Source organism: Streptomyces sp. NPDC031049 (assembly GCF_055571015.1).
Genome location: NZ_JBVIGC010000009.1, coordinates 236,449 through 293,537 on the forward strand (window position 1 = coordinate 236,449; position 57,089 = coordinate 293,537).

The 57,089-nt window shown below is 73.4% G+C and carries 48 protein-coding genes and 1 pseudogene (2 of these 49 only partly in view); 23 read left to right on the forward strand and 26 right to left on the reverse strand.

The genetic code is table 11. From position 1 onward, the window contains the following. Positions 1–340, reverse strand: the beginning of a protein-coding gene (locus tag ACZ45Q_RS17740) for a DUF2510 domain-containing protein (RefSeq protein WP_468261662.1). Its footprint begins 908 nt before the window's first position; the window shows 340 of its 1,248 coding nt (coding positions 1–340); the start codon lies at positions 338–340; the stop codon falls past the left edge of the window. A gap of 364 nt (positions 341–704) precedes the next feature. On the opposite strand from ACZ45Q_RS17740, the gene ACZ45Q_RS17745 reads away from it, so the two are divergent. Continuing rightward, complete coding sequence (locus ACZ45Q_RS17745) at positions 705–3,392, forward strand: ATP-binding protein (protein WP_468261664.1); 2,688 nt, start codon at positions 705–707, stop codon at positions 3,390–3,392. Positions 3,393–3,405: 13 nt separating this feature from the next. On the opposite strand, the gene ACZ45Q_RS17750 is transcribed toward ACZ45Q_RS17745, so the two are convergent. Next, entirely contained in the window at positions 3,406–5,595 is a 2,190-nt protein-coding gene (locus ACZ45Q_RS17750; protein ID WP_468261666.1) for an acyltransferase family protein, read from the reverse strand. 134 nt (positions 5,596–5,729) lie between these two features. Here ACZ45Q_RS17750 and ACZ45Q_RS17755 point away from each other — a divergent pair, with 134 nt between their 5' ends. Both ACZ45Q_RS17755 and ACZ45Q_RS17760 read left to right on the forward strand, forming a co-directional pair. Beyond that, positions 5,730–6,458, forward strand: a complete 729-nt coding sequence (locus ACZ45Q_RS17755) for an RNA polymerase sigma factor (RefSeq protein ID WP_468261669.1) — start codon at positions 5,730–5,732, stop codon at positions 6,456–6,458. Then, complete coding sequence (locus ACZ45Q_RS17760; RefSeq protein WP_468261672.1) at positions 6,455–7,405, forward strand: CU044_5270 family protein; 951 nt, start codon at positions 6,455–6,457, stop codon at positions 7,403–7,405. The genes ACZ45Q_RS17755 and ACZ45Q_RS17760 overlap by 4 nt, the downstream gene beginning before the upstream one ends. On the opposite strand, the gene pcaDC is transcribed toward ACZ45Q_RS17760, so the two are convergent. Genes pcaDC through ACZ45Q_RS17795 form a run of 7 tightly spaced genes read right to left on the reverse strand, consistent with a single transcriptional unit; the run spans position 7,402 to position 13,880 of the window. Further along, positions 7,402–8,517, reverse strand: coding sequence for a bifunctional 3-oxoadipate enol-lactonase/4-carboxymuconolactone decarboxylase PcaDC (gene pcaDC, locus ACZ45Q_RS17765; protein ID WP_468261675.1), 1,116 nt, complete (start codon positions 8,515–8,517; stop codon positions 7,402–7,404). The genes ACZ45Q_RS17760 and pcaDC overlap by 4 nt on opposite strands. A gap of 2 nt (positions 8,518–8,519) precedes the next feature. Beyond that, positions 8,520–9,854, reverse strand: a complete 1,335-nt coding sequence (gene pcaB, locus ACZ45Q_RS17770) for a 3-carboxy-cis,cis-muconate cycloisomerase (RefSeq protein WP_468261677.1) — start codon at positions 9,852–9,854, stop codon at positions 8,520–8,522. Then, positions 9,851–10,456, reverse strand: coding sequence for a protocatechuate 3,4-dioxygenase subunit alpha (pcaG, locus tag ACZ45Q_RS17775; RefSeq protein ID WP_468261680.1), 606 nt, complete (start codon positions 10,454–10,456; stop codon positions 9,851–9,853). The genes pcaB and pcaG overlap by 4 nt, the downstream gene beginning before the upstream one ends. Positions 10,457–10,461: 5 nt before the next feature. Further along, positions 10,462–11,235: a protocatechuate 3,4-dioxygenase subunit beta gene (pcaH, locus tag ACZ45Q_RS17780; RefSeq protein ID WP_468261683.1), complete on the reverse strand. Its 774-nt coding sequence runs from the start codon at positions 11,233–11,235 to the stop codon at positions 10,462–10,464. A 19-nt stretch (positions 11,236–11,254) separates the two neighbouring features. Beyond that, complete coding sequence (locus tag ACZ45Q_RS17785) at positions 11,255–12,457, reverse strand: thiolase family protein (protein WP_468261686.1); 1,203 nt, start codon at positions 12,455–12,457, stop codon at positions 11,255–11,257. Next, on the reverse strand, positions 12,454–13,098 hold the full coding sequence (locus tag ACZ45Q_RS17790) for a CoA transferase subunit B (RefSeq protein WP_468261689.1): 645 nt from the start codon (positions 13,096–13,098) through the stop codon (positions 12,454–12,456). The genes ACZ45Q_RS17785 and ACZ45Q_RS17790 overlap by 4 nt, the downstream gene beginning before the upstream one ends. Further along, entirely contained in the window at positions 13,098–13,880 is a 783-nt protein-coding gene (locus tag ACZ45Q_RS17795) for a CoA transferase subunit A (protein WP_468261692.1), read from the reverse strand. Before ACZ45Q_RS17795 ends, ACZ45Q_RS17790 begins: the two co-directional genes overlap by 1 nt. Positions 13,881–14,084: 204 nt before the next feature. Between ACZ45Q_RS17795 and ACZ45Q_RS17800 the strand changes: the two genes are divergently transcribed. Continuing rightward, positions 14,085–14,549, forward strand: coding sequence for a MarR family winged helix-turn-helix transcriptional regulator (locus ACZ45Q_RS17800; RefSeq protein WP_468261694.1), 465 nt, complete (start codon positions 14,085–14,087; stop codon positions 14,547–14,549). 19 nt (positions 14,550–14,568) lie between these two features. Here the strand turns inward: ACZ45Q_RS17800 and ACZ45Q_RS17805 are convergent, their stop codons facing one another. After that, positions 14,569–15,549: a DUF3048 domain-containing protein gene (locus ACZ45Q_RS17805; RefSeq protein ID WP_468261696.1), complete on the reverse strand. Its 981-nt coding sequence runs from the start codon at positions 15,547–15,549 to the stop codon at positions 14,569–14,571. A 246-nt stretch (positions 15,550–15,795) separates the two neighbouring features. Here ACZ45Q_RS17805 and ACZ45Q_RS17810 point away from each other — a divergent pair, with 246 nt between their 5' ends. After that, the gene (locus tag ACZ45Q_RS17810) at positions 15,796–16,986 is read left to right on the forward strand and encodes a zinc-dependent alcohol dehydrogenase (protein WP_468261698.1); all 1,191 of its coding nucleotides are present in this window, start codon (positions 15,796–15,798) and stop codon (positions 16,984–16,986) included. 22 nt (positions 16,987–17,008) lie between these two features. Here the strand turns inward: ACZ45Q_RS17810 and ACZ45Q_RS17815 are convergent, their stop codons facing one another. Next, positions 17,009–18,076 carry an ATP-dependent DNA ligase gene (locus ACZ45Q_RS17815; RefSeq protein ID WP_468261701.1) on the reverse strand — a complete coding sequence of 356 codons (1,068 nt, stop codon included), beginning with the start codon at positions 18,074–18,076 and terminating at the stop codon, positions 17,009–17,011. 74 nt (positions 18,077–18,150) lie between these two features. Between ACZ45Q_RS17815 and ligD the strand changes: the two genes are divergently transcribed. After that, positions 18,151–19,179 (forward strand): non-homologous end-joining DNA ligase, encoded by a 1,029-nt coding sequence (gene ligD / locus ACZ45Q_RS17820; RefSeq protein ID WP_468261703.1) that lies wholly within the window; start codon positions 18,151–18,153, stop codon positions 19,177–19,179. Between the two features lie 76 nt (positions 19,180–19,255). On the opposite strand, the gene ACZ45Q_RS17825 is transcribed toward ligD, so the two are convergent. Both ACZ45Q_RS17825 and ACZ45Q_RS17830 read right to left on the reverse strand, forming a co-directional pair. After that, complete coding sequence (locus tag ACZ45Q_RS17825) at positions 19,256–21,442, reverse strand: OmpL47-type beta-barrel domain-containing protein (RefSeq protein WP_468261829.1); 2,187 nt, start codon at positions 21,440–21,442, stop codon at positions 19,256–19,258. Positions 21,443–21,456: 14 nt separating this feature from the next. After that, entirely contained in the window at positions 21,457–23,934 is a 2,478-nt protein-coding gene (locus ACZ45Q_RS17830) for a ThuA domain-containing protein (RefSeq protein ID WP_468261706.1), read from the reverse strand. Between the two features lie 210 nt (positions 23,935–24,144). Between ACZ45Q_RS17830 and ACZ45Q_RS17835 the strand changes: the two genes are divergently transcribed. The 3 genes from ACZ45Q_RS17835 to ACZ45Q_RS17845 all read left to right on the forward strand — a co-directional run bounded on the left by ACZ45Q_RS17835 (position 24,145) and on the right by ACZ45Q_RS17845 (position 26,837). Further along, entirely contained in the window at positions 24,145–25,143 is a 999-nt protein-coding gene (locus ACZ45Q_RS17835; RefSeq protein ID WP_468261709.1) for a multicopper oxidase domain-containing protein, read from the forward strand. A gap of 90 nt (positions 25,144–25,233) precedes the next feature. Next, a complete protein-coding gene (locus ACZ45Q_RS17840) occupies positions 25,234–26,409 on the forward strand; it encodes a LacI family DNA-binding transcriptional regulator (RefSeq protein WP_468261711.1) in 1,176 nt (391 codons plus the stop codon). Between the two features lie 182 nt (positions 26,410–26,591). After that, the gene (locus ACZ45Q_RS17845) at positions 26,592–26,837 is read left to right on the forward strand and encodes a WhiB family transcriptional regulator (protein ID WP_468261714.1); all 246 of its coding nucleotides are present in this window, start codon (positions 26,592–26,594) and stop codon (positions 26,835–26,837) included. Positions 26,838–26,878: 41 nt separating this feature from the next. Here ACZ45Q_RS17845 and ACZ45Q_RS17850 read toward each other — a convergent pair whose 3' ends face one another. The 4 genes from ACZ45Q_RS17850 to ACZ45Q_RS17865 all read right to left on the reverse strand — a co-directional run bounded on the left by ACZ45Q_RS17850 (position 26,879) and on the right by ACZ45Q_RS17865 (position 32,838). Next, positions 26,879–27,853 (reverse strand): acyl-ACP desaturase, encoded by a 975-nt coding sequence (locus tag ACZ45Q_RS17850; protein ID WP_468261716.1) that lies wholly within the window; start codon positions 27,851–27,853, stop codon positions 26,879–26,881. A gap of 205 nt (positions 27,854–28,058) precedes the next feature. After that, entirely contained in the window at positions 28,059–28,835 is a 777-nt protein-coding gene (gene ddaH / locus ACZ45Q_RS17855; RefSeq protein WP_468261718.1) for a dimethylargininase, read from the reverse strand. 96 nt (positions 28,836–28,931) lie between these two features. Then, positions 28,932–31,202 carry an ATP-binding cassette domain-containing protein gene (locus ACZ45Q_RS17860; RefSeq protein WP_468261720.1) on the reverse strand — a complete coding sequence of 757 codons (2,271 nt, stop codon included), beginning with the start codon at positions 31,200–31,202 and terminating at the stop codon, positions 28,932–28,934. 10 nt (positions 31,203–31,212) lie between these two features. Further along, complete coding sequence (locus ACZ45Q_RS17865; RefSeq protein WP_468261723.1) at positions 31,213–32,838, reverse strand: ABC-F family ATP-binding cassette domain-containing protein; 1,626 nt, start codon at positions 32,836–32,838, stop codon at positions 31,213–31,215. Positions 32,839–33,175: 337 nt separating this feature from the next. Here ACZ45Q_RS17865 and ACZ45Q_RS17870 point away from each other — a divergent pair, with 337 nt between their 5' ends. Beyond that, positions 33,176–33,847 carry a GOLPH3/VPS74 family protein gene (locus ACZ45Q_RS17870; RefSeq protein WP_468261725.1) on the forward strand — a complete coding sequence of 224 codons (672 nt, stop codon included), beginning with the start codon at positions 33,176–33,178 and terminating at the stop codon, positions 33,845–33,847. Positions 33,848–33,861: 14 nt separating this feature from the next. On the opposite strand, the gene ssgD is transcribed toward ACZ45Q_RS17870, so the two are convergent. Further along, positions 33,862–34,278: a spore wall synthesis regulator SsgD gene (gene ssgD / locus ACZ45Q_RS17875; RefSeq protein ID WP_468261728.1), complete on the reverse strand. Its 417-nt coding sequence runs from the start codon at positions 34,276–34,278 to the stop codon at positions 33,862–33,864. 257 nt (positions 34,279–34,535) lie between these two features. On the opposite strand from ssgD, the gene ACZ45Q_RS17880 reads away from it, so the two are divergent. Beyond that, positions 34,536–34,859, forward strand: coding sequence for a plasmid stabilization protein (locus ACZ45Q_RS17880; RefSeq protein ID WP_468261730.1), 324 nt, complete (start codon positions 34,536–34,538; stop codon positions 34,857–34,859). A 239-nt stretch (positions 34,860–35,098) separates the two neighbouring features. Continuing rightward, positions 35,099–35,794: an endonuclease V gene (locus tag ACZ45Q_RS17885; protein WP_468261732.1), complete on the forward strand. Its 696-nt coding sequence runs from the start codon at positions 35,099–35,101 to the stop codon at positions 35,792–35,794. On the opposite strand, the gene ACZ45Q_RS17890 is transcribed toward ACZ45Q_RS17885, so the two are convergent. Continuing rightward, on the reverse strand, positions 35,782–35,985 hold the full coding sequence (locus tag ACZ45Q_RS17890) for a hypothetical protein (protein ID WP_468261734.1): 204 nt from the start codon (positions 35,983–35,985) through the stop codon (positions 35,782–35,784). The genes ACZ45Q_RS17885 and ACZ45Q_RS17890 overlap by 13 nt on opposite strands. Before the next feature lie 210 nt (positions 35,986–36,195). Here ACZ45Q_RS17890 and mmpA point away from each other — a divergent pair, with 210 nt between their 5' ends. Further along, on the forward strand, positions 36,196–36,348 hold the full coding sequence (gene mmpA, locus ACZ45Q_RS17895) for a morphogenic membrane protein MmpA (RefSeq protein WP_468261736.1): 153 nt from the start codon (positions 36,196–36,198) through the stop codon (positions 36,346–36,348). Positions 36,349–36,369: 21 nt separating this feature from the next. Here mmpA and ACZ45Q_RS17900 read toward each other — a convergent pair whose 3' ends face one another. After that, positions 36,370–37,548 carry a saccharopine dehydrogenase family protein gene (locus ACZ45Q_RS17900; RefSeq protein ID WP_468261738.1) on the reverse strand — a complete coding sequence of 393 codons (1,179 nt, stop codon included), beginning with the start codon at positions 37,546–37,548 and terminating at the stop codon, positions 36,370–36,372. A gap of 101 nt (positions 37,549–37,649) precedes the next feature. Between ACZ45Q_RS17900 and ACZ45Q_RS17905 the strand changes: the two genes are divergently transcribed. The 4 genes from ACZ45Q_RS17905 (at position 37,650) to ACZ45Q_RS17920 (ending at position 42,911) form a co-directional block, all read left to right on the forward strand. Beyond that, a complete protein-coding gene (locus tag ACZ45Q_RS17905; protein WP_468261741.1) occupies positions 37,650–38,030 on the forward strand; it encodes an MmcQ/YjbR family DNA-binding protein in 381 nt (126 codons plus the stop codon). 222 nt (positions 38,031–38,252) lie between these two features. Next, complete coding sequence (locus tag ACZ45Q_RS17910; protein ID WP_468261832.1) at positions 38,253–39,464, forward strand: CaiB/BaiF CoA transferase family protein; 1,212 nt, start codon at positions 38,253–38,255, stop codon at positions 39,462–39,464. Beyond that, positions 39,461–40,675 carry an acetyl-CoA C-acetyltransferase gene (locus tag ACZ45Q_RS17915; RefSeq protein WP_468261744.1) on the forward strand — a complete coding sequence of 405 codons (1,215 nt, stop codon included), beginning with the start codon at positions 39,461–39,463 and terminating at the stop codon, positions 40,673–40,675. Before ACZ45Q_RS17910 ends, ACZ45Q_RS17915 begins: the two co-directional genes overlap by 4 nt. Before the next feature lie 34 nt (positions 40,676–40,709). Next, positions 40,710–42,911, forward strand: coding sequence for a 3-hydroxyacyl-CoA dehydrogenase NAD-binding domain-containing protein (locus ACZ45Q_RS17920; protein WP_468261747.1), 2,202 nt, complete (start codon positions 40,710–40,712; stop codon positions 42,909–42,911). A 127-nt stretch (positions 42,912–43,038) separates the two neighbouring features. Here the strand turns inward: ACZ45Q_RS17920 and ACZ45Q_RS17925 are convergent, their stop codons facing one another. Further along, positions 43,039–43,785, reverse strand: a complete 747-nt coding sequence (locus tag ACZ45Q_RS17925; protein WP_468261750.1) for a MerR family transcriptional regulator — start codon at positions 43,783–43,785, stop codon at positions 43,039–43,041. 219 nt (positions 43,786–44,004) lie between these two features. Between ACZ45Q_RS17925 and ACZ45Q_RS17930 the strand changes: the two genes are divergently transcribed. The 4 genes from ACZ45Q_RS17930 (at position 44,005) to ACZ45Q_RS17945 (ending at position 50,709) form a co-directional block, all read left to right on the forward strand. Then, positions 44,005–45,471, forward strand: a complete 1,467-nt coding sequence (locus tag ACZ45Q_RS17930) for an amino acid permease (RefSeq protein ID WP_468261753.1) — start codon at positions 44,005–44,007, stop codon at positions 45,469–45,471. Positions 45,472–45,644: 173 nt separating this feature from the next. Beyond that, complete coding sequence (locus ACZ45Q_RS17935; RefSeq protein WP_468261756.1) at positions 45,645–47,612, forward strand: Xaa-Pro dipeptidyl-peptidase; 1,968 nt, start codon at positions 45,645–45,647, stop codon at positions 47,610–47,612. Then, the gene (locus ACZ45Q_RS17940) at positions 47,609–48,895 is read left to right on the forward strand and encodes a M14 family metallopeptidase (protein WP_468261759.1); all 1,287 of its coding nucleotides are present in this window, start codon (positions 47,609–47,611) and stop codon (positions 48,893–48,895) included. Before ACZ45Q_RS17935 ends, ACZ45Q_RS17940 begins: the two co-directional genes overlap by 4 nt. 83 nt (positions 48,896–48,978) lie before the next feature. Continuing rightward, complete coding sequence (locus ACZ45Q_RS17945) at positions 48,979–50,709, forward strand: BCCT family transporter (protein ID WP_468261761.1); 1,731 nt, start codon at positions 48,979–48,981, stop codon at positions 50,707–50,709. Positions 50,710–50,779: 70 nt separating this feature from the next. Here the strand turns inward: ACZ45Q_RS17945 and ACZ45Q_RS17950 are convergent, their stop codons facing one another. Then, a complete protein-coding gene (locus ACZ45Q_RS17950) occupies positions 50,780–51,745 on the reverse strand; it encodes an FAD-dependent oxidoreductase (protein WP_468261763.1) in 966 nt (321 codons plus the stop codon). Between the two features lie 130 nt (positions 51,746–51,875). On the opposite strand from ACZ45Q_RS17950, the gene ACZ45Q_RS17955 reads away from it, so the two are divergent. Beyond that, positions 51,876–52,931 carry an oxidoreductase gene (locus ACZ45Q_RS17955; protein ID WP_468261766.1) on the forward strand — a complete coding sequence of 352 codons (1,056 nt, stop codon included), beginning with the start codon at positions 51,876–51,878 and terminating at the stop codon, positions 52,929–52,931. A gap of 187 nt (positions 52,932–53,118) precedes the next feature. Here ACZ45Q_RS17955 and ACZ45Q_RS17960 read toward each other — a convergent pair whose 3' ends face one another. The 3 genes from ACZ45Q_RS17960 to ACZ45Q_RS17970 form a co-directional block, all read right to left on the reverse strand. Beyond that, positions 53,119–55,491, reverse strand: coding sequence for a Tex family protein (locus tag ACZ45Q_RS17960; RefSeq protein WP_468261768.1), 2,373 nt, complete (start codon positions 55,489–55,491; stop codon positions 53,119–53,121). Between the two features lie 118 nt (positions 55,492–55,609). Next, positions 55,610–55,741: an LPFR motif small protein gene (locus tag ACZ45Q_RS17965; protein ID WP_266820342.1), complete on the reverse strand. Its 132-nt coding sequence runs from the start codon at positions 55,739–55,741 to the stop codon at positions 55,610–55,612. Between the two features lie 85 nt (positions 55,742–55,826). Further along, positions 55,827–56,696 carry an SCO6745 family protein gene (locus ACZ45Q_RS17970; RefSeq protein WP_468261772.1) on the reverse strand — a complete coding sequence of 290 codons (870 nt, stop codon included), beginning with the start codon at positions 56,694–56,696 and terminating at the stop codon, positions 55,827–55,829. A gap of 69 nt (positions 56,697–56,765) precedes the next feature. On the opposite strand from ACZ45Q_RS17970, the pseudogene ACZ45Q_RS17975 reads away from it, so the two are divergent. After that, positions 56,766–57,075: pseudogene (locus tag ACZ45Q_RS17975) on the forward strand (DJ-1/PfpI family protein); the annotation flags it as partial. On the opposite strand, the gene ACZ45Q_RS17980 reads toward ACZ45Q_RS17975, so the two are convergent. Then, positions 57,062–57,089: the 3' end of an enoyl-CoA hydratase/isomerase family protein gene (locus ACZ45Q_RS17980; RefSeq protein ID WP_468261775.1), read on the reverse strand. 728 nt of this gene lie beyond the right edge of the window; the window shows 28 of its 756 coding nt (coding positions 729–756); its start codon lies beyond the right edge, outside the window — the gene reads right to left on this strand; it ends in the stop codon at positions 57,062–57,064. The pseudogene ACZ45Q_RS17975 and the gene ACZ45Q_RS17980 overlap by 14 nt on opposite strands.

Below are 57,089 nucleotides of genomic sequence, written 5' to 3' on the forward strand. Positions count from 1 at the left end.
TGTCGCCGGAGGCGGGCTGTGCCGGCTGAGGCGGCATCGCGTCGCCCGGAGCCGGTTCCGCCGGCCGCTCCGGGGGCGTGCCGGCGGGCATCGGCGGTGCGGGCTCCTCGGCGGGCCGCTCCGCACCCGCCGCGCCCGCCCCGCCCGGCGTCTCGCCCGGCGCCCCGTCCTGCGTCCCGTCCTGTGCCTCGCCCCGCGCCGGCGGCGCCTGGGTCGTGGCCGGCCCCGCCGGACGGATGCGGTCCGTCCACGCCTCGCCGTCCCACCAGCGCTCGGTGGCGGGACCGTCCTTCTGCTGCCCGGGGTCGGGGTACCACCCGGGAGGAGTCACCTGCGTCATGAGCACACCGTAAGAGGCGTCGGTGAAAGCGGCATGAGAGGATCCGGCCCCCGCGGCCCCCGCGGCCCCGGCGGCCACCGGACCCCGCCGGCCGTCACCGGACGTGGGCGGCGCACCCGCCCGCGAACCGCCCGCCCGGCCCCGCCGCCCCGCGGCGCGGTCCTCGGGCCCGAACGCCCGCCGCGCACGGGAGTTGACGTCCGCTCAGAACCCCTCGCCTGGTCGCGAGCCCGCGCGCGTCGTCCGCCCATTACCCGATGTCACCCGACACGGCAACACCTGCGCCGACCCATGACCACCACGCCCGCCGGAAGGCTAGGCTCGAGGTCTGTACGTCGTTCGGGCGACTTGGGGAGGTAACGGGATGACGGAGGTACGGCCCACGGCCGCCGCCTCGGCTTCCCTGTGGGAGCGCGACGAGGAAGTCGCCGCCATCACGCGGGCGGTCGACGCGCTGTGTGCGGACCGCTCCTCGTCCGGCGGTCTGCTGGTCTTCCGGGGTGATGCGGGGCTCGGCAAGACCGCCCTGCTCGCCGAGACCCGCCGGATCGCCGAGGCCCGCGGCTGCACCGTGTGGTCGGCCCGCGGCGGCGAGACCCTGCGCTCCGTCCCCTTCAACGTCGTACGGCAGTTGTTGCAGCCCGCGCTGGTGTCGATGCTCCCGGAGGAGGCCCGCGAGTACCTGGGCGACTGGTACGGCATCGCCGGTCCCGCCCTCGGCATAGCGGACCCCGGTGAGCGGCAGGCCGACCCGCAGGGCGTGTGCGACGGCCTGGTCGCCGCCGTCCGCCGGCTCGCCCGCCGGGAGTGGCCGCTGGTGCTGCTCATCGACGACGTGCACTGGGCCGACCAGGAGACCCTGCGCTGGCTCGCCGCGTTCGCCGAACGCCTCCCCGAGACACCCGTCCTGCTCGTCGTCGCCCGCCGCCCCGGCGACGCCACCGGCGACAGCGCCCGCCACCTCGACGCCGTCGCCGCCGCCGCGCACCACCCCGCCGCCACGCTCAGCGCCCTCACCCCCGAGGCCACCGCCGGGCTCACCCGCGCCACCCTGGGCGACGACGCCGACGCGCCGTTCTGCCGCGAGGTCTGGGCGGTCACCGGCGGCAACCCGTACGAGACCGTCGAACTCCTCGCCAAGGTCCAGGACAGCGAACTGGCACCGGTCGAATCACAGGCCGGCGAACTGCGCGCGCTGAACCGCTCCGCGCGCGGCGGAGGCCTCGTCGCCCGCCTGGAACAACTCGGCATGGACGCCACCCGGTTCGCCTGGGCCGCCGCCATCCTGGGCACCGGCATCACCGTCGACATGGTGGCCCGCCTGGCCACCCTCGACCACGACGAGGCCGTGCGCTGCGCCGAACTGCTGCGCACCGCCCGCATCCTCACCGAGCCCGGCCCCGGCGCGGCCGGCACGGCGGCCCACGGCGACCTGGAGTTCGTCCACCCGCTGATCGCGACCGCCGTCTACAACTCGATCCCGGACGCGCTGCGCCGCGCCATGCACGGCATCGCCGCCCAGCTCGTCACCGACTCCGGACTCGGCGCCGCCGCGGCCTCCCGCCATCTGCTCCAGGTCCACCCGGACGACGACCAGGAACTCGTCGCGCAGCTGCGCGAGGCCGCCCGCGAACACCTCGCCGTCGGCGCCCCCGACGCGGCCCGCCGCTGCCTGGAACGCGCCCTGGAGGAACCGCCGCTGCCCGAGGCCCACGCCCGCGTGCTCTACGAACTGGGCTGCGCCACGCTGCTCACCGCGCCCGCCACCACCATCGGCCACCTGCGCACCGCCCTCGGCATGCCGGGCCTCGACGGCGACCAACGCGTCGACGCCGTCTTCCGCCTCTCCCAGGCCCTCCTCCACAACGACCAGTTGGAGGAGGCGGTGCGCACCGTCGAGGCCGAGGCCGCCCGCCATCCCGAAGGTCCGGCCCGGCTGCGCCTCCAGGCCGTCCAGTACATGTGGGAGGGCATCCACGCCGGCGAGAACGCCACGCCCGGCCGCTCCGAGCGGCTGCGGGAACTCGCCGCCACCTGCACCGGACGCGACAACGCCGAACGCGCGCTGCTGATCCTGCGCGGCTTCGACGCCATGACCCACGGCGAGAACGCCGAGGAGGTCGCCGAACTGTGCGACCGTGCCCTGGTCAACGGCCGGCTCGCCCCCGGACTCGGCTGGACGGACCCCGACTGGGGCCTGGAACTGCTGATGATGCTGGCCAGCGCCTACGTCTACACCGACCGCCTGGACCGCGCCGAGGCCCTGTTCACGGAGGCCCTGCGCGCCTACGAGACGGCCGGCTGGAGCGGCGGCCACCTCGCCCTCGCCCACGCCTACGTCGGCCTGGGCCACCGCCGGCGCGGCCGGCTGCGGGAGGCCGAGGCGTCGCTGCGCGAGTCGCTGAGGCTGGCCGAACGCGTCGGCCGGGGCCTGCCGCTGTACTGGTCGGCGACCTGCAACCTGGTCGACACGCTGCTCGCCCGCGGCCATGTGGACGAGGCCTGGTCGATCGCCGAACAGTACGGCTTCGCCCCGCCCTACCCGTCGACGATCGTCCTGCCCGACCCCCGCTCCGTCCGGGGCCGGCTGCTGCTCGCCGTCGGTCGCACCAAGGACGGCGTCAACGAACTGGAGGCGGCCGAGAAGGCGTCCGCCGCCCGGGGCCACCACAACCCCGTGATGGTTCCGTGGGCCGTGGACCTGGCCCGCGCCCTGGCCACCGAGGACCCGGGCCGCGCCGCCCGGCTGGCCACCGACGCCCGCCGCCAGGCCGAGCGCTTCGGCACGGACACCGCGATAGGGGAGGCCCTGCGCTGCGCCGCCGCCCTGGAGACCGGCCAGCGCGCGGTCCGGCTCGCCGCCCAGGCGGTCGCCTACCTGGAGGCCTCGCCCTGCCAGTACGAACACGCCGCCGCCCGCGTCGAGCACGGCATCGCCGCCCGCTCCGTCACCGAGCTGCGCCGCGGCCTGGACCTGGCCCGCTCGTGCGGCGCGGACGGGCTGGCGGCGCGGGCGGAGGAGGCGCTGCGCACCGTGCCCGTGCCGGGCTAGGCCCCGTCCCGGCTCAACGGCGGTCCCGGTGCCGCCGCAGGTCTCGGTCCCGTCGGTGCCGGTCCCGTCGGTCCCGGTGCCGTCGGTCGGCGGGAGGCCGGTCGGCGGAAGGCGGGCCCGCGGGGGACGGGTCGGCGGCGGGTGGGTCGGCGGCAGGTGGGTCCGCGGGGAACCCCAGCTCGCGGATCTCCTGGCCCAGTACCGGCGTGAGCGCCCGGGCGTAGGCCTCCGCCACATGGCTCTCGTCGCGGTAGACGAAGGTGTCCGCGACGACCGCGGGGCACCGGCCCGCCCGCGGACACAGCCATGGCTGCGGGTCGAGCACCGCGGCGCCGGTGCGGCGGGCCGCCGCCGCGGCGGCCTCCCGCAGCACCGGGGACCTGATCGCCTCCCGCCGGTCCGCCTCGCAGTTCTCCAGCCGCAGCGGATGCCGCGCCGCGCACTCGACGGCGTCCCCCCTCGGCCACGGACTGTCCAGCAGCACCGCCACCCGCTCCGCGTCCCGCACCAGCCTCCGGTACACCCGCTCGAACCCGGTCGTCCATTCCCGCGACGGTTCCTCCATCCGGTCCACCGGCTCGGCCGCCTCCGACGAGGCGGCCACGACCAGCGCGGGCCGCAGTTCCGCGATCCGCCGCAGCGCCCTCTCCCGCCAGGTGTCGCACGCCCGGTACGCCCTGCCGTCGGCGCGGATCGTGACGTCGGCGGTCTTGCAGGACGCCTTCGTCAGCGACACCAGCCGCCATCCGTGCTCCCGGCTCAACCGCTCCAGGGCCGGGAACCACTGCGCCGCGTGCGAGTCACCGAACAGGACGACGACCCGCTGCGACGACGGGACCCCGTAGGCGCACGCGGGCGACCGCGTGGCGGCGTATCCGACGTGGCAGCCGTCCCGGTACACGGCCGAACGCTGCTTCTTGACGTCCGGCAGCGCCGGGGACAGGTTGGCCGGCAGCGCGGTTGTGGACGCGGCGATCAGGCCGGCCAGCCGGCCGCGGGGGTCCTGGGCCCCGGCGAGCGTCCCGCCCAGCTCCGGGGAGCGGACCGAGGAGCTGATCGACGGCGGGAAGGACGCCGCGACGAGGCAGCCGCACACGACGCTCGCGGACAGCCCCAGGCCGAAGGCCGCCGACAGCGCGGGCCTGCGACGCAGCGAGGCCCGGTAGCGGACCGGGTTCTCCACCAGGTGCAGGGTCGCCCAGGCCAGCAGCAGGGCCGCCGCGCTCAGTTGCAGGGACAGCCGGAGATCCGCCGTGCGGTTCAGGGCCGCAGGACCGAGCATCAGCAGCGGCCAGTGCCACAGGTACCAGCCGTACGACACGTCCCCCACCCACGTCGCGGGACGCAGCGCGAGCAGCCGTGCGGCGCCGGCCCCGGACGGCCGGCAGCCACCGGCGATCACCAGGAGCGTCCCGAGCACGGGCAGGCAGGCGAAGTGACCGGGGAAGGGCGTGCCGGCGTCGTACAGGACGGCCGACGCGACGATCGCACCCAGCCCGAGCCAGGAGAACGCCGCGCACACGGCACGCGGTACCCGCGTCAGTGCCGCCGCCGAGAAGGCCAGCAGGCCTCCGGCACCCAGCTCCCACAGCCGGGTGTGCGCACCGAAGTACGCCCAGGACGGCGCGTCCTCGGTCGCCCGCACACTCAGGACGTAGGAGACGACGCACAGGCCGGCCAGGGGCAGCGCCCTCAGCCACGGACGCCGCACCGCCTTCCAGGTCACCAGGAGCAGCGCGGGCCACACCAGGTAGAACTGCTCCTCCACGGACAACGACCAGAACTGCTGGAAGGGCGACGGGGCACCGCCCTCCCGGAGGTAGTCGGTTCCCGAGACCGCCAGGTCCACGTTCATGACGTACACGGCGCTGGACAGCGCGTCGTGCAGGTACTCCTCGTAGCGGATCTTGGAGGCGAACAGCCGGCAGCACACGAGGGTGGTCAGACAGGTCAGGGTCGCCAGGGGGAGGATGCGCAGCGCGCGCCGGCCGTAGAAGCGCCGCAGGGACACCGATCCGCTGCCCCGGGCCTCCCGCAGCAGGCCCGAGGTGATGAGGAAGCCGGAGACGACGAAGAATACGTCGACACCGACGTAGCCGCCGGCCAGGTGCGGGAGTCCGGCGTGGGCGAGCACCACGAGGGTGACGGCCAGCCCGCGCAGTCCCTGGATGTCGCGTCGGAAGGCGATGGGGGTGCGTGTCACAACCGGGACTGTCCGCAGGCGCGGCACGGTTACCGTCGCGCGGGTCACACGGCTTCCCCGGCTTCCCTCGGCCTGCATCCACCGGTATGACGCACGTCACTGAAGCGCTGCCGGTGGTGCGGACAGTTACAGGCGTGGAGCAATCACTGCGCGCGCGTGTCCGGGCCGGCGACCCCGAGGCCTTCGGCCGGCTGTTCGACACCTACGCCTCGACGGTCCACCGGCATGCCGTACGGGTCACGGGCAGCTGGTCCACGGCCGAGGACGTCGTGTCGCTCACCTTCCTCGAGGCCTGGCGGCTGCGTGGCCGGGTGCTGGCGGCGGGCGACAGCCTGCGCCCCTGGCTGCTCGGCATAGCGACGAACGTCATGCGCAACATGGCGCGGACCGCGCGCCGGCACCAGAACGCGCTCGCCCGGCTCCCTCCCGCCGACCCGGTGCCGGACTTCGCCGAGGAGGTGACGCAGCGGCTGGCCGACCAGGAGGAACTCGTCGCCGCGCAGCGGGCGCTGAGCGGCATGCGGCGCGCCGAACGGGAGGTGTTCACGCTGTGCGTCTGGGAGGGGCTCGGCACCGCCGAGGCGGCCGAGGCGCTCGGCGTGTCGGCCGGCACGGTGCGGGTGCGGCTGTCGCGCGCCAGGAAGAGGCTGCGCCGGCTCACGGACGCCGAGCGCGGACGGGAGCCCGCCACGGACCGGCGGCCGGCCTCCGGAGCCGGGACGCCGGAGCGGCACGGCGGACCGGAGCGGCACGGCGGACCGGACCGGCACGGCGGACCGGAGCGGCACGGCCGTCCGGAGCGGCACGGCCGTCCGGAGCGGTACGGCCGAGTGGATCAGTGCGCACAGGAGGGGAACCGATGATCCCGAAGCGACACCACGGGCCCGGGCACGAGGAGCCCGCCGAGCTGCTGCCGGCCCCGGGCGACCCGCGGCTCGGCCCGGAGCGGCACCGGGCCCTCAGGCAGCACCTGATGCGGGAGATCGCCTCGCAACGGGCGGCCACACCCCGGGCGTTCCCCCGTCGCCGGTTCGTCGTCTGGGCGGCGCCGCTGGCGCTCGCGGCCACCGTGGTCGCCGGGACGGTCGTCGTCACCGAGCTGCGGGGCGGACAGCGGGCCGTGCAGACACCGAGCCGGCCCACCACGACGGTCGGCGATCCTCCGCCGATCACCATGGGCGCCGGCCAGTTCCTGTACAAACGCCGGGTGATGTCGGGGGACTACACCGCCTACGACGGCACCGCCGACCTGGTCCGGCGCGAGGACTGGCTCGCCGTGGACGGCGGGCGGGACGGCCTGGTCCTCACCGGCCCGGACCGGCCGGGAACGGACCGGCTGGACCCGCGCGCGCCGACGACGGAGCGCATGGCCATGTCCGGTGGCACGGACTACCGGGAACTGAGGGAGCTGCCCACCGACCCGGAAAAGCTCCTCGACCACCTCTACAGGGAGACAGAAGGCCAGGGACCCACCCATGAGGAGGCGGTCTTCGAGACCGTGTCCTCCCTGGCCGAACCGGCCGCCCTGGTCCCCGGCCTCAGCGAGGCGCTCTACCGGGCCGCGCGCCGGATCCCCGGCGTCGTCGTCGAGAACGGCGTCCCCGACCGGGCCGGGCGCACCGGCATCGGGCTGACCCTCCCGAACTCCCGCGGGGACGAGCGGGCCCTGGTCTTCGACCACGCGAGCTTCGTCTTCCTCGGCGTCGAGCGGACCACCGCGCTGCTCGAGATCGGCGTCGCCGACCGGGCCGGCGAGCCGCCGGCCGAGTCCTGGAAGCTCGGCTCCGGCCGACGCCCCGCCAGGCCCTAGCCGGCCGTGCCGTCGTCCTCGGCCAGTGCCCGCTGGGCCGTGGCGAACGCCGAGTTCGCGGCCGGCACCCCGCAGTACACCGCCGTCTGCAACAGCACCGCACCGATCTCCTCGGGCGTGAGCCCGTTGCGGCGCGCCGCCCGCACATGCATGGCCAGCTCCTCGTCGTGGCCGTGCGCGACCAGCGCGGTCAGCGTGATCATGCTGCGCTCCCGGCGCGAGAGGGTCTCGTCGGTCCAGATCTCGCCCCAGGCGTAGCGGGAGATGAAGTCCTGGAAGCGGGCGGTGAACGGCGTCTGCCGGGCCTGCGCGCGGTCCACGTGCGCATCCCCCAGCACCTGGCGCCGCACCGCCATTCCGCGCCGGGCGTCCCCGTGCAGATGCGAGGTCAGCGCGGTCAGCACCGCCTCGGGGCGCTCCGCGGGCGCCAGATGCGACGCGCCCGGGATCTCGACCAGCCGCGCGTCCGGCACCGCGTCGGCGATCTCCCGCAGGTGGGCCGGCGGAGTGGCGGGGTCGTCCCGGCCCGCGATCAGCAGGGTGGGCACGGTGATCCCGCCGAGCCGGTCCCGCACGTCGAACGCGGCCAGCGCGTCGCAGCAGGCGGCGTACGCCTCGGGGTCGGCGTCCCGGTGGTCCTGCACCAGCCGGGGCACGGTGAAGCCGGGCGTGAACCAGCGCCCGGCCGCGCTCTCGGCCAGCTCGGCCAGCCCCTCCCGGCGCACCCGCGCGGCCCGCTCCCGCCACGGCCCGGCGCCGTTGAAGTGCGCCGACGAGCAGATCACCGCCAGGGAGGAGAGCCGCTGGGGGTGGTGCACGGCCAGGTGCAGCCCGACGGCGCCGCCCAGCGACACGCCGGCGTAGGCGAACCGCTCGACGCCGAGCCCGTCGGCCAGCGCCAGCACCAGGCCGGCCAGGTCGGCGACGGTGGCGCCGGCGCCGATCAGCCCCGCCGGGGAACCGCCGTGCCCGGGCAGGTCCCAGCGGATCACCCGGTGCACCGCGGACAGCTCCGGGGCCACCGCGTCCCACAGGGCGTAGGACGTGCCCAGCGAGGGGCCGAGCAGCAGCGGGGGAGCGGAGGAGGGGCCTTCGATCAGATGGTCGAGCATGGTCAACGTCGCTCCAGAGCACGGTCGGTGAGGCTCGCGGCGGAGCCGGTGTACTGGGCCGGGTCGGCCAGGCCGGAGAGGTCGGTGTTCCCCAGATCCGGCTGCTCGGCGAGAAGTTCGGCGAGCGGGCGGTCCTCGGCGTGGGCGCGCCGGGCGAGTTCGGTCAGCAGTTCCCTGGCGCGGGACCGGCCGAGAACGGGGGCGAGTGACGCGGACAGCCGCTCGGAGACGATCAGACCGTGCGTCAGTTCCAGATGGGCCCGCATCGCGTCGGGCCGCACCCGCAGGCCCCCGGCCAGTTCGGCGGCGTCGCGCGCGGCCCCGCCGACCAGCCGCAGCAGCTCCCGCAGCGGCTCCCACTCGGCGTGCCACGCCCCGGCCGGCCGCTCGTCCTCGGCGGCGAGCGACCCGTAGAGGGTCGCGGCGAGCTGCGGCGCGCGCCGGGCCGCCGCCGCGATCAGGGTGGCGCGCACCGGGTTGGCCTTGTGCGGCATCGCCGAGGAGCCGCCGCCGCTGCCCTCGGCCACCTCACCGATCTCGGTCCGGGACAGCGTCAGCACGTCCGCGGCGAGCTTTCCCAGCGCCCCGGCCGCGAACGCCAGGCATCCGGCGAGGTCGGCGACGGGGGTGCGGAGCGTGTGCCAGGGCAGCGAGGGCGCGGCGAGGCCGAGTTCGCGGGCGTACGCCGCCGGCAGCGCGGCCGGGTCCGGGACGCCGTACGCGCCGAACGCGGCCAGCGTGCCCGCGGCCCCGCCGAGCTGGACGGGCAGGCCGTCGCGCACGGCGGTGATCCGGTCGCGGGCGTCCAGCACCAGCGACCGCCACCCGGCGGCCTTCAGCCCGAACGTCGTCGGCACGGCGTGCTGGGTCAACGTCCGCCCGGGCATGGGCGTGTCCCGGTGCTCGGCGGCGAGCCGGGCGAGCGCCCGCTCCGTGCGGGCGAGGTCCGCGAGCGCCGGCTCCAGGGCGCGGGCGGCGACCAGCATCGTCGCCGTGTCCAGGATGTCCTGGCTGGTCGCGCCCCGGTGCACGTACGGGCCGTGCTCCGCGCCGACCGCCGCCGTCAGGTCGGCGACCAGCGGGATGACGGGGTTGCCGCCGCCCCGGGCACGCCCGGCGAGCGTCCGCACGTCGAACCGGTCCGGGTCGGCGGCCTCGGTCACCGCCCTCGCCGCGGCGTCCGGTACCGCCCCCAGTGCCGCCTGGGCGCGGGTCAGCGCCGCCTCCGCGTCCAGCAGGGCCCGCAGATACGCCAGGTCGCCGGTGGCGGCGGCGGTGGGCGAGCCCGCCCACCCGGGGGCGAGCAGGCTCGTGTCGTCGGCGTGCGCAGATGTCACCGGTACTCCAGGAAGACCGTCTCGCCCTCGCCCTGAAGGCGGATGTCGAAACGGTACGTGCCGCCGCCCTCCTCGGCGGCGATCAGCGTGTCGCGGCGCTCGTCCGGCACCCGGGACAGCAGCGGGTCGGCGGCGAGCGCCGCCGCGTCGCCCGGCAGGTAGATCCGCGTGAACAGGTGGACGAGCAGTCCGCGCGCGAACACGCACACGCTGAGGTACGGCGCGTTCCGCCCGCGGGCGCCGGGGCGCAGCGTCCGCGCGTACCAGTGGCCGTCGGCATCGGTCTGGATGCGCCCGAACCCGGTGAACTCCACGCCGTTGCGCCCGAGGAAGCCGCCGGTCGCCGGGTCCCGGCGCAGCGAGCCGTCGGCCGTCGGGACGTTGCCCTCGGGGTCCGGACCCCACAGCTCCACGAGGGCGTCCGGCAGCGGCCCGCCCTCGCCGTCGCGCACGTACCCGTGCACGGTCACCGTGTCCGGATGCCCGAGCGGGGCGATGTCCTCACCGCCGCGGAAGGGCAGCGCGTGGCCGTAGAACGGGCCGACGGTGTGCGAGGGGGTGGGCAGGACGCTCTCCGGCCGGCTGGTGTCGATCTTCGTCATGGCGGTCAGCGCCCTTCTTCGATCCAGGTGGCGTGCGGGCCGTCGAGCACGATGTCCCAGTGGTAGCCGAGCGAGAACTCGGGCACGGACAGGCTGTGGTCGTAGGTCGCCACCAGCCGCTGCCGGGCCGCGTCGTCCGTGACGGACTGAAGGATCGGGTCGTGGGGGAACAGCGGGTCGTTCGGGAAGTACATCTGCGTCACCAGGCGCTGGGTGAACGCCGAGCCGAACACCGAGAAGTGGATGTGGGCCGGGCGCCAGGCGTTGACGTGGTTGCGCCAGGGATAGGGACCGGGCCGGACGGTGGTGAAGCGGTAGCAGCCGTCGTCGTCGGTGAGCGTGCGGCCCACGCCGGTGAAGTTCGCGTCCAGCGGCGCGTCGTGCTGCTCGCGCTGGTGGGCGTAGCGGCCGGCCGAGTTGGCCTGCCATATCTCCACGAGCTGGCCGCGCACCGGGCGTCCGTCCCGGTCCAGCAGCCGGCCGGAGACGGTGATGCGCTCGCCGACCGGTTCACCGGTGTGCTGCCGGGTGAGGTCGTTGTCGATCGCGGTGATGTCCCGTTCCCCGAAGGCCGGGGAGGACAGTTCCACCAGCTCCGGATCCTGGGTGACGTCGATGGCGACCGGCGGCTGCGCGGGGTGGCGCAGCAGCGACGAGCGGTACGGGGCGTAGTCGCGGCGCGGGTGGTGCTCCACGGGCGCGCCGTCGGCGACCCGCTCGACGTACGCGGCGTGCTCCGCCGCGATCTCCGCGTCGATGTCCTGCTGGGTGAGAGTCATGGGTTTCCCCCCGGGGTGGCTAGCGTTCGAGGACGAGGGCGAGGCCCTGGCCCACGCCGATGCACAGGGTGGCGACACCGGTGCCGCCGCCCCTGCGGGCGAGTTGGTGGGCGACGGTGCCGGCGAGGCGGGCACCGGAGGCGCCGAGCGGGTGACCGAGGGCGATGGCGCCGCCCTGCGGGTTGAGGATCGCCGGGTCGAACTCGGGCCACTCGGCCACACAGCCCAGCACCTGGGCGGCGAAGGCCTCGTTCAGTTCGAGGACGTCCAGGTCGGCGAAGGTCCTGCCGGCCTTGGCCAGGGCGCGGTTCACGGCCTCGACGGGGGCGAGCCCGAAGTAGTGCGGGTCGGTGGCCGAGACACCGGTGGCGCGGATCCGGGCCAACGGCTCGCGGCCGGTGGCCTTCAGCCCCTCCTCGTCGGTCAGCAGCAGTGCGGCGGCGCCGTCGTTGAGGGGTGAGGCGTTGCCCGCGGTGACGGTGCCGCCGGTCGTGCGGAAGGAGGGCCTGAGCTGCGCCATGGCCTGGAGGGAGCCGTCCGGGCGCACGCACTCGTCGGCGGCGAAGTCGACCGGGGCGCCCTCGCGGCGCGGGACCGGCACCGGGGCGAGTTCGGCGTCGAAGAGGCCCTCGGCCTGAGCCCGCGCGGCCTTGCGGTGGCTGTGCAGGGCGAACTCGTCCTGCTGCCCGCGGCCGATCGCGTGCTTGTCGGCGATGAGTTCGGCCGACTCGCCGAGCGGGCCGGTCCACTGCGGGTCCATCCTCGGGTTGACCATGCGCCAGCCCAGCGTGGTGGAGTACAGCTCGGTGTGCCCGGCCGGGAACGGCCTGTCGGACTTGGGCAGCACGTACGGCGCCCGGGTCATGGACTCGACGCCGCCGGCCAGGACGACGGAGGCGTCCCCGACGGCGATGGTACGGGCCGCCTGGACGACGGCTTCCAGGCCCGAGGCGCACAGCCGGTTGACGGTCACGCCGGGCACGGAGGTGGGCAGTCCGGCGAGCAGCGCGGCCATGCGGGCGACGTTGCGGTTCTCCTCGCCGGCGCCGTTGGCGTTGCCGAAGCAGACGTCCTCGACACGGGACGGGTCCAGGGCGGGGGTACGGGCGAGGAGCGCACGGATCGCGTGGGCGGCCAGGTCGTCGGGGCGGACGCCCGCCAGGCCGCCGTTGTACTTGCCGAACGGGGTCCGTACGGCGTCGACGACGTAGACGGTCTTCACCGCACCCCCTCCGCCACGGTCAGTTCGGCGTCGGTCTTCGCGGCGATCTCCTCGACGCCCACGCCCGGGGCGGTCTCCACCAGGACGAGTCCGTCGCCGGTGACGTCGAGGACGCCGAGGTCGGTGATGACGCGGTCGACGCAGGCCTTGCCGGTCAGCGGCAGCGCGCACTCGGTGAGGATCTTCGGGGAGCCGTCCTTGGCGGTGTGGCTCATCACCACCACGACCGTGCGGGCGCCGTGCACCAGGTCCATCGCCCCGCCGATCCCGGTGATCATCTTGCCGGGGATCGCCCAGTTGGCCAGGTCGCCGCGTGCGGAGACCTGCATGGCGCCCAGCACGGCGACGTCGATGTGTCCGCCGCGGATCATCGAGAACGACAGCGCCGAGTCGAAGAAGGAGGCGCCCGGCAGCACGGTGACGGTCTCCTTCCCGGCGTTGATCAGGTCGGGGTCGACCTGCTCCTCGGCCGGGTAGGGGCCGGTGCCCAGGATGCCGTTCTCCGACTCCAGGACGACCTCCACGCCCTCCGGGAGGTGGTTCGGGATCAGCGTCGGCAGCCCGATGCCCAGGTTGACGTACTGGCCGTCCCGCAGCTCGCGCGCGGCCCTGGCCGCCATCTGCTCACGTGTCCAGGCCATCAGCCGCTCACCGTCCCTCGTGCCCCGGGCACGGAGACCGTGCGCCGCTCGATCTTCTTGTCGGCCGCCTGCTCCGGCGTGAGCGCGACGACCCGCTGCACGAAGACGCCGGGCAGGTGCACCGCGTCGGGGTCGATGCCACCGGGCTCGACCAGCTCCTCCACCTCGGCGACCGTGACCTTCCCGGCCATGGCGGCGAGCGGGTTGAAGTTGCGGGCGGACTTGCTGAAGACGAGGTTGCCGTGGCGGTCGCCCCTGGCGGCCCGGACCAGCGCGAAGTCGGTGCGGATGCCGCGTTCCAGCACGTAGTCGGTGCCGTCGAACTCCCGCACCTCCTTCGCCGGGGAGGCCAGGGCGACCCCGCCCTGCCCGTCGTAGCGCCAGGGCAGCCCGCCCTCGGCGACCTGCGTGCCCACCCCGGCCGGGGTGTAGAAGGCCGGTATGCCGGCGCCGCCGGCCCGCAGCCGCTCGGCGAGCGTGCCCTGCGGTATCAGCTCCACCTCCAGCTCCCCGGCCAGGTACTGCCGGGCGAACTCCTTGTTCGCGCCGATGTAGGAACCGGTCACCCGGGCGATCCGGCCGGCCGCCAGCAGCACCGCCAGGCCGGACTCCATCGCGCCGCAGTTGTTGGAGACGACCGACAGGCCGCCGGCCCCGCGCTCGTACAGCGCCTGGATCAGCACGTTCGGCACACCGCTCAGCCCGAAACCGCCCACGGCCAGCGACGCGCCGTCCGGGACGTCGGCCACCGCCTCGGCGGCCGTGGCCACCACCTTGTCCATCCGAGAAGTCCCATCTCCCACCCAGCCACGCAATTAGTCAGCGCACTGAGTATTTCAGCGAGGTGACCCACACGCTGCCATCGGACGCCCGAGGCGTCAATACCCTGGAAAACCGCACGTGGAAAGCGGGTGCGGCATGCAGACGACATCGCGGTGGCGGCGGTATCGTTCAGTGCACCAACGAAGACAGTCACGGGAGCGCACATGGCCGCGGTGGATCTGACCACCCATCCCGGGCACCTGGCCCGGCGGCTGCAGCAGGCCCACTACCTGCTGTGGAACACGATGGTCTCGGAGGAGATCACCTCTCCCCAGTTCGCGGTCCTCAACGCGCTCGTCGCCGAGCCGGGACTGGACCAGCGGACCGTCGGGGAGCGGGTGGGGCTGGACCGGTCCACCATCGCGGAGGTGATCAGCAGGCTCGGCCGCCGCGGACTGCTCGACAAGGTGCGCGACCCGCAGGACGGCCGCCGCTTCCTGCTCCGGCTGACCGACGAGGGCGTGCGCACCCACCGCCGGCTCACCGTGCGCACGGCCCGCATGAACCAGGTGTTCCTGGCGCCGCTCTCCGCCGACGAGCGGACGGTGTTCTTCGACCTCATCCGGCGGGTCGCCGACGCGGCCGAGGGGCTCCGCAACCCCGCGGAGCCCCTCGCCGCACCGCACTGACCGGGCGCCGCCGCGCTCGTCAGGGGGACTCGGCGAACACCACCCACACCTGGCCCTCGGCGAACCGCATCGGCGAGCCGTCCGCGGCCCGGAAGACCGTGCCGTCCGCCGCCGTCGGCCGCTGCCAGGTGGCGCTGTAGGCCCGTCCGTCGCGCAGCACCTCCGCCTTCCCGGCGCCCACCGACTCGACGTACGGCGAGTTGCTGCCGCGGAAGTCGCGGAAGCCGGACTCGCGGACGTCGACGTACTGCACGACGACGGTCGCCGGGGCCAGCCGCCGGCCGGCGGTGCTGACGGCCGGCTCGCCGTCCATGCTGACCAGCCAGCGGTCCCGGCTGCCGGACCAGCTGAAGGTGAAGCGCGCCGCCGGGTAACGCACGGTGTGCGAGCTCTCGGCGGTGCCGCCCGAGGGGGCCGCGCCGAAGCGGAAGCCGGTCCCGACCAGCGCCTCGGTGCCCGGGGCCGCGGGCATCAGCCGGTGCGGGCGCAGATACAGGTTGTGCGGGGCGGCGCGGCCGTCGTCGCGGACGTAGGCCCCGGAGTGCTCGTCCGCCGGTGCGGGGGTGAGCGGCGCCTGGTCGATGAGCGGCAGGAGCTTGCGCTGGGCCCCGGAGAAGGCGAGCGTCGGCCGGTCGAACTGGCGCAGCAGCTCCAGGTCGGACTCGCGGGCGCTGCGCACCGGCCCCACGGTGTCGGGCAGCCGCGTCGCGTAGAGGGCCATCAGCCGGCTCAGTCCGCCCTCGACCGGCTCCACGTAGACCAGGTCGGCGTCCTCCAGGCCCGTCTGCGGGCGTGCCGCGCGGACGTTGTCCACCTTCACCGCGAGGACCGACGCCTCGCTGCGGCTCTCCGGCCGCGGCGACGACGTCTTCCGGTCCGCTCCGCGTCCGTCGTCGCCCGGGCCGGACTGCGCCGTGCAGCCCGCGGCCAGCAGGACCGCCATCGCCGCGGTCACCAGCGTCCGCCCGGCTCCGTTCCGGCTGCGCGCTCCTCGTCGCATGCCCACCACCGGCCACCCACCATTCCTGTGTCATTGATTGTGCGCTTCTTGGTGCGTTTATGGCCATACCCGACTGTTTCGGTATGTGCGCGGTGGATCGGCTGATCGGCTCAGTATGTTCATCGGACCGGTCGTCACGGTTGGGCGGGGAGGGCCTCGGGTACCCGGGCGGCACCGCGGCGCGGGCGCCGCAGCGGAGGCGCCGCGCACCGACCACCCGCGGGTGACTCGAGGGAGCGCGAGACGATGAAGGCAGTGACCTGGCAGGGCAAGCGGGACGTACGGGTCGAGGAGGTGCCCGACCCGAAGATCCAGGAGCCGACGGACGCGGTCATCCGCGTCACCTCCACCGGGCTGTGCGGCTCCGACCTCCATCTGTACGAGGTGCTCACCCCGTTCATGACCCCCGGCGACATCCTCGGCCACGAGCCGATGGGCATCGTCGAGGAGGTCGGGGCCGAGGTGCCGGACCTGAAGCCGGGGGACCGGGTCGTGGTGCCGTTCCAGATCGCGTGCGGGCACTGCTTCATGTGCGACACCGGGCTGCCGACGCAGTGCGAGACCACACAGGTCACCGGCGAGGGCATGGGCGCCGCCCTGTTCGGCTACACCCGCCTGTACGGCGCCGTGCCGGGCGGGCAGGCCGAGTACCTGCGCGTCCCCCAGGCCCAGTTCGGGCCGATCAAGGTGCCCGAGGGCCCGCCGGACGACCGCTTCGTCTACCTGTCCGACGTGCTGCCCACCGCCTGGCAGGCGGTCGCCTACGCCGACGTGCCGCAGGGCGGCAGCGTCGCCGTGCTCGGTCTCGGTCCGATCGGCGACATGGCCTGCCGTGTCTCCCTGCTCAGGGGTGCCGGGCAGGTCTTCGGTGTGGACCTGGTGCCGGAGCGGCTGCGCAGGGCGAAGGAACGGGGCGTCAAGACCTACGACCTGCGGTCCTTCGACAGTGAGAAGGAACTCGTCGCCGCCATCCAGGACGAGACCGACGGCCGCGGCCCCGACGCCGTGATCGACGCGGTCGGCACCGAGGCGCACGGCAGCGCCGCCGCCAAGCTGGTCCAGCAGGGCGCCGCGATCCTGCCGCGCAAGATCGGCGGGCCGCTCGCGGAACGCTTCAGCATCGACCGCCTCGCCGCCCTGCACACCGCGATCGAACTGGTCCGGCGCGGCGGCACCATCTCGCTGTCCGGCGTCTACGGCGGCATGGCCGACCCGCTGCCCATGCTGACCCTGTTCGACAAGCAGATCCAGCTGCGGATGGGCCAGGCCAACGTGCGCCGCTGGAGCGACGACATCGTGCCGTACCTCACCGACGAGGACGTCCTCGGCGTGGAGGACTTCGCCACCCACCGGGTGCCGCTCAGCGACGCGCCGCACGCCTACGAGATGTTCCAGAAGAAGCAGGACGGCGCGGTCAAGGTGCTGATGCAGCCGTAGCCGCCACCGGCGGCCGGGACCACTACGGCCCCCCGAGGATCTCCGCCAGGTCGTAGCGCACCGGCTCCTGGAGCTGGGCGTAGGTGCAGCTCTCCGGCGTGCGGTCCGGGCGCCAGCGGCGGAAGCGGGCCGTGTGCCGGAAGCGCGCCCCGTTCTCCATGTGGTCGTAGGCCACCTCGGCCACCCGCTCGGGGCGCAGCGGCACCCAGGACAGGTCCTTCTTGCCCGACCAGCGGCTCGGCGCGCCCGGCAGCCGCGCCGACTCGTGCGCGGCCTCGTCCGCCCACGCCGCCCACGGGTGCCCGGCGGCGTCGTCCATCCGCAGCGGCTCCAGCTCCGCCACCAGCTCCTCGCGCCGCTTCATGGAGAAGGCCGCGGACACCCCGACGTGCTGGAGGGCGCCCCGGCCGTCGTACAGGCCCAGCAGCAGCGAGCCGACCACCGGACCGCTCTTGTGGAACCGGTAGCCGGCCACCACCACGTCCGCCGTCCGCTCGTGCTTGACCTTGTACATCGCCCGCTCGTCCGGCCGGTAGCGCAGATCCAGGGGCTTGGCGACGATCCCGTCGAGGCCCGCCCCCTCGTACTGCTCGAACCACTCCTGGGCCACCGCGACGTCGGTCGTCGCCGGCGCCACGTGCACCGGCGGGGTGACCTCGTCGAGCGCCCGCACCAGCAGTGCGCGCCGGTCGGACAGCCCCACGTCGAGCAGCGACTCGCCGTCCAGCGCCAGCAGGTCGAAGACGACGAGGGACGCCGGGGTCCGCTCGGCCAGCGTCCGCACCCGGGAGTCCGCGGGGTGGATGCGCTCGGTGAGCGCGTCGAAGTCCAGCCGGCCCTCCCGGGCGATCACGATCTCCCCGTCCACCACCGAGCGCTCGGGCAGCCGCTCCCGCACGGCGGTCACCAGCTCGGGGAAGTACCTGGTCAGCGGCTTGCCGGTCCGGCTGCCGAACTCCACCTCGTCCCCGTCGCGGAACACGATCGCCCGGAACCCGTCCCACTTGGCCTCGTACTGCATGCCCGGCGGGATCGTCGCCACGGGCTTGGCGAGCATCGGCTTGACGGGAGGCATCACCGGCAGATCCATGGTCCGATTCTGACCGCATGCGTCCACTCTCGCCTGATGTGCGAGGGTCGTCCGGTGGGCCTACCGTGGCTCGCATGGGCGAAGCGGTGGAACTGGAAGCGGGCGGCCGGACCGTACGGCTGACCAATCCCGGCAAGATCTTCTTCCCGGAGCGCGGCTACACCAAGCTCGACCTGGCGCGCTACTACCAGGCCGTCGCCCCCGGCATCCTGCGCGCCCTGCGCGAGCGGCCGACCACCCTGGAGCGCTACCCCGACGGCATCGCCGGCGAGTGGTTCTACCAGAAGCGCGCACCCAAGGGCATGCCCGACTGGATCCCCACCGCCCACATCACCTTCCCCAGCGGACGCAGCGCCGACGAGATGTGCCCCACCGAGGAGGCCGCGGTGCTGTGGGCCGCCCAGTACGGCACCCTGACCTTCCACCCCTGGCCGGTGCGCCGCGCCGACGTCGACAGCCCCGACGAACTGCGCATCGACCTCGACCCGCAGCCCGGCACCGACTACGACGACGCGGCCCGCGCCGCCCAGGAACTACGGGCCGTCCTCGAGGAGTTCGGCGGACTGCGGGGCTTTCCCAAGACCTCCGGCGGCCGGGGCCTGCACGTCTTCGTGCCGATCGAACCGCGCTGGACCTTCACCCAGGTGCGGCGCGCGGCCATCGCCGTCGGACGCGAGATGGAGCGGCGGATGCCGGAACAGGTCACCATCAAGTGGTGGAAGGAGGAGCGCGGCGAGCGCATCTTCATCGACTACAACCAGACCGCCCGGGACCGCACCATCGCCTCCGCCTACTCCGTACGGCCGCGTCCGCACGCCCCCGTCTCCGCGCCGCTGCGCTGGGACGAGGTCGGCGTCGCGCACCCCGAGGACTTCGACATCACGACCATGCCCGCGCGCTTCGCCGAACTCGGCGACGTGCACGCGGACATGGACGACCGCCGCTACTCCCTCGACGCCCTGCTGGAACTGGCCGCGCAGGACGAACGCGACCACGGCCTCGCCGACCTGCCGTACCCGCCCGAGTACCCGAAGATGCCGGGCGAGCCCATGCGGGTGCAGCCGAGCCGCGCGAAGAAGCAGCCGGGGCCGACGGCGAAGTGACCGGTGCCGGCGGGTGCCGGCGGCCGGGTGACGGGTCCGGGCACGGGGCGCGCGCCCGGCTCCCGGACCCACCGTCCTACAACTCCCTGATCCGGACGTCCCGGAACGACACCACGTCCGTCGTGCCGTGCACCTGGAGCCCGATGTATCCGGAGGCGTACCGCCGCCCGTCCGTGCCGGGATCGTCCGCGCGCGGCGGGGTGAACTCCTGGCCGCCCACGTTGTCGAACTCGTTGATCAGCACGCCGTTGCGGTAGATCTCGTAGTGCTGGCCCACCACGCGGATCTCGTAGTCGTTCCAGGTGCCCTTCTCCGTCACACCGGCCCCGGCGAGCCCCACCCGGTCGAAACCGTAGACCGAGCCCGTCTTGTACATGTCGCCGTCGGGCCGGTCGAGCACCTGCACCTCGTGGCCGTACTTGATGGCGACCCACTCCGGACGCGACTCCTCCGGGTGGTCGTGGACCTGCGGGAAGCGCACGAACACACCGGAGTTGGCGTTGCCGGCGCCCGGGGCGTCGTCCCGCCACTGGAGCCGCAGCGAGAAGTCGCCGTACTTGCGCTCCGGGAACCACAGCATGCCCATGCCCGGTGTGGTGGTGGAGGAGGTGATCGACCCGTCCGGGTTCAGCGCGAACGAACCGCCGCCGACCTGCTCCCACCGGGCGAAGGACTCCTGGCTGCCGTCCATGATCTTGCGGTAGCCCTCCGTCTGCCCCGGCTTGCCGATGCCGGACTGGCGGGCGGCCCGCTCGATCGCCCGGTACTCGCGCCGGTCGACCACGCCCTCGTCCGAGAGCGCGTCCAGGACCTCCCGCACGTGCTTCAGGAAGAGCTGGTGGGACGTCCACTCCTTCTCGTCCTCGATCAGCTCGCCGATCCGGCACCGGTTGTTCGTCACCCGGTTCGGCACGCCCGAGTCGACCGTGCCGACGATCACCGTGAGCCGCTCGTCGTACTCCGGGCAGGGCGGCGCCGGCACCTCGCCCGCCACCACCGTGAAGCTCACGGTCAGCGGCTCGGAGGTGTTGCCCGCCTCGTCGGTGGCCCGGTAGGCCACGGTGTGCCGGCCCACGCGGTCGACCACGACCGGCTCGGTGTAGGCCAGATAGGGCCCGGCGTCGAGCGAGTACTCGATGCCGGCCACCCCCGAACCGCCCTCGTCGGTGGCGCTGACGGTCACCTTCGCGCTGCCGACGTAGGCGCCGTCGGAGTTCTTCGTGCCCTCCACGGTCGCGCCGGTCACCGGCGGGACGGTGTCCTGCGGGGGAGCGGCGACCACGGTGAACTCCACGCTCTTCTCCGCCGCCGCGTTCCCGGCCCTGTCGGTGGCCCGGTAGCGCACGGTGTGCGTGCCGGCCTCGTGCACCATCACCGGCGCGGTGTAGGCCTGCCAGGCACCGTCGCCGACGGCGTACTCGATGGTGTTGACGCCGGACCCGGTGTCGGAGGCGGTGACCGTCACCGTCGCCATGTCGATGTAGGCACCGTCCGGATCCTTCTCGCCGCTGACCGTCGCCGAGGTCTCCGGCGGGGTCGTGTCGTCCGTCGGCGGGGCGACGACGGTGAACGTGACGCTCTTCTCGGCGGCGGCGTTGCCCGCCGCGTCGAAGGCGCGGTAGCGGAGCGTGTGCTCGCCGACGGTGTCGACCACGACCGGCGCGGTGTACGGCTGCCAGGCGCCGTCGGCACCGAGGGCGTACTCGATCCGGTCGACGCCCGAGCCGCCCGCGTCGGTGGCGGTGAGGGTGACGCTCGCGGAACCGACGTAGGCGCCGTCGGCGTTCTGCGTGCCCTGCACCTCGGCCGCCGTCTGAGGCGCCGTCGTGTCGTCACCGCCGCCGCCCTCGGTCACCACCAGCACCCCCTGCATCTGGCCGTGGCCGGGGATCGTGCAGTGGTAGAGGTAGCGGCCGGGGGTGAGCGTGACCTCGGCGGTGTGCCGGCCGCCCTGGTCGTCGCCCGGGTTGGCCAGGATGTTCAGCTGGACGTCGCTGTTGTACTCCGGGTCGCTGGTCACGAACGTCAGCGTGTGCGGCATGCCGGTGGTGTTGCCGGTCGCCGCGCTGTTCTCGAACACGATCGTCGCCGGGCCGGCCACCGCCGTCTCCGGCGCCGACAGATACCGGTCGATCGGGTCGCCGGCGGTCCAGGTGAGCACCTGCTGCTCGGCCGCCGCCTGCGCGGCCCGGGGCTGCCCGGCCGCAGGGACGGCCTGGAGGCCGAGCATCACCAGCAGGCCCGCCAACAGTGCTGCCCAGATTCTTCGTTCGCGTATCACCGGTTCCCCCTCGCCAGCTCTCCGGCGGCCGGGGTGGGCCCGCCGCCCGTGTACGTGACGCGCCACAGCGCCGACCTGGAGTCGGAGGTGAAGAAGCCGCGGCCGTAGTCGAGCACGTACAGCGCGCCGTCCGGTCCGAACTTCCAGTCCATCAGGTTCCTGATGCCGTCGTCGCCCACCGGCACGATCTTCTTCAGCGACTCCGAGTGCACCGGCAGTCCGCCGTCGCCCTGTGTCCTCGGGTCCATCAGCACCGCGTTGCGCGGCTGGTCGGCGTCGTAGAAGTCGCCGACGAACCACTTGCCGTCCCAGTAGGCCGGCCACTTGGTGCCGCTGGTGCTGTCCGCGTCGTAGCGGTAGACAGGCCCGTTCATCGCCGCCTGGCCGCCGCCCTTGAGCCACGGCAGCCCGTACGTCGCCTCCTCGGCCTTGTACGACGGCACCCCGTTCTCGTCGCGCGGGAAGTCCGGGGCGCCGCCCTGCGGGGAGTACCAGATGTTGTTGCCGGTCACCGGCGGCAGGTTGACCAGACCGTCGTTGTTCGGCGACTCGTTCTTCGGGGCGTCGCAGTCGTACCAGCCCAGCGGCTTCGACGGGTCGGGCAGGTTGCGGTCCCGGTACGGCTGCTTGTTGCCCATGCAGTACGGCCAGCCCCGGTTGCCCGCCTCGGTGATCACGGCGAACGTGTCGTACTTGGCCGGGCCCCAGGTCGGCGACGGCGAACCGGCGTCCGGGCCGACCCAGCCGGCGTAGAGGATGTCGGTCGACTTGTCGACGAAGATGCGCGCCGGGTTGCGGACGCCCATCACATAGATCTCGCCGCGGGTCTTGCCGCCGCCCTCGTCCGTCTCCTCGCCGGTGAACAGGTTGCCCTCGGGCAGGGTGTAGGTCCCGTCGGGCTCGGGGTGGATGCGCAGGATCTTGCCGTTGAGGTTGTTGGTGTTGCCGGCGGTGCGGCGGGCGTCCGCGAAGGACACGCCCTTGAAGTTCGGCTCGGGGTTGTTGCCCGAGTAACCGCCGCTGAACCCGCTGGAGTTGTTGTCGCCGGTGGCGATGTACAGGTTGCCCTTGGAGTCCCAGGCCATGCCGCCGCCCGCGTGGCAGCAGCTGTGGATCTGCACGGGCCACTTCAGCAGCACCTTCTCGCTGCCCGGGTCCAGCTTGTTCGTCTCCTGGTCCAGCGTGAAGCGGGAGACGCGCCGCTCGGCCATGTGGGTCTCGCGGTCGATCTCCGAGTGCGGGGTGTAGTGCAGGTACACCCAGCCGTTGTCCTCGAACCGCGGGTCCAGCTCGATGCCGAGCAGGCCCTCCTCGACCTTGGTCAGCTCGTCGCCGCCGCCCTTGTTGCCGAAGACGGTCAGCTCTCCGGCGAGCGTGACCTCGTCGGTCTTCGGGTCCCAGACGTGGATCTGCCCCTTGCCCTTGCCGATGTCGGGGTCGTTCCAGTCGGTGACGACGGGCTGGGAGGCGTCGGCGCCGCCGCGGCCGATGTAGAACACGCGGCCGTCGGGCGCGGTGACCAGGCCGTGCGGTTCGCCGATCTGGTCGTTCCGCCCCGGCTGGTTGGGCTCGGTGAGCCGCTCCGCCGTGTAGTTGCCGGTGATGGTCGCCTTGCAGTCGGCCCGCACCAGGCGCGTCGTCCACAGCAGCGCGCCGCGCAGGTGCGCGCGGAAGTCGGTCTCGTCGTACGACGACACCGTCCCGCCCATGCCGGTGTAGAAGGACCGCCCGCCGTCGTAGTCCCGGCACCAGCTGACCGGGTGGTCCCAGCCGTTGGCGCCCTCGCCCGGCTGGTACGTCGACTCGCGCACCCGGGCCACGGTGTGCACGTCGCCGGAGGGGTTCTCCGCCCAGTTCAGCCACTTGTCGGGGCGCTTCCACTGCACGGGAAGGTCCTTGGTGGCCGGATGGCGGCGGTCGCCGACCTCGACGGTGGCCCGCTGGACCGTCGCCGGGCTCGACGCGGCCGGCCGGGCGCCGACCAGGCCCGTGAACCAGTCCGAGTACGGCTCCGCGCGGGCCGCGTCGTGGATGCCGACGAACCCGCCGCCGGCCTCCATGTACGCCTCCAGCCCGGCCTCCTGCTCCGGGCTGAGGACGTCACCGCCGCCGGTCAGGAAGACCACCGCGTTGTACCGCCCCAGCTTGCGCTCGCTGGTGAAGACCGAGGCGTCCTCGGTGGCCTCGACGCGGAAGCGCTCCTCGGCCGGACCGGACAGCCCGATCCGCTCGATGGCCGCGATCCCGGCGTTCACCAGCGGTGACTCCTCACCGGGCGCGGCGGACCCGTGGAAGACCAGGACCCGCACGTTGGCGCCGCCCGGCGGCGACTTGATCGACATCGTTGTCAAAGGCGGCTCGGGCGCCGGGCGCGCGCTGGCGGCGGGCCCCGTCAGGAGCCCGCCGGCGACGAACCCGGCGGTCGCGACGGCCGCCCACCTTCTTCTTCTCGCGCTCAACCCTCGCAAGTGCATGGGCACCTCCTCGGTCACGGCAGCAGCGCCAAGGAAGGTAGACCGCTTTGCGTGTCCCGCCAATAGGTATCACCGAGTTGCACCGAACTTTGTCCTGACTGTGGATAAACCACGGGGTGGCCGGTACCGTCTCCTCGGCGCATCACGGCTCTTGACGGCCCATCAGTGGTCCTGTCTCCGCAACATCCGTACCAGTGTGGGGAGTTCGTCATGGACAGACGCGGCTTCAACCGGCGAGTGCTGCTGGGCGGCGCGGCCGTCGCGACATCGTTGTCGCTGACGCAGGAGTCCTCCGCCGCTCCGCCTCCCGCCGCCCCCGCCAAGACGGCGCCGGCCGGGGGCGAGGTGCGGCACCTGAAGCTCTACGCCGAGAAGCTGCCCGACGGGCAGATGGGCTACGGCTTCGAGAAGGGCAAGGCGGCGATCCCCGGCCCGCTGATCGAGCTGAACGAGGGCGACACGGTGCACATCACCCTCGAGAACACCATGGACGTCCCGGCCAGCCTGCACGTCCACGGCCTGGACTACGAGATCTCCAGCGACGGCACCAGGATGAACAAGAGCGACGTGCCGCCCGGCGGCACCCGCACCTACACCTGGCGCACCCACGCCCCCGGCCGCCGCAAGGACGGCACCTGGCGGGCGGGCAGCGCCGGCTACTGGCACTACCACGACCACGTCGTCGGCACCGAACACGGCACCGGCGGCATCCGCAAGGGCCTGTACGGCCCCGTGATCGTGCGCCGCAAGGGCGACGTCCTGCCGGACGCCACGCACACGGTCGTCTTCAACGACATGCTCATCAACAACCGCGACCCGCACACCGGACCCGACTTCGAGGCCACGGTGGGGGACCGCGTCGAGTTCATCGTGATCACGCACGGCGAGTTCTACCACACCTTCCACATGCACGGGCACCGCTGGGCGGACAACCGCACCGGCATGCTCACCGGCCCCGACGACCCCAGTCAGGTCGTCGACAACAAGATCTGCGGACCGGCGGACTCCTTCGGCTTCCAGGTGATCGCGGGGGAGGGCGTGGGCGCCGGGGCGTGGATGTACCACTGCCACGTCCAGAGCCACTCCGACATGGGGATGGTGGGTCTGTTCCTGGTGAAGAAGGCCGACGGGACCATACCGGGGTACGAGCCGCACCATCCGCACGGCGCGGGACGGGACACCGGGGCGGACCCGGTGCACGAGCACTGAGCGCGGGGGTGCCCGTGCCGACGGCGGCGCCCGCTGCTGACCGGCGACCCGGCGCTATCCTGGGCCGCAGCCGCCGAGGAGGAGCGCTTCGTGACCGAGACCGCGCCGCGTCCCACGCTGGAGGCCGTGGCCGCGCGGGCCGGGGTCTCTCGGGCCACCGTGTCCCGGGTGGTCAACGGCACCGCCGGCGTCCGTGAGTCCCTCGTGGAACGGGTGCGGCGCGCGGTGGAGGAACTCGGGTACGTCCCCAACCAGGCGGCCCGCAGCCTGGTGACGAGACGGCACGACGCCGTCGCCGTCGTGGTCGCCGAACCGGAGACCCGGGTCTTCGCCGATCCCTACTTCGCCCTTCAGCTGCGCGGCATCAGCAAGGAGCTGACGGCCCACGACAACCAGCTCGTGCTGCTGCTCACCGAGGGCCGCGAGGACCACGCCCGCGTCGGGCGCTACCTGGCCGGCGGGCACGTCGACGGTGCCCTGGTCTTCTCCCTGCACCTCGACGACCCGCTGCCCGGGCTGATCCGGCGGGCCGGCGTGCCGACCGTGTTCGGCGGGCGGCCCGGCTGGAGCGACGGCGACGGCGGGGGCGACGCGGTGGTCTACGTCGACAGCGACAACCGCGGCGGGGCCCGGGCCGCCGTGCGCCACCTCGCCGGGCTCGGCCGCACCCGTGTCGCGCACATCACCGGCCCCCTCGACCAGACCTCCGCCGCCGACCGCCTGGCGGGCTTCCGGGACGTCCGGCCGGACACCGGCCCGGAGCTGGTCGCGCACGGCGACTTCACGCCCGCCGGCGGTGAGCGGGCGATGCGGGAACTGCTCGAGCGGTGTCCCGGCCTGGACGCGGTGTTCGCGGCCAACGACCTCACCGCCGCGGGCGCCCTGCGCGTCCTGCGCGAGCACGGGCGGCGGGTGCCGGACGACGTGGCCGTGGTGGGCTTCGACGACATGCTGCCGGTCGCCGAGCAGACGGACCCGCCGCTGACGACGGTCCGCCAGGACATCGAGGAGATGGGCCGGCTGATGGCCCGCCTGCTCCTGCACGGGCTGGAATCCGCCGACGCCGACGCCGACGCCGACGCCGACGCCGTCACCGGCAACGGGACGGCGGCGGCCGGCGGGACGGCCGCCGGGGCTGCCCGGCACGGCGCCGCAGCCGTGAACGGAACCGCCGCCCCGGGCACCGCCGTGCCGCGGACCGCCGGGGCAGCCCGTCCGGCCGGCGTGGTCCTCCCGACCACGCTGATCCGCCGCGCCTCGGCCTGAGCGGCACCGGCCGGCCGGAATCAGCCGTGGCGGGCGGGCGGGCCGGCGGTGCAAGGCGCGTTGCGCGCGCCGCCGTGCGTGGCCGGGGCGCAGGGGAGACCATCGTGGGGCCGGAGGCCGTGCCGGGCGGCGTTGACCGCTCGTTGATCGAACGTTTTTCGCCGACCGGCACGATCCCGGGCATGCACATCGACACCAACACGGCGCCCGGCCTCGTCTGGCAGGACGAGGCGCTGTGCGCGCAGACCGGGGCGGAGTTCTTCTTCCCCGAGCCCGGCAGCTCCGTACGCGAGGCCAAGCGGATCTGCGGCCTCTGCCCGATCCGGGCGGCCTGTCTGGAGTACGCGCTCGACCACGACGAGCGCTTCGGCGTCTGGGGCGGCCTGTCGGAGAAGGAACGGCTGGCCCTGCGGCGCACCCCGCGCTAGACCGCCCGCCCGGGGTGTCCGCCGTGGCGGGGGAGCGGGGCTCAGCCCGCCGCCCGCGCCGCCATCCGCGCCTTGCGGGCCGCCAGCCTCTCGTCGAACTTCGCGGCTTCGGCGTCCAGTCCGCCCATGTACAGGCCCAGTTCCTCCTGCGCCTGCATGCCCTCGGGGCCGAGCCCGTCGATCTCCATGATCTTCAGGAAGCGCAGGACGGGCTGGAGCACGTCGTCGTGGTGGATGCGCAGGTTGTACACCTCGCCGATGGCCATCTGCGCGGCGGCGCGCTCGAAGCCGGGGATGCCGTGGCCGGGCATCCGGAAGTTGACGACGACGTCCCGCACGGCCTGCATCGTCAGGTCGGGCGCGAGCTCGAAGGCGGCCTTGAGCAGGTTGCGGTAGAAGACCATGTGCAGGTTCTCGTCGGTCGCGATGCGGGCCAGCATGCGGTCGCAGACCGGGTCGCCGGACTGGTGGCCGGTGTTGCGGTGCGAGATGCGGGTCGCCAGCTCCTGGAAGGCGACGTAGGCGACCGAGTGCAGCATCGAGTGCCGGTTGTCCGACTCGAAGCCCTCGCTCATGTGGGCCATGCGGAAGGCCTCCAGCTTGTCCGGGTCGACCGCGCGGGAGGTGAGCAGGTAGTCCCGCATCACGATGCCGTGCCGGCCCTCCTCGGCGGTCCAGCGGTGCACCCAGGTGCCCCAGGCGCCGTCGCGGCCGAAGAGGCTGGCGATCTCGTGGTGGTAGCTGGGCAGGTTGTCCTCGGTCAGCAGGTTGACGACCAGGGCGATGCGGCCGATCTCGGTGACCTTGGACTGCTCCTTCTCCCAGGCCTCGCCGTCCTCGAACTGGCCCGGGAAGTTGCGGCCGTCGCTCCACGGCACGTACTCGTGCGGCATCCAGTCCTTGGCGACCTTCAGATGCCGGTCGAGTTCCTTCTCCACCACTTCCTCCAGCGCGTACAGCAACCGGGCGTCGGTCCAGCCGGCGGAACTACCGAGAGGGGGAGAGGTGATCGTCACGTGAACTCCAGGGGACGTGCGGTACAGCGGAGAGGCCCGGCGAGCGGTGCCGGACCGAACTTACGGGATCGTAGGCTACGAAGCCGTAGGTTACGACCCCGTAGGTTAAACGCGGCGTAAAGGCCGCTGATCAGCGCCGCGTCCGTGATACGGAAAGGCCCCGGAAACCGCAGGTCCCGGGGCCCGGATGCAGGAGGGTGAGCCGTCAGGCGTACAGCTCCCGCATGCGTACCGAGAGGCAGGTCACACACCCCTCGAGCTTTTCGAACTCGCTGATGTCCACCACCACCGGCTCATGGCCGAGATCGGCGTACAGCTCCGCCGTCCGCGGCGCGCTCGCCGCCATCAGCAGCTTGTCGCCGCCGAGCAGTACCACGTGCGCGCCGGACTCCTCGGGCACCGGCAGGAACCGGGGGAACAGCGAGGGCGCGTCCATCCTCGGGATGTGCCCGACGACGGTCCCGTCCGGCAGCGCCGTCACCGCCGACTTCAGATGCAGCACCTTGCTCACGGGCACGGCGACGACCCGCGCGCCCAGCGGTTCGAAGGCCGCCCGCAGCTGCTGGACGCCGGCCGCGTTGGTGCGCCCGCCGCGGCCGACGTAGACCGTGTCGCCGATCTTGAGCACGTCACCGCCGTCCAGGGTGCCCGGCTCCCAGATCCAGTTCACCGAGCAGCCCAGCCGCGCCACCGCCTCCTCGACGCCGGCGGTCTCCGCCCGGCGGGACTCGGCGCCGGGCCGGGTGATCAGGGCGACGTTCTTGTACATGACCACGGTGTCCTCGACGAACACCGAGTCCGGGCAGTCGTCGGCCGGGTCGACCTCCAGCGTCTCCCAGCCGTGGGCGCGCAGCGCGCTCACGTACGCCTCCCACTGCTCGACCGCGAGGTCGCGGTCGGCCTTCTCCCGCTCGATGTGCGTCACCAGCCCCTCGGCGAGGCGCGGGCTGGGGCGGCGGACGAGGGCCTTCTTGCTGGGCACGTGCGGGTCTCCGTATCGGGGTGACTGGACCGGCGCCCGGTGGTGCGGCGCCGGTCCGCCATCATGCAGTGCCCGCCCGCGCGGACGAAACCCCCGTCAGCGGGCCGTGGCCCTCCTGAGATACTCGCCGGTAGTGCTGCCCCGGGCGGTGAGCAGGTCCTGCGGGGTGCCCTCGAAGATCACCCGGCCGCCGTCCCGGCCCCCGTCCGGACCGAGGTCGATCACCCAGTCGGCGTGCGCCACCACGTCGAGGCTGTGCTCGACGACCACGACCGTGTTGCCGGCGTCGACCAGCCGGTCCAGCAGGGCGAGGAGCCCGTCGACGTCCGACATGTGCAGGCCGGTCGTCGGCTCGTCCAGGACGTACACGGCGCCGGTGCGGTGCAGGCGCGTGGCCAGCTTGATGCGCTGCCTCTCCCCGCCGGAGAGCGTGGAGAGCGGCTGGCCGAGGGTGAGGTACGTGAGTCCGACGTCGTGCAGGGAGCGCAGTCGGCGCCGTACGCCCCGGTCGGCGAAGAAGTCCAGGGCCTCGCCCGCGGTCATCTCCAGCACGTCCGCGACGGACCTGCCGGCCACCGTCAGCCGCAGCACCTCGTCCCGGAAGCGCCGCCCCTCGCACGCCTGGCACGTCGTCGTCACCGGGTCCATGAAGGCGAGGTCCGTGCAGATGATCCCGCGGCCCTCGCAGGCCGGGCAGGCGCCCGCCGAGTTGAAGCTGAACAGCCCCGGATCGGTGCCCGTCTCGCGCGCGAAGATCTTCCGTACGGTGTCCATGATCCCCAGGTAGGTCGCCGGGGTGGACCGCGCCGAGATCCCGATGGCGGACTGGTCGACCACCACGGTACCGGGGTGGGCGGCGGTGAACTCCGCGACCAGCGTGCTCTTGCCCGACCCGGCGACCCCGGTCACCGCGGTCAGCACCCCCGTCGGGAACTCCACCGTCACGTCCCGCAGGTTGTGCCGGCCGGCCCCCTTCACCCACAGCCCGCCGGCCGGGGTGCGCGGCGCCGGTTTCACCGCGGTGCGCCGGCCCAGGCACCGGCCGGTGAGCGTGTCGGCGCGGGCCAGTTCCCGCGGCGTCCCCTCGAACACCACCCGGCCGCCGTCCGCGCCGGCCCGCGGACCCATGTCCACGACATGGTCGGCGAGCCGGACGACGTCCGGGTCGTGCTCCACGACCAGCACCGTGTTGCCCTTGTCACGCAGGCGCAGCAGCAGGTCGCCGAGGCGGCCGACATCGCGCGGGTGCAGCCCGACGCTGGGCTCGTCGAAGACGTACGTCATCCCGGTCAGGCTGGAGCCGAGGTGCCGCACGGTCTTCAGCCGCTGCCCCTCGCCGCCGGACAGCGTGGACGTCTCCCGGTCCAGGCTGAGATAGCCGAGCCCGATCGCCTCGATGCGCTCCAGCGCGGTCACGGCGGCCCGGGCGATCGGCCGGGCCACCGGGTCGTCGATCTCCTTCAGTACGGTGATCAGGTCGGTGACCTGCATCCGGGCGCAGTCGGCGATCGACCGGCCGCCGATGCGGCTCGCCAGCGCCGCGGCGTTCAGCCGGGCGCCCTCGCAGGTGGCGCAGGTGCCCTCGACGAGGAACTGCCGGACGAGTTCCCGGGTCTTCTCGCTCATCGCCGACAGGTCCCGCTTCAGGTACAGCCGTTCGAACCGGTCGGCGAGCCCCTCGTACTCGGTGGTCCAGGTGCCGCCGGTGCCCCGCACGGTGACCTTGCTGCCGGGCCGCCCGCGCATCAGGAACGCGCGCTCGGCCTCCGTGAACCTGCCGACCGGCTTGTCCGGGTCCAGCTCGTCGCTGTTGGTGTAGGCCTGCCCCTGCCAGGTCCCCGCCGCGAACGGCGGGAAGCGGACCGCTCCGCCGGCCAGCGACCGGTCCGGGTCGAGGATGCGGTCCCAGTCGGGCCGTACCGTCCGGCCGAGCCCGTCGCAGCCGGGGCACATGCCCGACGGGTCGTTGAACGAGTACGCCGTCGCCGGTCCGGCGCCGGGGGTGCCGTGCCGGGAGAACAGCACCCGCAGCACCGAGTGGACGTCCGTCATCGTGCCGACGGTGGACCGGGAGTGCCCCGCGACCGGCCGCTGGTCGACGACGATCGCGGGGGTCAGGTCCGACAGCTCGTCCGCGTGCGGCCGCTCGTACTTGGGCAGCCGGTTGCGGATGAACCAGGTGTACGTCTCGTTCAGCTGGCGCTGGGACTCCACCGCGATCGTGTCGAACACGACCGAGGACTTCCCCGATCCCGAAACGCCGGTGAACACGGTCAGCCGGCCCTTCGGGATGCGGAGGGTGACGTCCTTGAGGTTGTTCTCCCGGGCCCCGGTGATGGTGATGAACTCATGCGTGCCGTCGCTCATGCCGGCGACGCTAGGCGGGAAACCCGACAGCTTCTGGCGTGATTTCCTTCAGTTCTCCCTCCTCCATCAGCAGCCAGCGGGTGATGCCGATGGACTCCAGGAACGGCAGGTCGTGGCTGGCGACCAGCAGCGCGCCCTCGTACGACTCCATGGCCGAGGTGAGCTGCCGTACGCTCGCCAGGTCCAGGTTGTTCGTCGGCTCGTCCAGCATCAGCAGCTGCGGCGCCGGCTCGGCGAGCATCAGCGCGGCCAGGGCCGCCCGGAAGCGTTCGCCGCCCGACAGCGTCGCCGCCTTCTGGTCGGCGCGGGCGCCCCGGAACAGGAAGCGGGCGAGCCGGGCCCGGATCCGGTTGTTGGTGGCGCCCGGGGCGAACCGGGCCACGTTCTCGGCGACGCTCAGGTCGCCGTCGAGCACGTCCAGGCGCTGCGGCAGGAAGCGCAGCGGCACATGGGCCGTCGCCTCGCCCGCCACCGGTTCAAGGTCCCCGGCGATGGTGCGCAGCAGCGTGGTCTTGCCCGCGCCGTTGCGCCCGATCAGCGCGATCCGCTCCGGACCGTGGACATCCAGACCTCCTTCCGCCCGGGCCCCGTAGGCGAGTTCCAGGTTCCGCAGGGTGAGCACGGTGCGGCCGGCGGGGACGGCCGTGTACGGCAGGTCGACGCGGATCTCGTCGTCGTCCCGGACCGCCTCCGCCGCCTCGTCGAGCCGCTCCTTGGCCTCGGCGAGTTTCTCCTCGTGCATGATGCGGTGCTTGCCGGCCGCCACCTGGGCCTGGCGTTTGCGTTCGCCCATGACGACCTTGGGCTCGCGCTTGGTGTCCCACATCTTCTGGCCGTACCGCTTGCGGCGGGCCAGCTTGACGTGGGCGTCGGCCAGCTCCTTCTTCTGTTTGCGCAGGTCGGCCTCGGCGACCCGCACCATGCGCTCGGCCGCCTCCTGCTCGACGGCGAGGGCCTCCTCGTACGCCGAGAAGTTCCCGCCGTACCAGGTCAGCTCGCCGGAGCGCAGGTCGGCGATCTGGTCGACCAGCTCCAGCAGCTCCCGGTCGTGGCTGACCACGATCATGACCCCGGGCCAGGACGCGACGGCCGCGTGGAGCCGCCGCCGCGCGTAGACGTCGAGGTTGTTGGTCGGCTCGTCCAGCAGGAGGACGTCCGGCCGGCGCAGCAGCAGCGCCGCCAGCCGGAGCAGCACGGACTCCCCGCCGGACAGCTCGCCGACCGTGCGGTCCAGGCCGATGTGGCCGAGGCCGAGCTCGCCGAGCGTGGCCAGGGCGCGCTCCTCGACGTCCCAGTCGTCGCCGACGGTCTCGAAGTGCTCCTCGGCCACGTCGCCCGCCTCGATCGCGTGCAGCGCGGCACGCTGTGCGGCGATGCCGAGCGCCGCGTCGACCCGCAGGGCGGTGTCGAGCGTGACGTTCTGGGGGAGGTAGCCGAGTTCGCCGGCGACCCGGACGGAGCCGTCGGCGGGGGCCAGCTCCCCGGCGATCAGTTTCAACAGGGTGGACTTGCCCGAACCGTTGACGCCGACGAGTCCGGTCCGGCCGGGGCCGAAGGCGGCGTCGAGCCCTTCGAAGACGGTCGTGCCGTCGGGCCAGGCGAAGGAGAGGGACGTACAGCTGATGGCAGTAGGCATGCGGGCCTCCGCGGTTGCTTGAAGCGATCAGGGGCAAACGCGTATCGAGACACCGAAGGGGGCGACCACCGGGGGAGAACCGCCGAGGAGAGGAGGCCCCAAGGCCGGAAGACCGGGCCGGGGCGGAGAGAAAGCCCTGCTCGTCGGGGGACGGCTCGGATGCCGAGGTCGCACGCTGCGCACACACTTCAGGTGTGACGCGGTGTCTCAGGACCTCAGACGAGCAACGTCCTTCTCCAATCGACGGCAACAGGACCGCTGTACAGCGTATAGGAGCCTCGTCGGCAGTGTCAACCCCCCTTGTCCCGCTCCCGCGTTCGGAGCAGAAGGAGTCCCCGTGACCGATGGCCCGCTCTCGCTGCCGGCCCGGCTCTGCCTGCTGGCCTGGGACACCACACCGCCCGCGGCCACGGCCGGCGCCCGCCCCGACCGCCTGGTGCGGGCCGGGGCGCTCCTGGAACTGGCCCGGCGGGGTCTGCTGCGGGACGACGACGGCATCGTCACCCCCGCCGACCTGGACTCCCGTACCGGCGACCCCGTCCTGGACGGCCTGCTGGACCTGGTCCGCGAGTCACTGCCGCGCCCCTGGCGCACCTGGGTGACGCTGCGGACGCGCATCACCTTCGACGCCGTCCGGGAGCAGCTGGTGGCCGAGGGGTGGCTGCGCGCGGAGAAGAAGCGGGTGCTCGGCGTCTTCCCGTCCGTGGAGCACGTGCCGGCCCGGCCCGCGGCCGTGGACGCCCTGCACGAGGAGGCCCGGTGCGTCCTGGCCGGCCCGCATCCGCCCGGGCGGGTGCCCGCCCGCGACGCCGCCGCGGTCACCCTGGGTGCCGCCGCGGGACTGCGCGCCCTGGGTGCCGCGCGGGACGACCCCGCCCGCCGGGCGCAGCGGCTGGGGGAGCTGGCCGACCGTGCGGTGGCCGGGCCCGGGCTGCGGACGATCCTGGGCGAACTGTGCGCGGCGCTGGGCACGGCGGGCGCCGGGGCCGCCGCCGCGACGGGCCGCTGAGGCCGGCCGCGCGGTCAGCAGGTGCCGCGCATCAGCTCCGCGAGCTCGTGGTCCAGGTCGAGCTGGAGGTGCTCCAGGCCCACGGGGACCAGTTCGTTGGTGGCCTTCAGGAACCGGCGCAGCTCGTCCGAACGGACGTGGACCACGGCGGTGCCCTCGGGGGCGTGGAACTCCAGCACGGTGCGGTCGTACCCGTACGGCCGCACCCGTACGTCGCCGTGTCCCTCGGCCTCCTCCATGCCCGCGGCCAGCAGTTCGCGGGAGAAGGTCCAGCACACGTCCACGCCCTCCAGTGTGGCCGGTGCCGGGAAGGTCATCCGGACGGCGAACGGGTCGTGCCGGTCGTAGTGGAGCATCGCGGGAATGGTCGGCATGCGCGGCGCGGCGGCGACGAGACGCGCCTCGACGGGCTGCTCGATGACGGTGGACAACGCCTTGCTCCCTCGTGACGGCTGGACGGACGTGGCGGGCGGACGGGCCGGGCACTGGGAAAGACGACGGAACGGGCCGATCCGTGCACACCAGTGGCGAGTGACCTCTGTCACCGGGTTCATGCTCGGCGCGGGAGCCGAGTGACCGGCCTCTCCTCGCGTGCCCCGCGCGGCACTTGCCGCCGCGCGGGGTGCCCTGTTTGTCCGTAACGTGGGTATCCGTTCGCATAGGTGACGGTGAAAAGGAGTGAACGGACATGCCACGCGGATCCAGCTCCAAACGGGAGCGGCAGTACGAGCACATCAAGGAGAGCGCCCAGGAGCGCGGCGCCGGCACCGGCCGGGCCAAGGAGATGGCCGCCCGGACGGTCAACAAGGAGCGCGCCCGGTCCGGCGAGTCGAAGACCGCGAGCAAGTCCTCGACGCGCGGGAAGTCCCCGAGCAAGCGGGGCGGCGAGCGGTCGGGCCAGGGCTCGGCGGGGCAGACGTACGACGAGCTGTACCAGGAGGCCAAGCGCCGCGACATCTCCGGCCGTTCGAACATGAACAAGAGCGAGTTGCAGCGCGCGCTGGGCAAGTGAGGCCGCGCCGCGCCGCCCGGCCCCGGCCCACCGGCCGCACGGCCCCCCGTGACGGTGTCGGACTTCCCGCCGTCGCGGGGGTCGCCGTGCCTGGACATCCGGCGCCCCGGATCTCCGGCTGTGCCCCACCCGTATCTCCGGCCGCGTCCCCCCCCCCGGATCTCCGGCTGTGCCCCGGGCGCCCGGCCGGGGAGCGGCGGTCACCCGAACGCACGCTTCCGCGTAGGCTCGTGGCCACCATGACGACCGTACGCATTCCCGAGGACTGGCCGGCCACCGAGGCACAGGCCCGCGCCGTCCAGGACGAACTGCGGGCACGCGTGGTGCTCGACGAACCGGGCCCGCCGCCCGGCACCGGCCATGTCACCGGCGTCGACGTGGCCTACGACGACGAGCGGGACGTCGTCGCCGCCGCGGCCGTCGTCCTGGACGCGGCGACGCTCACGGTGGTCGCCGAGGCCACCGCCGTCGGACAGGTCTCCTTCCCGTACGTGCCCGGACTGCTCGCCTTCCGCGAGATCCCGACCGTCCTCGCCGCCCTGGACGCGCTGGGACGGCCGCCCGGCCTCGTGGTCTGCGACGGCTACGGCCGCGCCCACCCGCGCCGCTTCGGCCTCGCCAGCCACCTCGGCGTCCTCACCGGCCTGCCCACCATCGGGGTGGCGAAGAACCCGTTCACCTTCGTGTACGACGATCCGGACGCCCCGCGCGGCAGCGCGTCGCCGCTGCGGGAGGGCGCCGAGGAGGTCGGCCGCGCCCTGCGCACGAGGGACGCCGTCAAGCCGGTGTTCGTCTCCGTCGGGCACCGGACGGATCTGGACAACGCCTGTGCGCACACGCTCGCGCTGACACCGCGCTACCGGCTCCCGGAGACCACCCGCAGGGCGGACGCCCTGTGCCGCAGGGCGCTGAGCCGGGCCCTCTACTCCGGCTGACGTTCCCGGTCCTCGACGGTCCAGCGGCCCACCTCCCGGTACCGGGAGTCGTAGACGGGGCCGCCGTCGCCCGGCTCGAGGGCGTAGTGCTTCAGGTTGCCGCCCCAGTAGCGCAGGATCCGCCCGAGTTCGCCCGCCGGGTCCTCGGTCAGTGCGTCGTCGTCCATGGAGACTTCAAGCAGGAATCTCATACCTTCAAGGGTTTCATTGAACTCCTTGTTGGCACTTCTGCGCCCGCGCACCCCGACGGCTGGGGAGCAGGCCGGGACGAACCTTCAAACGGCAGGGGAAGCCCCCGGGGGAGTGCCCCCCAGCCCCCCTAGCGGACCGCCCTGAGTACCAGACCGCCCTGAGTATCCGTACGGATGTGCCGGCGCGGCGGGTCCGGGCAGCCTGGCCGCATGACGACACACCGTGCCCCGAAGCCCGCAGCCCACCCCCGCCGGCCCGTGGAGCGCGCCGTCGTCGTGGCGCTCGTGCTCGGCGTCCTGGCGGGGGTGGGCTGGATCGGCGGGATGATCTACACCATCGCCGTCTACGCCACGGCGGGGTGAGCGGTGCCGCGCGGCGGCACCTCAGCGGGTCGCCGCGACCCGGAAGCGCAGGCCCGCCGCGCGCAGCCGGTCGATCAGCGCGTCGCCCATCGCCACCGCCGTCGTGACCTGCCCGGACGTCGGCGGCAGGTCGTCCAGGGCGAGGCACAACGCCGACTCGGCGAACATCTTGGCCGTCTCGTCGTACCCGGGGTCGCCGCCCGCGACCTCGGTGAACACCCGCCGGCCGCCGCCCTCGCCCACGAACCTGACCGAGAACCAGCTCTTCGCCCGCCGCTCGGCACTCGGCCCGTCGCCGGGCTTGAGCCGGCCGGACAACCAGCGCCGGGCCGCGGGCAGTTGCGCCGCCGCCACCAGCGCACCCAGGCCGGCCACCCCGCCCACGGCGACCGGCAGGTGCCGCACGGCCGCGTAGTGCCGGTAGCGGAAGTCGGGGCCGTAGCGCTCCAGCGCCCTGGCGGAGCGGCGCACGATCTGCGGGTCCACGGTCGGCAGCGGCAGCGCCCAGGCGCCGATCTCCCCGGCGAACCGGGGCGCCCCGGTCGGCGTCGTCGCCCGCCGGCCCACCAGGCGCGGCTCGTGCCGGCGGCGCTCCCGCGCGGCCGCCGCCATCTGCCGTCCGCGGGCGAACTGGCCCAGCGCGGAGGCGAACGTACCGCCGGAGAACATGGCGTTCGCGGTCACGAAACCGTCGACGCGCAGCGGCACGCCCTCCGGCAGCTGCCGGACGGTGAAGTACACGCCCAGGTCGTGCGGGACCGAGTCGAAGCCGCAGGCGTGCACCAGGCGGGCGCCGGTCTCCCGCGCGCGGGCGTCGTGGCGGACGTACATCAGGTCGATGAACTCCGGCTCGCCGGTGAGGTCGAGACAGTCGGTGCCGGCGTCCGCGCAGGCGGCGACGAGTCCCTCCCCGTGCACCACGTAGGGGCCCACCGTCGTGGCCAGCACGCGCGTCTGCTCCGCGAGGGCCCGCAGCGAGGCCGGGTCGGCGGAGTCGGCCCGCAGCACGCCCACCTCACCGGTGCCGGGCAGCCGCTCGCGCAGCCGTCGCAGCCTGCCCTCGTCGCGGCCGGCGATCGCCCAGCGCAGCCCTTCGGGCGCGTGCGCCGCCAGGTACCGCGCGGTCAGCTCGCCGACGAACCCCGTCGCCCCGAAGAGCACGACGTCGTACGGACGGTCCTGCCTGTCCGACCTGCTCATGACATCCTCCGCCGTTCCGCGCGCCGCAGCACGCGCCGTTGTCGGTGGCCGAGGCTAGCGTGAGGGGTGCGGAGCTTCGACGACGAGCCCGGAGGTGGCAGGTGGCCGTGCCCAGCAGCGCACTGAAGAAGTGGGAGGAAGTGCGCGAGTTCGCCCTCGGTCTGCCGAGTGCCGTCGAGGACTTCCCCTGGGGCGAGTCCGTGGCGAAGGCCGGCGGGAAGGTCTTCGTCTTCCTCGGCGTCGACGACGGCAGCCATCCGCTCGGCATCACCGTCAAACTCACGGACGAGGAGGCGCACGCGCACGCCCTGACCTGCCCCGGCGCCGAGCCCGCCGGGTACGGACTGGGCCGGGCCGGGTGGGTGCGGATCCCGCTGGAGGAGAGGGGGGCACCGGTCGCCGAGCTGCTGTGCGACTGGGTGGAGGAGAGCTACCGCGCCATCGCCCCGAAGCGTTTGACGGCGGAACTGGATGCCGGCTGACCCCGCACCGCGGCCCCCGGTGGCCGCCTGCCTCGGTGCGCGGACCGGTGGCGGGGCCGTGACGGAAACGCTCGGCGCGGGATGCTCGGCGCATAATTGGCTAAGCGCTTGCTCGCTCGGCCCTTGTGCCGACCGGAGCGTGTTCCTAGCATCACCGGTGTTACATCAGTTGTGTCACACACTGGGGGCGGGATGACCACCGGACCGACCACGGGACGGACCATGGGACGCACCGCACGACCCGCGTCGGAGCCGCGCACGGCGCCGGCGCCGCCACCGCACGGCCCGCTCGCCGGCGTGCGGGTGGTCGAGCTGGCCGGCATCGGGCCCGGCCCCTTCGCCGCCATGCTCCTCGCCGACCTCGGCGCCGACGTGGTCCGCGTCGACCGCCCCGGCGGCCCCGCCCTCGGGATCGACCCGGCGTACGACGTCACCAACCGCAACAAGCGCTCGGTGATCGTCGACCTCAAGGCCCCCGACGGACCCGCCCGCGTCCTCGACCTGGCCGCCCGCGCCGACGTGCTGATCGAGGGCTACCGCCCCGGCGTCGCCGAGCGGCTCGGCGTCGGCCCCGGGCCCTGCCACGCCCGCAACCCCCGCCTGGTCTACGGCCGGATGACCGGCTGGGGACAGGACGGCCCCCTCGCCCCGCGGGCCGGCCACGACATCTCCTACCTCGCGCTCACCGGCACCCTCGGCATGATCGGCCGCCCCGACGAGCCGCCGGCCGTCCCCGCCAACCTCCTCGGCGACTACGCGGGCGGCTCCCTCTACCTGGTCGTCGGCGTCCTCGCCGCCCTCCACCACGCCCGCGCCACCGGCACCGGCCAGGTCGTGGACGCCGCCATCGTCGACGGCGCCGCCCACCTCTCCGCGATGATCCACGGCATGCTGGCCGCCGGCGGCTGGCAGGACCGGCGCGGCGCCAACCTCTTCGACGGCGGCTGCCCGTTCTACGGCACCTACGCGACGGCCGACGGGCAGTACATGGCGGTCGGAGCGCTGGAGCCGCAGTTCTACGAGGAGTTCATGACCCGCCTCGGCATCCCCGAGCAGGCCGCGGCCCGCGACGACCCGGCCCGCTGGGGCGAACTGCGCGAGGCGATCGCCGCCCGCTTCGCGTCCCGCACCCGTCAGGAGTGGACGGCCGTCTTCGCGGACTCCGACGCCTGCGTCGCCCCGGTGCTGTCCCTGCGCGAGGCCCCGCACCACCCGCACCTCGCCGCCCGCGGCACCTTCACCGACCACGGCGGCCTCACCCAGCCCGCCCCCGCGCCCCGCTTCTCCGCGACCCCCACCGCCGTGCGCACCGGCCCCGTCCGGCCGGGCGCCGACACCGAGGCCGTGACCCGCGACTGGGACCTGCCCCTGCCGGCATCGCCGCCCGACCGACCCGCTCGCTCGACCAACCCTCACCGAAAGGCCGTCCAGTGACCACCGAAGCGTATGTGTACGACGCGATCCGCACCCCGCGCGGACGCGGCAAGGCAGGCGGCGCCCTGCACGGCACCAAGCCCGTCGACCTGGTCGTCGGCCTCATCCACGAGATCCGCGCCCGGTTCCCCGGCCTGGACCCGGCCGCGATCGACGACATCGTGCTCGGCGTGGTCGGCCCCGTCGGCGACCAGGGCTCCGACATCGCCCGGATCGCCGCCGTCGCCGCCGGATTGCCCGACACGGTGGCCGGCGTGCAGGAGAACCGCTTCTGCGCTTCGGGCCTGGAGGCCGTCAACCTGGCCGCCGCCAAGGTGCGCTCCGGCTGGGAGGACCTGGTCCTCGCGGGCGGCGTCGAGTCCATGTCCCGGGTGCCGATGGCCTCCGACGGCGGCGCCTGGTTCAACGACCCGATGACCAACCTCGCCACCAACTTCGTCCCGCAGGGCATCGGCGCCGACCTGATCGCCACCATCGAGGGCTTCTCCCGCCGGGACGTCGACGAGTACGCGGCCCTGTCCCAGGAGCGGGCGGCCACGGCCTGGAAGGAGGGCCGCTTCGAGCGCTCCGTGGTGCCGGTGAAGGACCGCAGCGGCCTGACCGTCCTCGACCACGACGAGCACATGCGCCCCGGCACCACCGCCGACTCCCTGGCGGGGCTCAAGCCGTCCTTCGCCGACATCGGCGAGCTGGGCGGCTTCGACGCCGTGGCGCTCCAGAAGTACCACTGGGTGGAGAAGATCGACCACGTCCACCACGCGGGCAACTCCTCCGGCATCGTCGACGGCGCCTCACTGGTCGCGATCGGCTCCAAGGAGGCCGGCGAGCGCCACGGCCTCACGCCCCGCGCGCGGATCGTCTCCGCCGCCGTGTCCGGCTCCGAGCCCACCATCATGCTGACCGGCCCCGCGCCCGCCACCCGCAAGGCGCTCGCCAAGGCCGGACTGACCATCGACGACATCGACCTGGTCGAGATCAACGAGGCCTTCGCCGCGGTGGTCCTGCGCTTCGTCAAGGACATGGGCCTGAGCCTGGACAAGGTGAACGTCAACGGCGGCGCGATCGCCCTCGGCCACCCGCTCGGCGCCACCGGCGCGATGATCCTCGGCACGCTCGTCGACGAACTGGAGCGCCAGGACAAGCGGTACGGCCTCGCCACCCTGTGCGTGGGCGGCGGCATGGGCATCGCCACCATCGTCGAGCGCATCTGACCCCCTCCCGACGGATCACCTGGAGCACACCCGCATGAGCACCGAGTCCACCACCATCCGCTGGGAGCAGGACGACACCGGCGTCGTCACCCTCGTGCTGGACGACCCGAACCAGTCCGCGAACACCATGAACCAGGCGTTCCGCGCGTCGCTCGCCGCGGTCGCCGACCGCCTGGAGGCCGAGAAGGACACGATCCGCGGCGTCATCGTCACCTCCGCCAAGAAGACCTTCTTCGCCGGCGGCGACCTGCGCGACCTGATCCGCGTCACCCCGGAGACCGCCCAGGAGCTGTTCGACGGCGGCATGGCGATCAAGCGGAACCTGCGCCGCATCGAGACCCTCGGCAAGCCCGTCGTCGCCGCCATGAACGGCGCCGCGCTCGGCGGCGGCTACGAGATCGCCCTCGCCTGCCACCACCGCGTCGCCCTCGACGCCCCCGGCTCCAAGATCGGCTGTCCCGAGGTCACCCTCGGCCTGCTCCCCGGAGGCGGCGGCGTCGTCCGCACCGTCCGGCTCCTCGGCATCACCGACGCGCTGCTGAAGGTGCTGCTCCAGGGGCAGCAGTACAACCCGCGCCGCGCCCTGGACAACGGCCTGGTCCACGAGGTCGCCGACAGCCCCGAGGAGATGCTGGCCAAGGCCCGCGCCTTCATCGACGCCCACCCCGAGTCCGCCCAGCCCTGGGACCGGCCCGGCTACCGCATCCCGGGCGGCACCCCGAGCAACCCCAAGTTCGCGGCCAACCTCCCCGCCTTCCCGGCCAACCTGCGCAAGCAGACGAACGGCGCCCCCTACCCGGCGCCGCGCAACATCATGGCCGCCGCCGTCGAGGGCGCCCAGGTGGACTTCGAGACCGCCCAGGTGATCGAGGCCCGCTACTTCGTGGAGCTGGCCGCCGGACAGACGTCGAAGAACATGATCCAGGCCTTCTTCTTCGACCTCCAGGCCGTCAACTCCGGCGCCAACCGCCCCCAGGGCATCGAGGCCCGAAAGGTCCGCAAGGTCGCCGTCCTCGGCGCCGGCATGATGGGCGCCGGCATCGCCTACTCCTGCGCCCGCGCCGGCATCGAGGTGCTCCTGAAGGACGTGTCCCTCGAAGCGGCGGCCAAGGGCAAGGGCTACTCCGAGAAGCTGTGCGCCAAGGCCGTCGCCAAGGGCCGCACGACACAGGAGAAGGCCGACGCGCTGCTCGCCCGCATCACGCCCACCGCCGAGACCGCCGACCTGGCCGGCTGCGACGCGGTGATCGAGGCCGTGTTCGAGGACACCTCGCTCAAGCACAAGGTCTTCCAGGAGGTCGAGCAGGTCGTCGCCCCCGACGCGCTGCTGTGCTCCAACACCTCCACCCTGCCCATCACCGCACTCGCCGAGGGCGTCCAGCGCCAGGCCGATTTCATCGGGCTGCACTTCTTCTCGCCCGTCGACAAGATGCCGCTGGTGGAGATCATCAAGGGCGAGCGCACCGGCGAAGAGGCCCTCGCCCGCGCCTTCGACCTGGTCCGGCAGATCAACAAGACGCCGATCGTCGTCAACGACTCGCGGGGCTTCTTCACCTCCCGCGTCATCGGCCACTTCATCAACGAGGGCGTCGCCATGGTCGGCGAGGGCATCGAGCCCGCCTCCGTGGAGCAGGCCGCCGCCCAGGCCGGCTACCCGGCCAAGGTGCTGTCCCTGATGGACGAGCTGACGCTCACCCTGCCCCGCAAGATCCGGGCCGAGACCAGGCGGGCCGTCGAGGAGGCGGGTGGCACCTGGACACCGCACCCGGCCGAAGCCGTCATCGACCGTATGGTCGACGAGTTCGGCCGCCCGGGCCGCAGCGGCGGTGCCGGCTTCTACGAGTACGGCGAGGACGGCACGCGCACGGGCCTGTGGCCGGGCCTGCGCGAGCACTTCACCAAGCCGGGGCACGAGATCCCGTTCCGGGACATGCAGGAGCGCATGCTGTTCGCGGAGGCGCTGGACACCGTCCGGCTCCTGGAGGAGGGCGTGCTGACGTCCGTCGCCGACGCCAACATCGGCTCGATCCTCGGCATCGGTTTCCCGGGCTGGACCGGCGGCGTGCTCCAGTACATCAACGGCTACGACGGCCACGCCGGGGCGGGCAGGGGGCTGCCCGCCTTCGTGGCCCGCGCCCGCGAGCTGGCCGAGCGCTACGGCGACCGGTTCCAGCCGCCGGCGCTGCTGGTGGAGAAGGCGGAGAGGGGAGAGGTCTTCACCGACTCGGCCCGGTGAACGCCCGTCATCCGGTGAACGGCCGGTCACCCGGTGAACGGCCGTCTCCGGGCGCCCGGTCGTCACCCGGTGAAGACCGGTCGTCTCCGGGTGACCGGTTGCCGCCGGACGACTGGCCGTCTCCGGGTTACCGGTCGTCCCCGTCCGGCCGGTCATGGCCGTCCGGCCGGTCGTCCCCGTCCGGCCGGGTGAGCCACTCGCCCAGCTCTTCCCGCAGCGACCGCTGGAACGTGGTCAGCAGCGCCTGCACCACCAGGGGCTGCATGTGCGCCGACAGGGACCTCACGTCCCGGGCGTCGCGCTCGGAGACCTCGTCGCGCAGGAGCCGGGAGAGTTCGTGCGCCGCGGCGCGCGAGTGCTCCATGAGGACCTTGCGCGCCGTCACGATCGCCTCCTGCGACAGCGGCACGTCCAGCAGGCGCACCCCGAGCCGCAGCATGCCGAGGTCGACCCGGTAGCCGCCGGGCACGGGCCGCACCACGTCCATCGCCGTCAGCCGGTCCAGGGCGTCGTCGTCCAGCGCCCGCCCGGCCCGCCGCCGCAGCTCCTCGACGGTCAGCGTCTCCTGGGAGTCGGGCGCCCAGGAGGCCACCACCGCGCGGTGGATGGCCAGGTCGTGCGCACTCAGCCCCGGCGGCAACCGCTGGAGGTACCGCTCGATGCCGGCCAGCGTCATCCCCTGCCCCCGCAGCTCCTCGATGAGCGCGAGCCGGGCCAGGTGCCCACGCCCGTAGTGGCCGACCCTGCGCGGCCCGATCGCGGGCGGCGGCAGCAGCCCCTTGGTGCTGTAGAAGCGGACCGTGCGCACCGTCACGCCCGCCTGCGCGGCCAGCTCGTCGACCGTCAGGGTCAGCTCCTCGGCATGGCTCTCCATGTGCAGCAGTATCGCTGTCTCACCAACACTGTGAAACCGCCGCGGACCCCGGAACGGATCATGTGAGAAGTCACGCTCTGTGACATCAGCCACCGTGTGGGGCGCGTGAGGTGTGGGAAGGTGCTCTCTTGGTCTGTGCCGCTTACAGGGTGGTGCGGGCCATGGCACGTTCGGACGTCCCGGGCTCATCGCGTCCGGGCGCAGAGAGTGGAACCACCCGTGAGCAAGGACGCCGTGGACACGGCACAGGTCGCCGACCATCCCCGGGCGACCGCGACGCCCGCGGACGCGGGCGACGCCGGCTACAGCAAGGGCCTCAAGGCCCGGCACATCAACATGATCGCCATCGGCGGTGCCATCGGCACCGGCCTGTTCCTCGGCGCCGGAGGGCGTCTGCGGGACGCGGGCCCGGCCCTCGCGATCGCCTACCTGGTCTGCGGCGTCTTCGCCTTCTTCGTGGTCAAGGCGCTGGGCGAACTGGTGCTGTACCGGCCCTCGTCGGGGTCCTTCGTGTCGTACGCGCGCGAGTTCCTCGGGGAGAAGGGCGCCTATGTCGCCGGCTGGATGTACTTCCTGAACTGGTCGACGACCGGTATCGCCGACATCACCGCCGTCGCGGTGTACACGCACTACTGGAGCATGTTCACCAGCGTCCCCCAGTGGGTGCTGGCGCTGATCGCCCTCGCCGTGGTGCTCGCGGTGAACCTGATCTCGGTGAAGATCTTCGGCGAGATGGAGTTCTGGTTCGCGATCGTCAAGGTCGCCACCCTGGTCGGCTTCATGCTCATCGGCATCTTCCTGCTGGCCACCGGGCGCGAGGTGGCCGGCCACACCCCGGGCCTGAGCCTGATCACGGACAACGGCGGCGTCCTCCCGCACGGGGTACTGCCCGTCGTCCTCGTCATGCAGGGCGTCATTTTCGCCTACGCGGCCCTGGAACTGGTCGGCGTCGCCGCCGGCGAGACCGCCGAGCCCCACAAGGTCGTCCCGCGCGCGGTGAACTCCATCATGTGGCGCGTCGCCCTGTTCTACGTCGGCTCGGTCGTCCTGCTGGCCCTGCTGCTGCCCGGCTCCGCCTACTCGGGCGACGAGAGCCCCTTCGTCACCGTGCTGTCCGGCATCGGCGTCCCCGCGGCCGGCGACGTGATGAACCTCGTCGTCCTCACCGCGGCCATGTCGTCGCTGAACTCCGGCCTGTACTCCACCGGCCGCATCCTGCGCTCCATGGCGATGGCCGGCTCCGCGCCGAAGTTCACCGCCGTGATGAACCGCAGCCAGGTCCCCTACGGCGGCATCCTGCTGACCTGCGGGGTGTGCGTGCTCGGCGTCGGCCTGAACTTCCTGGTGCCCGCCCACGCGTTCGAGATCGTGCTGAACGTCGCCTCCCTCGGCATCATCTCCACCTGGGTGATCATCATGATCTGCCACATGATCTTCGTCCGCCGCGCGAAGGCGGGCCTGGTGGAGCGACCGCACTTCCGGCTCCCCGGCAGCCCCGTCACGGAGCTCGCCACCATCGCGTTCCTGCTGGGCTGCCTCGGCATGATGTGGAACGACCCCGACGTCGGCCGCAAGACGCTGCTGCTCGTCCCCGTCCTCGCGGTGCTGCTGGTCGCCGGCTGGTTCGGCGTCCGCCGCCGGGCCGGCCGCACGGCCGACGAGGAGCTGGCGAAGCTCACGCAGTAGCGGCCGACCGGCGCAGACGAGCGATGCGGCCCCCTGTTCGTCCGCGTCCCGCCGCGACATGGCTGACACGTCGTCAACTGCGCACGGGGGCCCGCCGGAACGGCGGCCGCCACCCCTCTCCCGTGACCACAGGCCCTCTTCTTTACCGCAGTTGACCGATGTAACGTCCGCCCATGCCGACACGCACGCGCTTCACGAACTGGAGACCGCTCGCGCCCGCGGCCCTGGCCGCCCTGCTGGCCACCCTCCTCTCGCCGACCGCCGCCGAGGCCGCCCCGCGCGAGAGCAGGCCCGTCCACTCCTACGCGAACGCCATCCGCGAGGCCGTCTGGGTGGACACCGGACTCGACGGGGACGGCGACGGCCGCGGCGACCGCGTCGCCGTCGACATCGTCCGCCCGCGCGAACCCGCCCTGCGGGGCCGTAAGATCCCGGTCATCATGGAGGCCAGCCCGTACTACTCCTGCTGCGGGCGCGGCAACGAGAGCCAGAAGAAGACGTACGACGCCGACGGCGACGTCGTCGGGATGCCGCTGTACTACGACAACTACTTCGTGCCGCGCGGCTACGCCTTCGTCGGCGTCGACCTGGCCGGAACCAACCGCTCCGACGGCTGCGTCGACGTCGGCGGCCGGTCCGACGTCCGCTCCGCGAAAGCCGTCGTCGACTGGCTCAACGGGCGCGCGACGGCGTACACCACGCGCACCGGCTCCGAGCGCGCCGAGGCCGACTGGACCAACGGCCGCACCGGCATGATCGGCAAGAGCTGGGACGGCACCGTCGCCAACGGCGTCGCCGCCACCGGCGTCGAGGGCCTGGAGACGATCGTCCCGATCGCCGCCATCTCCTCCTGGTACGACTACTACTTCACCCGCGGCGCCCCGCTGTACGGTTCCGGCCCCGACTGGCTGTCGAACTACGTCAACAGCCCCGACGCCCGCGCCCAGTGCGACGCCGTGCAGCGGAGACTGGCCGACGGCGCACCGCGCAGCGGCGACTGGACCCCGCTGTGGTCCGAGCGCGACTACGTGAAGGCCGCGAGCCGGGTGAAGGCCAGCGTCTTCCTCGTCCACGGCATGCAGGACCTCAACGTCCGCATGCAGCACGTCGGTCCGTGGTGGGAGGCGCTCGCCGAGAACGGCGTCGAACGCAAGATCTGGCTCTCCCAGACCGGGCACGTCGACCCGTTCGACTTCCGCCGCACCGAGTGGATCGAGACCCTGCACCGCTGGTTCGACCACGAACTCCTCGGCTACGACAACGGCATCGACCGCGAGCCCATGGCCGACATCGAACGCCACCCCGACCAGTGGGTCACCTCCGCCACCTGGCCGCCGCGCGGCACCGCGCGGACCGCCCTGCGCCCCGCCGACGGCGCCGAACCCGGCGTCGGCGCGCTGGGCCTGGCCCGGGACCGCGGCACCGAGACCTTCACCGACGACCCCGCCCGCGGTGAGACCGACTGGGCCGCGGACATCGACCGGAGCACCCCCGACAAGGCCGGCTTCGTCACCGGCCCGCTCACCCGCGACCTGCGGCTGTCCGGCTCCTCGACGGTCACCGTCACCGCCACGCCCAGCACCACGACCGCGCACCTGTCCGCCGTCCTGGTCGACCTCGGCCCCGCCACCATCCGCGACTACGCCGACCGCGGTGAGGGCGTCACCACCCTCGACCACCGCACCTGCCGGGGCGCGAGCACCGCGGGAGACAGCTCCTGCTACCTGGAGACGGCGGCGAAGACGACCGACACCGACTACACGATCGTCAGCCGCGGCTGGGCCGACCTCGGCAACCACGCCTCGCCCCGGTACGGCCGCCCGCTCACCCCCGGCAAGCCGCACACCATCACCCTCGACCTCGCGGCCACCGACCACGTCGTCCCGGCGGGCCACCGGCTCGCCCTGATCGTCGCCGGCACCGACCGGGGCCTCATCGACCCCCCGGCCGACACGCCGACGCTCACCGTCGACCTCGCCCGCACCGTCGCCCGCGTACCGTTCGTCGGCGGCACCCGGGCGTTCGCCCGCGCCACCGCCGGCACGGGCCCTGGCACGGCTGCCGGCGCGCCCGCGGGCACGCCCCTGGACGGCGTGACCGCGCCGCACACCACCCACCGCGTTCCGGAGGGAGCCCAGTGAGGTACCGCGTCCCCGTCCTGGCCGCCACCGCCGTGGCGCTCGCCGCATCCCTCGTCACCGCGCCCGCCCGGGCCGCCGACTCCCCGCACGGCAGCGGGCCGCGCACCGGCTTCGAGCGGAGCCACGGTGCCCGCTGGACCACCCAGCCCGAGGAACAGGACCTGCTGGCCGCCGCCGACCGCGCGAGCGACCGGGTCGACGTCGACCGCGTCGGCACCACGAAACAGGGCCGCCCCCTCCAACTCGTCACCGTCGGCCGGGTCTCCGCCCCCACCAAGGTGCTGCTGGTGTGCAGCCAGCACGGCGACGAACCCGCCGGCCGCGAGGCCTGCCTGACCACGATCCGCGATCTGGCGTGGTCGAAGGATGCGCGGACCCGGCGCTTCCTGGACCGCACGGCCCTGCTAGTCGTGCCCACCGCCAACCCCGACGGCCGGGCCGCCGGCACCCGTGGCAACGGCGACGGCCTCGACGTCAACCGCGACCACCTCGCCCTGCGGACCGCCGAGGCCCGCGCCCTGGCCGCCGTCGTCCGGGACCGGCACCCCGACGTCGTCTACGACCTGCACGAGTACGGCGCCACACCCCCGTACTACGACAAGGACCTCTTCGACCTCTGGCCCCGCAACCTCAACACCCACGAGCGCGTCCACGACGAGGCGCGGACCCTGTCCCGGGCCCACGTCCGCCCCGCCGCCGAGGACGCCGGGTACTCCACCGGCACCTACGGCATCTGGACCGACCCCGACACGGGAGAACCGATCCGGCAGACCGCCGGCGACGGCCAGGAGCGCATCCTGCGCAACATGTCCGGAATCAAGCACGCCGTCGGCCTGCTCATCGAAAGCCGCGTCGACCCCCTCACCGACGCCGAGCGGCGCGACGAGGCGCTGAACAACCGGCGCCGGGTGCACTCGCAGCTCGCCGCACTGAAGGGCCTGTTCGACTACACCGACGAGCGGCGCGGACACCTCGAGGCCGCGACGTCCGCGGCCCGGCACGCCGGGTACGCCGACCGCGGCCCGGTCCACCTCGGCGGCGCCGACAACGACGCGCCCGAGCCGGACGAGGTGATCGAGGACCCGCCCTGCGGCTACCGGCTCACCTCCGGCCAGTACGCCGAGCTGAAGGACGAGCTGGCCCTGCACGGCGTACACGCCCACCGCACCGGCGACGGCGCCTACGTCCCCCTGCGGCAGCCGCTGCGGGCGCTGGTGCCGCTGCTCCTCGACGAGCGGGCGACATACCACGTAGCAAGGGGTGAACCGGACAGCTCCTGTTGAGAGGGGGTTGTTTTGCGCCATCTGTGGTAGGGGCGTACCGAACAAATGTCGTCCCCTCATCGATTCGGTGAAAGGTGCCGCCTGTGACGAACGACCGACCAAGTGACCAGGGACCTCACGAGGGGGCCGCGCTTCCGGGTTCGGAGGCGGGCCTTCCCGGGCAGGAGAAGCACCCCCGGACCGACCGGGTCGTCTTCGGTGTCACGGCGGTGCTCACCCTGGCCTTCGTGGTATGGGGCGCCGCCGCGACCGACTCGCTGGAGTCCGCCTCCAGCAGCATGCTCAGCGGCCTGATGCACAACGGTGGCTGGGCGTTCGTCCTGGCGGCGTCCGGGTTCGTGGTCTTCGCCCTGTGGCTCGCGGCCAGCCGCTACGGCCGTATCCATCTGGGGGCCGAGGGCGAGGAACCCGAGTTCCGCACCGTGTCCTGGGTCGCCATGATGTTCAGCGCGGGCATGGGCATCGGTCTGATGTTCTGGGGCGTGAGCGAGCCGCTGGCGCACTACACGACCGCCCCGCCGGGCACGTCACCCGCCGACTCCGGCGACCGCATGGAGACGGCCATGGCCACCACCCTCTTCCACTGGACGCTCCATCCGTGGGCGATCTACGCGGTGGTCGGCCTCGGCATCGCCTACAGCACCTTCCGCAGGCGCCGCCGCCAGACCATCAGCGCCGTGTTCACCCCGCTCATCGGCGAGAAGCACGCGGGCGGCGTCGGCGGCCGGGTCATCGACATCCTGGCCATCATCGCGACCGTCTTCGGCTCAGCCGCCTCGCTCGGTCTCGGCGCCCTCCAGATCGGCTCCGGGGTGGAGAAGCTCGACTGGATGGACAGGGTCAGCACCGGGCTGCTGGTCGGCATCATCGCGGTGCTGACCGTGGCCTTCGTGGCCTCCGCGGTCTCCGGCATCGAGAAGGGCATCCAGTGGCTGTCCAACACCAACATGGTGCTGGCCCTGCTGCTGGCGGTGTTCGTGTTCGTCGCCGGCCCGACCGTCCTCATCCTCGACCTGCTGCCGACCTCGGTCTTCACCTACCTCGGCGATCTGCCCGAGATGGCCGGGCGCACCGAGATCAGCGGCGGCGAGGGCGTCCCGGACTGGCTGGGCAGCTGGACGGTCTTCTACTGGGCGTGGTGGATCTCCTGGACGCCCTTCGTCGGCATGTTCATCGCCCGCATCAGCCGGGGCCGGACCATCCGTCAGTTCATCGGCGGGGTCATCCTCGTCCCCAGCACCGTCAGCCTGATCTGGTTCGCGATCTTCGGCGGCTCGGCGATGCGGCTCCAGGAGCAGAACCGTCTGGGCGACGAGACGACGCCCGAGGGCCGGCTCTTCGCGGTGCTCCAGGAGTACCCGATCGCCACCGTCACCAGCCTGCTGGTGATGATCCTCGTCGGCATCTTCTTCGTCTCCGGCGCCGACGCCGCCTCCATCGTGATGGGCACCCTCTCCCAGAAGGGGGCGCTGGAACCCAGCCGCATGGTCGTGGTGTTCTGGGGCGTGGTGACCGGAGCGGTCGCCGCCATCATGCTCCTGGTCGGCAGCGGCGGCGGGGACGCGCTGACGGGTCTGCAGAACCTGACGATCCTCGCGGCGGCGCCCTTCGTTGTCGTCATGATCTTCATGTGTGTCGCCCTCATGCGCGATCTGCGCCGCGACCCGCTCATCGTGCGCGGCGAGATGGCCTCGGAAGCCGTCGAGATGGCCGTCGTCGAGGGCCACAAGAAGTACGAGGGCGAGTTCGAGATCCGCATCGGCCCCGGCCCCGGCACGGAGGTCGAGGGCGACCCGATCGGCAGCCACGACTGACCGGGACCGGCGGCCACGGTCGGCCCACGGGCGCCCGCGGAGAAAGGCGCCCAGCGAAGAAGGTGACGGCTCAGCGGGAGGCGAGGCGGACTGCCTCACGCGCACACCCCCAGGCCACGGTCACCCCGGCGCCGCCGTGGCCGTAGTTGTGCACCAGCAGCCGCCCGTCCGGCAGCGGTTCGCGCTCCAGCCGGACCGCGTGCCGGGCGGGCCGCAGCCCCACCCGGTGCTCCAGCACCCGCGCCCCGGCGACCTCCGGCCGCAGCGCCGCGCACCGCCGGACGATCGCGGCCGCCTGCGCCGGGTCCGGCTCCTCGGACCAGTCGTCCTCCTGCGCGGTGCCGCCCAGCACGAGCCGGCCGGGCTGCGGGAGGAGGTAGGCCGGGGCCCCCGACTCCGGGTCCGTGGCGACGGTCCAGGTGCGGACACCGGGATTCTCCACGACGACCAGCTGCCCCCGCACGGGGCGCACCGCCGGGTCGGGCACCAGCGTGCGGGCGCCGAGCCCCGTGCAGTTGACCACCACCGGTGCCGCGACCTCCGCCAGTCCGGTCACCGTCCGCTCCTCGACCACGCCGCCCGCCGCGGCCAACCGCTCCCGCAGCCACGGCAGATGAGCCGACATGTCGATGAGCGGCAGCCGGGCCCACACCCCCGGGCCGCCGTACTCCTCGGCCGTGGCCGCCCGCAGCCCCGGCAGCCGGCCCGCGGCCCACCCGCCGACGTCCTCGAGCCCGGTCCCGCCCAGCACGCCCTCGGCCATCCGCACCCCGGTCGTCTCCGGCCGCCCGGCCAGTTCCTCGTAGACCTTCAGCGACCGCAGCGCCCAGGCGCGGGCCGGCGCCACCGGTTCGATCCGGTAGGGCCACCACAGCGCCCCCGCGACCGCCGAGGTGGTCCGCTCGACCGGCTCCCGCGTCCACAGCCGCACCCGCCTCCCGTCCTCGGCGAGCAGCACGGCCGTGGTCAGCCCGATCACCCCGCCGCCGACCACGACCACCTCGTCGTCCCGCCCGTTCCTCACACGAAATGTCATACGGACTGTCATACGGCGTGTCGTACGGGGTGTCATACCGGTTGCCGTGCCGTCCCGTGCCGTGCATGGACGTCGACGGAAGTGCGCCATGCCGTGCGCAGACCGCACCCGGCGCGGGAATACTCCCCGCATGGCTGCCGAGTACGCGACCTTCGGCCTGGCACCGGCGACCCGGGCCGGGGGAGTCCTCGCCGACGGCGACTACCAGGTGCACCGCGACTTCGTGGACTTCATCGTCGACGGACGCCCCCTGCTCCACCGCCTCAGCGACCTGGACGCCGTCTCCCCGCTCGCCTCCGACATCCCGCCCGCCGTCTTCACCGCGCACGTGCGCGCCCTGCTCCTCGAGGCCGGGGCACCGCTGCCGGGAGACCGGTACATCCTCTACGGCTGCCCCGAGTGCGCGGACCTGGCCTGCGGTGTCGTGACCGCGGTGATCCGCCCCGACGGCGAGGACGTCGTCTGGAGCGACTTCGCCTGGCAGACCGAGGAGCGGGCCGACCTGGAACTCAACGGCTACCACGGCATGGGCCCGTTCCGCTTCTCCGGCCCCGAGTACCGCGCGGCACTCACCGGGCTGCTCGACGGCGCCGGCGGCGGGCCGCGCAGCCGCGTCCTGCTGATCGGCGCCCGCGTCGCCGTGCCCGCCAGGCTCGCCGCGGCCCTGCGCACCATCGGCATCGGTGCCGACATCACCCGCGACGCCGCCGGTGTGCCGCCGGAGGAACTGCGCTGCTACGCCGCTGTCGTCTTCGGCCGCGAGGTCCCCGAGGCGGAACGCGCCGCCGTGCGCACGGCCTTCGAGCGGGCCGGCCTCGAGGTGGCCTGCGTCGACGGCCTCGCCCCGATCGTGCCGCTCCTGGTCGCCCAGATCGAGCACGCCCTGGACCGGGTGCCGGCCGAGCGGCGCCGCCTGGCCCGGCTGGCCGTGGCCGACGGCGCGGCCCACATCGAGGTCACGTCACCCTGCCGGGTCCGCCTCACCGCGTACCGCCTGGACCGCCTCCACCGCACCCACACCCACGACGTCGTCGACACCCACCTGGAACCGGGCGCCCACGCCGTCCCCCTGTCCGCCAAGGCGCTGAGGGGGCAGTCCTATCTGGTGGCCCGGGCGTCGACCAGCGTCCTGGTGACAGCGGTGCACGGCACCGGGCCGACGGGCACGGCCCACCGGCGCCGGTAACCGGGGAAAGGCCACCGGTCCACTGCCCCCGAACCCCGGTCCACGGCCCCCGAACTCCGGTCCACGGACCCCGGACTTCTGACCCCGGACCCCGGACCCCGGACCCCGGTCCGCGAACCACGGACCCGGACCCTGACCCCGGACCACGCCGGGCACCCGCCCCGCGAGGCGCCCGGCGCGCGGACCCCTACGCCAACCCGGCGCGCCGCAGGGCGTCGGCCATCGCGCCGTTGGCGGGAGGTGCCTGCCGGGGCTTGCCCCCGGACCGGCCCTGCCGTCCCTGGCCCTGCCCCTGCCCCTGCCCTTGCCGTCCCTGCCCCTGTCGCTGCTGCCCCTGCTGCCGCTGCTGGGGCGGCCGGCCGCCCCGCTGCCGCTCACCCTGCGCCGCGGCCTCGTCGTCCAGCCGCAGCGTCAACGAGATCCGCTTGCGCGGGATGTCGACGTCCAGCACCTTCACCTTGACGATGTCCCCGGGCTTGACCACGTCCCGCGGGTCCTTCACGAACGTCTTCGACATCGCGGACACGTGCACCAGGCCGTCCTGGTGCACACCCACGTCCACGAACGCGCCGAACGCCGCGACGTTCGTCACGACGCCCTCCAGCACCATCCCGGCCGACAGGTCGGAGATCTTCTCCACACCCTCCTTGAACGTGGCCGTCCGGAAGGCCGGGCGCGGGTCGCGTCCCGGCTTCTCCAGCTCCTTCAGGATGTCCGTGACGGTCGGCAGACCGAACGTGTCGTCCACGAAGTCCGCCGGCCGCAGCGAGCGCAGCACCGAGGTGTTGCCGATCAGCGCGGCCACCTCCTGCCCGGTGGTCTTCACCATCCGGCGCACCACCGGATACGCCTCCGGGTGCACGCTGGAGGCGTCCAGCGGATCGGCGCCGCCGCGGATCCGCAGGAAGCCCGCGCACTGCTCGTACGCCTTCGGGCCGAGCCGCGGCACCTTCCTCAGCTCCGTCCGGGACCGGAACGGCCCGTTCGCGTCCCGGTGGGCCACGATGTTCTCCGCGAGGGTCGAGGTGATGCCGGACACGCGGGCCAGCAGCGGCGCGGAGGCCGTGTTGACGTCCACGCCCACGCCGTTCACACAGTCCTCGACGACCGCGTCCAGCGAGCGCGACAGCTTCACCTCGGACAGGTCGTGCTGGTACTGGCCGACGCCGATGGACTTAGGATCGATCTTCACCAGCTCGGCCAGCGGGTCCTGGAGCCGGCGCGCGATGGACACCGCGCCGCGCAGCGACACGTCCATGTCCGGCAGCTCCTGCGAGGCGAAGGCGGAGGCCGAGTACACCGACGCGCCGGCCTCGGAGACCATCACCTTCGTCAGCTTCAGCTCCGGGTGCCGCACGATCAGGTCCCCGGCGAGCTTGTCGGTCTCCCGGGAGGCCGTGCCGTTGCCGATGGCGATCAGCTCCACCGCGTGCCGTTTCGCCAGCCTCGCCAGCGTGGCGATCGCCTCGTCCCACTTGTTGGCCGGCACATGGGGGTGGATCACGTCGGTGGCGACCACCTTGCCGGTGGCGTCGACGACGGCGACCTTCACGCCCGTGCGGAAGCCGGGGTCCAGGCCGATCGTCGCCCGGGTCCCGGCGGGCGCGGCCAGCAGCAGGTCCCGCAGGTTGGCCGCGAAGACGTTCACCGCCTCGTCCTCGGCGGCCGTGCGCAGCCGCAGCCGCAGGTCGATGCCGAGGTGGACGAGGATCCGGGTGCGCCAGGCCCAGCGGACCGTGTCCAGCAGCCACTTGTCGCCGGGCCGGCCGCGGTCGGCGATCCCGAACCGGTGCGCGACGATGCCCTCGTACGACGACGGGCCGTCCGCCGGCTCCTCCGGCTCCAGGACGAGGTCGAGGACGTCCTCCTTCTCGCCGCGCAGCATGGCCAGGATCCGGTGGGAGGGCAGCTCGGTGAACGGCTCGGCGAAGTCGAAGTAGTCGGCGAACTTGGCGCCGGCCTCCTCCTTGCCCTCCTTGACCTTGGCGGCGAGCCGCCCGCGCGTCCACATCCGCTCCCGCAGCTCGCCGATCAGGTCGGCGTCCTCGGAGAACTTCTCGGTGAGGACGGCCCGCGCTCCGTCGAGGGCGGCCTGCGGGTCGGCGACGCCCTTGCCGGCGTCCACGAACGCCGCCGCGGCGGCGAGGGGCTCCACGCCGGGGTCGGCGAGCAGCCCCTCGGCCAGCGGCTCCAGCCCGGCCTCGCGAGCGATCTGGGCCTTCGTCCGCCGCTTCGGCTTGAACGGCAGGTAGACGTCCTCCAGGCGGGCCTTGGTCTCCGCCCCGCGGATCCGGGCCTCCAGCTCCTCGGTGAGCTTGCCCTGCTCCCGCACGGACTCCAGGATCGCCGTGCGCCGCTCCTCCAGCTCCCGCAGATAGCGCAGCCGCTCCTCGATCGTGCGCAGCTGCGCATCGTCGAGCATCTCGGTGGCTTCCTTGCGGTAGCGGGCGATGAAGGGCACCGTCGAACCGCCGTCGAGCAGCTCGACCGCGGCCTTGACCTGCCGCTCCCTTACGCCGAGCTCCTCGGCGATCCTGCCTTCGACCGACCCTGCTGCCATGGACCCGCCGGACCCGGGTGTCGTCACGATGCCCTACCGCCTTCTCACTGAGGTTGCGCGGCAATTGTGGCAGGCGGCACCGACAACCGGGGATCAGGGCCGCACCGGCGGGGCGGGATCACACCCTGCGGCTGCGGGTCGAGCCGGACGCGCCGCCGAACAGCCGGGCCAGCGCCCGGAAGGGAAGCGTCACGACGGTGGCGACGGCGCCGCCGATCTGGCGCAGGACATCTGCGATGGCACGGAACACGGATTCCTCCTTCGTCCTGTCCCGGCCGGCGTGGCCGGGACAGGACGGGTACCTCGCAGGCGCTCCGGCATGCCCTGCCGGACGGTCAGGCCTTGCCGACCAGGTCCGCCGGGAACGCGCCGGCCGCCGCCGCGGCGCGCGCGAAGCCCGCTGCGAGCTCCGTCAGCCGGGCCACGCCCTCGGCGCCCAGGTGCTCGTAGGGAGCCGCGTCCAGCCGGTCCGTCTCCTGCTCGATCTCCTCGCGCAGGGCCACCCCGCGCCCGGTCAGCTCCCGGTCGCCGTCGAGCAGCCCGCGGTCCTGGAGCCGGGCCGTCGCCGCGTCCCACTCCTCGCGGGACCATCCGCGCGTGCCGCACGCCCACCGCGGCGTCATGCCCTTGCCGGTCGCCGTGTGGGTGACCAGCGCCTCCAGCCCGTCCAGGCCGGCGTCCACCAGGACGGCGAGGTGCCCGTCGCCCCGGTGCTCGCGCAGCAGCGTGGCCGCGTGCCAGTAGGCGAGGTGGGGCTCCTCGGGCACGGGGAGGTCGGCGTGCGCGGCGTACAGCGGCCGGGCGCCGCGGGAGCAGGCCTCGGCGGCCCGCAGCGCCAGCCGCGCGGCCTCGGCCATCTCCGCCGACGCCGCCGCCTCCTCGCCCAGCAGCCGGCGCAGGGTCGCGTCGACGGCGCGCAGGCGTGCGGCCAGCGCCTGCTCCGGCGTGACCGTCCGCCACACGCCCGGCACGTGCCGGGCCACCAGCTCGTACTTGTAGTTGTAGAAGGCCGCCGTCACGGTGCCCGGCCCGACCGGCCCGAGCGCGGCGGCCCGCGCGGCGAAGTTGACGGCCCGGGGGTCGGCGACCCCGAGCGCGCCCATCTCCCGGCCCAGGTCGGGGGAGAAGTAGTGCGTCGAGTGCAGCGAGTTGAGCGCGTTGTGACAGCGGCGCCCGGGGCGCCGGTCGATGGCGGCAGTCGTCATGGCGCGCAGGTTACCAACCGCTCAGTACGTCCTCCAGGGGTGGACGGCATGGCAGAAAGTGGACGGCATGGCAGAAAAGACGGCCGTCATGCCACCTCCCACTGGCTCGCCCTGGACCACCTGAAGCGGTACGGGGCCGAGCCGGCCGGCGAGCGTGTCGTCGCCGACGGCAAGTACGTCACCGCGGCCGGTGTCTCCGCGGGCATCGACATGGGGCTCACCCTGCTCGGCCGGATCGCCGGCGACGACCACGCGCGGGCCGTCCAGCTGCTGACCGAGTACGACCCCCCGGCCGCCCTACGACGCGGGCTCCCCGCAGAAGGCGCCGGCCCACCTCGTGGCCCGGTTCCGGAGCGGGAGCCGCTTCAGCCTGACGTAGGCACGCTCCAGGTG

Coding starts and splice junctions, on each gene's coding strand:
- ACZ45Q_RS17970 (WP_468261772.1), bottom strand. CDS start 56,696: ATGACGACTGCCGCCATCGACCGGCGCCCCGGGCGCCGCTGTCACAAC.
- ACZ45Q_RS17925 (WP_468261750.1), bottom strand. CDS start 43,785: ATGGAGAGCCATGCCGAGGAGCTGACCCTGACGGTCGACGAGCTGGCC.
- ACZ45Q_RS17900 (WP_468261738.1), bottom strand. CDS start 37,548: ATGAGCAGGTCGGACAGGCAGGACCGTCCGTACGACGTCGTGCTCTTC.
- ACZ45Q_RS17800 (WP_468261694.1), top strand. CDS start 14,085: ATGGCCGCGGTGGATCTGACCACCCATCCCGGGCACCTGGCCCGGCGG.
- ACZ45Q_RS17845 (WP_468261714.1), top strand. CDS start 26,592: ATGCACATCGACACCAACACGGCGCCCGGCCTCGTCTGGCAGGACGAG.
- ACZ45Q_RS17890 (WP_468261734.1), bottom strand. CDS start 35,985: ATGAGATTCCTGCTTGAAGTCTCCATGGACGACGACGCACTGACCGAG.
- ACZ45Q_RS17910 (WP_468261832.1), top strand. CDS start 38,253: ATGGGACGCACCGCACGACCCGCGTCGGAGCCGCGCACGGCGCCGGCG.
- pcaDC (WP_468261675.1), bottom strand. CDS start 8,517: ATGCTCGACCATCTGATCGAAGGCCCCTCCTCCGCTCCCCCGCTGCTG.
- pcaH (WP_468261683.1), bottom strand. CDS start 11,235: ATGACTCTCACCCAGCAGGACATCGACGCGGAGATCGCGGCGGAGCAC.
- ACZ45Q_RS17805 (WP_468261696.1), bottom strand. CDS start 15,549: ATGCGACGAGGAGCGCGCAGCCGGAACGGAGCCGGGCGGACGCTGGTG.
- ACZ45Q_RS17880 (WP_468261730.1), top strand. CDS start 34,536: ATGCCACGCGGATCCAGCTCCAAACGGGAGCGGCAGTACGAGCACATC.
- ACZ45Q_RS17815 (WP_468261701.1), bottom strand. CDS start 18,076: ATGGATCTGCCGGTGATGCCTCCCGTCAAGCCGATGCTCGCCAAGCCC.
- ACZ45Q_RS17830 (WP_468261706.1), bottom strand. CDS start 23,934: ATGCACTTGCGAGGGTTGAGCGCGAGAAGAAGAAGGTGGGCGGCCGTC.
- ACZ45Q_RS17795 (WP_468261692.1), bottom strand. CDS start 13,880: ATGGACAAGGTGGTGGCCACGGCCGCCGAGGCGGTGGCCGACGTCCCG.
- ACZ45Q_RS17760 (WP_468261672.1), top strand. CDS start 6,455: ATGATCCCGAAGCGACACCACGGGCCCGGGCACGAGGAGCCCGCCGAG.
- ACZ45Q_RS17865 (WP_468261723.1), bottom strand. CDS start 32,838: ATGCCTACTGCCATCAGCTGTACGTCCCTCTCCTTCGCCTGGCCCGAC.
- ACZ45Q_RS17745 (WP_468261664.1), top strand. CDS start 705: ATGACGGAGGTACGGCCCACGGCCGCCGCCTCGGCTTCCCTGTGGGAG.
- ligD (WP_468261703.1), top strand. CDS start 18,151: ATGGGCGAAGCGGTGGAACTGGAAGCGGGCGGCCGGACCGTACGGCTG.
- ACZ45Q_RS17835 (WP_468261709.1), top strand. CDS start 24,145: ATGGACAGACGCGGCTTCAACCGGCGAGTGCTGCTGGGCGGCGCGGCC.
- mmpA (WP_468261736.1), top strand. CDS start 36,196: ATGACGACACACCGTGCCCCGAAGCCCGCAGCCCACCCCCGCCGGCCC.
- ACZ45Q_RS17885 (WP_468261732.1), top strand. CDS start 35,099: ATGACGACCGTACGCATTCCCGAGGACTGGCCGGCCACCGAGGCACAG.
- ACZ45Q_RS17950 (WP_468261763.1), bottom strand. CDS start 51,745: ATGACATTTCGTGTGAGGAACGGGCGGGACGACGAGGTGGTCGTGGTC.
- ACZ45Q_RS17810 (WP_468261698.1), top strand. CDS start 15,796: ATGAAGGCAGTGACCTGGCAGGGCAAGCGGGACGTACGGGTCGAGGAG.
- ACZ45Q_RS17920 (WP_468261747.1), top strand. CDS start 40,710: ATGAGCACCGAGTCCACCACCATCCGCTGGGAGCAGGACGACACCGGC.
- ACZ45Q_RS17955 (WP_468261766.1), top strand. CDS start 51,876: ATGGCTGCCGAGTACGCGACCTTCGGCCTGGCACCGGCGACCCGGGCC.
- pcaG (WP_468261680.1), bottom strand. CDS start 10,456: ATGACGAAGATCGACACCAGCCGGCCGGAGAGCGTCCTGCCCACCCCC.
- ACZ45Q_RS17790 (WP_468261689.1), bottom strand. CDS start 13,098: ATGGCCTGGACACGTGAGCAGATGGCGGCCAGGGCCGCGCGCGAGCTG.
- ACZ45Q_RS17960 (WP_468261768.1), bottom strand. CDS start 55,491: ATGGCAGCAGGGTCGGTCGAAGGCAGGATCGCCGAGGAGCTCGGCGTA.
- ACZ45Q_RS17860 (WP_468261720.1), bottom strand. CDS start 31,202: ATGAGCGACGGCACGCATGAGTTCATCACCATCACCGGGGCCCGGGAG.
- ACZ45Q_RS17935 (WP_468261756.1), top strand. CDS start 45,645: ATGCCGACACGCACGCGCTTCACGAACTGGAGACCGCTCGCGCCCGCG.